The sequence below is a fragment of the Legionella beliardensis genome (assembly GCF_900452395.1).
Taxonomy (GTDB): domain Bacteria; phylum Pseudomonadota; class Gammaproteobacteria; order Legionellales; family Legionellaceae; genus Legionella_C; species Legionella_C beliardensis.
Window position 1 is genome coordinate 916,541 of the sequence record NZ_UGNV01000001.1, and the last position, 57,671, is coordinate 974,211.

Genomic DNA, 57,671 nt, shown 5'->3' on the forward strand with positions numbered 1-57,671 from the left:
GCAGAGGAGCCGTTGCTTATTAACTCAAAATCCATAATTTTTGTTTGAGCATCAGTTCTAGAGGATGTTGCAGTAGAACTATCAGTTGTGGTAGAGCCATTCGTTGTAGTAGAGCCATTCGTTGTAGTAGAGCTATTAGTGGTGCTAGAACCATCCGTTGGGGAAGAACCCGTAGTTGTGGCAGAACTATTCGTTGTAGTAGAGCTATTCGTTACTGAATCATCATTACTTACTGAATCGGCAGCATAGGCTAGGTTCACTAGTAAAATAGAAGCTAGCACGGTAGTTATCTTCTTGGTCATCTCTCTCTCCCTGGTTGAGCCTTTGCTAATTGACTCCTTAATATCATCACTTTAAATTAAAGTAACTAATTAAAATTTAGCACCTAGTTGAGCTCTCTGCAATTTAACTTAAATTTTAACTGTTTCTTAATAGGTATAAGACCTAATGTTGGGCTCATAATCTAATATTTTATCAAGTCAAAAAACATCCAATCTTTCCGATTTAGGAAGGTGTAACTGGATCTTTAAAAGTACCTAACATCCCTTGGTAAAAGAAGTGATTACTCACTGCAATATCGCCTGAATAGGGATAATCAAAACTTAAAGCGATCGCTAAATTAAAGCCTAAAACAATCGAAAAAAACAATAATGGGGTGATATGTAAAAAATTGGTTTCTCCGCGAATTAAGCCTAATATAACCACGAGAAAAATTGAACCGATGATAAGTGCTGAATTTAATTTATCGGGGATAATACTATGTAGGCGAGCCAGCCTATTTCTTCTGGTTTCTAAAACCGTTTCAAGGTTCCTTACAGCTTGTGTGTAATAGATTCGTTCTAATGTTGTGCGGGGTTCAAATGATTGTAAAATTGTAATTAAATGATGAAGTGCTGCCCAAGCCGCAGAGCTTTCTTTTCCTTGGGTTAACATAGCCCATTCTTGAGTTCTTGCTATAATAGTGTAATTGTAAATACCATTCATAATTTTTGTTTTTACAGGCGCTGGAAAGACATGAATATCACGCATCATTGCGGCTAAAGCATCCGCTTCTTTTGCTACTTCATCTTGCGTTTTTAATAAATAATTCCAAGTATTGATAATTATGAAAGCGAGCAATACCGAGAAGCCAGCACTTAGGATGCTAATTAAGGAATTAGATAAGGCTCGGTGATCTTTATCTATGGGAAAGGTAATTAAGCGCGTTGAAATGAAGGCTGCTAGGTAAGTTAAAACAGTAAGAATCAGTATATATAATAGCGCCAACTGCCAAAAGGAGAGTGTATTAATTAATTCACGAACCATCCTGATTCCTATTATTAGCTTCCTAATTATTTTAACTAGTTTAGTGTAAAATAAAGTTTTATTGCAAAAAATCGTATTGACGGCTTTTTAATTTCTATTGCGTAAGTCACTAAGTTTTTAAGCCAGCGTAGCCTGGGAGCAGGCCCTTTGGGCCGTATCCCAGGTTTACATTCTACACCTACTCCCCAAACTCACTTTGAACACCATCATATCCCAATTTTCTTGCAATACTCTCTTTTGAACATAATGATGAAACTGGAATAGGGCCACCCTTTAGCTAAAGATACATAACCATGTTTAACAGGGTTAAAATGAAAACCTGGGATACGGCCCAAAGGGCCTACTCCCAGGCTACGCTGGCTGAAAGAGCTAATCATGCTTTAAGTTACGTATTTAAATTCAAATTAGTTTCAATCTATTGTTATCAATAAAATGTAGGTTGGAACACTCGGCCCAACATTTCATATTAACCCTTTGATTGACAAAATAAATTATTACCTTAGAATCGCCATGCCTTTTTATAAGAAGTTTTAAAAATTTTAGTAAGGACATGATGTGCAAATTTCAATTAATAAAAAAAGTAATGATAGTTATTTAAGAGGTAATTTTTTTAAATTATTTTCTTCTAAATTTTCTAATCGAGGAGAGCTAGAATCTTATAATGATAATAGCTCTAGTAGCTTTACTGGAGCTACCTATAGATTTATTGGAGGACAGCTTGTCAAAGAGGAAGCTTCATCTACTTCTACTATTAAGATAACGCTTGAATTCGAGCCAAACGCTGGGGTTGATATTTATAAATTGGAAGATGAAATTAAACAATTCTTAGAGCAAGATTTTAAGCTCTCCGCCTCTGAGTATACCTTAGATGGGATCGCATCTAATACATTGAAATATTAATTAAGTTAATGTAGGCCAAGCCATTTAGCCCAACATTTCATACCCTTGCCCAAAACTCGCGAGCTAATAAAAATTAATTTTTATTAGCTATAATAATGAATTAAGACCGAAAGAAATAATTTATTATGCCAAACTTACTGCGAGAAAAATTATTACAAGAATTAACGAAACTTAAAGTTTCGCCTTCAGATTCGGGTTTAGATAAAGACGGCATAACTATTATTTTACACGAATTTAATAAAGCAAATCCTACCAAACCTCCAATCCGCTTAATAGATAGACAACATATCCTTGATGAAATCAAGAAAGAAATAGCAAAAAATCCTGCAGAGGCTAGAAATCAACAATTTATAGTAAAAATTGACGAACACTATTGTGTGGTTGATCTTGAGATCGATGAACAAGGTAATTTTCAGGCGTTAGTTTTAGATGCTGCTAATGATTTAAGATTTTTAGATTTAGTTGAGGATATTTCTAGCTTAGCGGGGCTTAATAAGCTTTATTTGGTAACAGGGATTACAAGTAAGCACAATATACATAAAGACAGCATAAGTTGCCCTATTTTTGCAATTTCTCATGCTTTAGCTTTAAATGAAACACCTCTTTTTAAGCATCTTGAGCAAGAGCAAGTTAGCAAAACTAAATTTAATGAGCATGCATTTGATGTTAAATGGCATCACATGCCGCCACAGATCATGGTAAATTGTCAATCTAATACACTTTGGGAAAGATATAAACAAGATTATGCAAAAGCGTTTAATTCCCCCAACGATTGTTTCAGAGAATATGATGGTTTTCGCTGGGATATGCAAGCAAGGTCATTTGAGATAGATAAAGAGGGATCTACTAAGTATCAGGGTAATATTATGCCCGCAGTTTTTGAGAAACTGACTGAAAAAGCGAAGCAATTTGTTTTAAGTCAAAAAGACAGTGAATTAGAAAATATTATTAATCCTGTGCCGCCAAACTCCGCTGTTCAAGGGTTGCAAGTCTAATTAATAATTGTATTCTAATTAGCAATCAGAATAGAAATTATCGGTTTAAGTTATACAGTAAAGAAGTGTTGAGGAAAATAAAAGTTGTTTAAATTATAAAATAATACTAAACCCTAATTAAACATTGAGTCATTACTTATGAAAACGACAGGTAAGCAAGCTAATAGGGATATTTACTCCTACAATAACCCAATTTATATTAAAAGTTTTGGCTTAGCCTGTGATAAAATTTATGAAGCAGATTTTACGCGCCTTGAAAAAAATGCAAGATTTGCTCTAAGTTTAGATGATGAATATATGGCTATTTTACAAGCTGGAAAAGCGGCCATTGAGTACGGTGTTGCAGGCTTAATACTTTATATTAATATCTATATAAAAATTTTAGAAAAATCAGTCAATAACGGTGAGTTGGTTGAACAAGAAGTAATAACTCTACTAGGTTATGTAAAGTTTGCCCGCCAAATGCTTGCTAAAAAAGAATCTAAAGCCTTAAAATCTATAGAAATTATTTATGGCGATGATCAGTATACGACTCTCTCTTACTGGGAGGAAAAAGAAGGGCAACTTATGCAATTCTTAAATAAAAACGGTATCGATCTTATCAAAGCAGAATCAGACAAAGTGACAAATTTACTGCTGCAAAAGAGTTTTGTTATGCACTAAATTATCCAATCAACATAAGTTATGTTTGCTTACAAGCAGGCTATTTATACTAATGTAGGTTGGGCCTAGGCCTAACATTTCATCTTATGACGCTATTTTGCATTAGATCGTTACTTTTAAGTGTTGATAAACAATTCCTAGAAACGAATTTCTCTCACGAACAAAGTTTACTCTCACCAAAATAAAAAATTTTTTAGTCAATTAGCCTGGGTGCAGGTTTGTAAGACCGAAACCTGGATTGCACTTTGTTTCACCCAGGCTACAACGTACCTATCGAATATACATGTTTGCTAATACTTCAGATAGTTCGCTTATGTTATTTTCTGGGCTCTTTTTATTCATTTTTTTATTGAAGATTTTCTCATAAGACGTATTAATTTTTTCAAGGCATGTTTTATGGCTAAAAAAATTGTTTCTATATTGCTCTTTACTTAATGAAGTTTTCCGCGCTTTATCCAAAATATCAAGGGCAGAATTCTCGCAACCAATGTCTGATAATTGTGAGGCAATTGCTATAATAACATTTGTCATGTCCTGAGGTTTCTTTGATGTAAATGCCTCATCGGTTTTGGTAAAAGGAATGTAGTTTAATTCCTTCTCTGAAAGTTTACGAGCCTCTTTAAATCCCAGTTTAGAACGGCAAGCTACTAAATGAGCACAGCATTTTTTTGCATCTTGGTAAAGTTCATCCAATGTTATTTGGTTTGTTGCAGAAATCATATTTCTAGTACACCTACTGTATTTTATGGAAAATATTTTTATTGTTAATTCTGTCATTTATTCTGCTTGAAATTCTTAAATTAGCTTGCTTGCAAGCAGGTTTTCAACTCCAGAGCGCTTATAGCTTAATTGAAATTATTTCCCGTTTGCAAGCAAACGGGCTATAGGGCTAACTCAATAGTTATTGTGTGTACTGATATTTTTGAGATATCACAGATTTTGAGGAATGTTCAGCATTATTCTTTCGTGATTTTAAGCGTTGAAAGAAAGTGGTATGAGAAACTTTTTCTAGGGCAGGAGCTGGACTAGAAGAGGTAGCTGGCTTTACCTTGTCTTGAATTTCTGCTTGTGGACTTAATTTTTCTGTTGATGCTACCTTTATATCAGAAAAGCTAGTCAGAATGCGTTGCGCTTGTTCATGCCCTGAATCTGCAGCTGCTTTTCTTAAATCATAAGCTATGTTTGCAAGTTGATTATTTTGTATACTTAAGCTAGATAAATTATTTGCTAATTCAAATAAAAGTTCAGCAAAATTATTGGGATAATCGCCTGACTCTTGAAATAAATGCAGCATTTGAATAGTTAATTTTACTAGTGATTCTTCAATTTCAGTATTATTGTTATTTAAAAGAAGTCTATAGCTGTCTGAAATTAGCAGCTTTAGTGTATCTAATGTAGAGGAAGTGGATATATTATTTGCGGTTGATTGGACTTGCCTATCTTTGAAAAGAGCTAATGTCTCAGCCAATAGATTAATTGCTAGCGTATTTTGTGCTTCTAGAGCAGTTTGGAAGGCATCCTTATTATTCGGTCCTAATTGTTGTATATTTATACCAGGAAGAGATAGTAACGCTTTAGTTATCCTAATGGTACACGGGGTTTTTACCGAATTAGGTAATAAGGTACTGTATTTTTGCGTTAATTCTTTATTAAAAGGAAGAAATTGAATAATCTTTTCGGCAAGCGCTAAATAGTGTTCTTGTAATTTTAAATCGTAACAGTTAGCAATATTCTCTATGCACCAATCTACGATATCTGCGCCTTGACACTTAAAGGTAAGATCAACTTGACCCGAGGTAACCCATTCTTCCATTTTTTTGAAATTAGCTTGGTTAGGATTGCGAGACTGACACCAAGCAGCAATAAAGCTTTTACCACTTTCATTTACAATATTTAAACTTATTCCTTTCATTTTTAGCAAGGCATCAAATATGATGTAATTTCTTTCACAGCCTGCTTTAAAAAAGGCGGTAACCATATCTTGATGATAGACAGTTTGATCTACTTCATGGAGGGGCATAGCTTATCCTTAATGCAAATTAACGAATAGTAGCATATTAGATTTGAGGCTAAAACTGTTGTATGGCATGAAGAAGGGGTTGCACATTGCCAACATTTCTTTTGGCTAAGAAGGTTTTTTTATTTCATGGGTAAGGTGTTTTACCCATGAGTGAATTGAATAGAAGTAACTAGTTTATTACTTAGTCATAATATAACCTAAGATAAATTCTGCAGTTTCTCCTTCGCAGGCTGAGTCAGTGGAGGCAAAGTGAGTTTTATATTTATTAGGGCTCCAGCAGCGATAGAGGGCTGTCGTATTAGCTTGTGGGGTAGTATAAATCCAGCCAAGTGTCCTTTGTCTTTTATAGCCTGCTTTGGCACAAACGCCATCAACACTAATAAGATGATCAGTGGCACCATTCCAATTTGAAATACAATCTTCAATAGCTACCGTGGCAGGTGCTGTTGCACCTACTGGTTTTCGGGTCATGGTGTAGCCTAGGCTTTTTACATAAGTATAACCAGGTGCAGGCACATTAGTGGTCCATAATTCTGTTATGCCATTAACAACTTTTGAAAATCGACTTAGCTCAACCCCAACTTGCGCGCGTTCGCCATTGTTATTAGGAATAGTGTCTGTAGTTAATGTGACATCGCGAAAGACTTGATAGCGTTGGCCAAAGTTACCACCAGGTGGAATATAGAGATAAGCGAGTTGAAATTTTCCGTTTGACCATTGGCGCCCACCTTCCATGCCTTGAATAACAATATAGGCAACAAAGTCACCTGCGTCTGCAGTACGATTCCAAGTATTATTATCGCTTAACAAAAGCGGCTCTTGCATCGTGATAAAGTTCACTCTATCTTGTGAAAACGCAATCTTAGAGCCGCTGGCTCCCGAAGGCGAGGCCATTAATACCATATAATCTTTATCTTTCCACCAAGAGGGTGTGCCCCAAACTGAATACCCGGTTGCCGCACCACCTAAGCCTGGTGAGTCCCATTTGCCATTATTGTATTTAATCCAGGTGCCGCCAACAGGGTCACAATCTTTAGCAGCCCTGGCTACAAAGGTTTTATAATCGGTATTTCTAGTGCAGTAAAGATAATAATAATTAGCGTCTGCAGCTTCTGAACAATCCCCTTCACCAGTGATTCTTCCTGGTATGGGTGGTTGGGTTCCGGTAATAATTTGGCCATCAAGGGCCCATGTTTGACCTTCATCATAGGATTGTACTAGAGCAAAGGATTTATAAGATTGTCCAATATCGTAATTACAAAAGGATTCTGCATGGGTAAATGCATAAAGATGTTGTGGATTTTTAGGGTCACGCTCTACATTGTCAATCCATAAACCGCAATCTGAATAACCATTGGCTACGCGACCAATAACAGGCGTTAAACTTGAGCCTGCGCAAGTTGGGTCCTTGCCAATCATCCGATAACTGGTTTCATTATCTGTAAAACACAGATACGTTCCATTCGTTAATTTAATGGAATTATGGCTGCCATCAATGATATTGTTTGCAGGGCCTAACGTGATATAAGGATGGCCAATTCTAAACTGAAGGTATTTAATATCATCAAGAGCTGCTTGAGTCATTAACGGCATCATAAACAAACATAGCGTAGAAAATAATTTATTTTTTTGCATAGCCTAATATCCCATTTTGTTATCATGTTGTAAGGCACAAAGCTTTTCTAATGTCGTTAAGCTTATTGCTGGTATTGCTTTTTTAAAGCCATTAATCAAAAGCACCTGATCACAATTAAATAAATTTAAGCGTTCACAAATCACTTGCGAAATTAGTGTTGCATTGGGATTGGTATGACTAACATCTCCGGTCGGTGTTTTTTGTAATGACCAAAGCATAAGACCTGGTGCTTTATTATTGGTATTAGCCTTGGTAATCACTTGACGGGATAAAGAGAGGACAGAACAAAGATCATAAACATGCGATGAATCGACTTCAGGAGGAACAGCCACACCTAGATTAACTTGGCCTTTAAAATATTGGTTATAAGCATCTAGAGCGTCAGTAGCATTGTATTGGCTGCCGGCATTATAACTCATAACATTAATCATATTAATGGCAGTTGCTGCTGGCGAACGCATTAAGGGTATCATGATCCCGCGATACGCATTAGCTGGTGGCGACTGTTTCCATGAGCCTTCACCAAAGGCACCATTAGACCAACCAGCTACTGAAATGATAGCGGTTGCAGGCAAGGCTGCTTTTAGTTTAGTAACATAGGATTGAAATGCTGTGTCAATGGCACAGTGTATTTGAGCATCTGCTCCTAGAGCACAGCCAGGGTTAGTTGGTTCAAAGTCTATATCGACACCATCTAGACCAAAATCGGTAACAAAATTAGCAATGGCATCTACATTAAGTTTCGACCAATTTGCTCCGTAAGAAGCACCACCGACTGAGATAAGTATTTTAGTTGTCGGCTGCTTAGCACGCAACGTTGCAATGGCTGTTTTTAAAACAGTGCCGCTGTAATTAAAACCTAAGCCCGTCGTTGTTAAATCAAAGCTTGATTTAGCATAAGAAGCATCAGGCTTCATAAAGGCAAGATTGACCACATTGACAAAAGAGGGAAGGTTGGCAAGGTTAGTTTGAGCGCCATCGGTAATTTGTCCATCTTTAAATAGCGAATCAAAGTAGCCAACGTAAATAGCGTTTGATGTCGTTGCTCGCTTATAAGTTACCGTTAATTCTTTATTAGAAGGAATGGTTACCGTGAGAGGATTAAACGTTGCATCATAACCAAAAAATGATGATTTTAGATTGTAAGTGCCAGTGGGTAAGGTAATCGTTTGGCCTGCAAGATTGATTGTTTGCGTAAAACTGGTATTACCATTGCTAAACGTGATCGGCATCACTGTCGCGGGTGGGTTTTTAAGCGTGATTTTCAGTGCCCCGGTTGCCGTTTGTTGTGTATAGATTAAGTTTTGCGTGACAGTAGTATTTGCTTTAACTGCCGCAGTTTGTGCAGAAGCGCTGTAATACACAGTCCCATTGGTCACTAAACTACCCTGAATGGTGTAGTTTCCTGGTGTAAGATTAGTTAATTGCCAACTAGTGCCCCAATTTAGAGTTTTTTGATTTTTATAATTAGTACCTGTTACATCGACACTGGGAGCAGGTAAGCCTGCTGCAGGCGCTACTGGCAGTGTGATTAATAAAGTGCCTGTTGTTTGGGGTTGAGATGTATAGATAAGTGTTGCTGAGGCTGTGGCATTAGCTACCACATTAGCGGTTAGTGGCTGTGCAGTGTATGTGGAAATACCATCGGTTACATTTGCGCCTTTTATTGTATAAACGCCCGGGGTTAAATTACTAAATGTATAACTCGTATTCCAGTTAATCGTTTGTTCTTTAGAATAGTTACTCCCACTCACAGTGATGACAGGCGCATTTAATGCGTTATTAGGGGATATGGGAAGATTTACAGTTAAGTTACCCACTTGTGCAGGTGGATTATCAATTGCTGCTTTAAAAACAAATGGTCCTGTTGGTCTAGGCGAAGTAGGATTAGCATTGAATTGGATTGTTAGAGGATTTTTACAGTCTGGATCAGGTGCTAGCGAACCTGAATAGGGCGTGCCACCTACTAAAGTGACAGAACTATTAGTCTGATTTGCAACAGTCCAAGCGACCCAAGGATTACCCCAGATATTAGTTGGCATAGGCAAAGCATAGTTAAAATCAAATTCTAAGTTGGTCAATGGGATGGTAAACGATGACGTGTTGCAAATCGTAAATGTTTCAACCCAATTGACATTTTGAACACTTACTTTTACATCAATGGGCGTTAAGGGAGGCGCTAATAAATGTAAATTATTGATAGGTGATTTACTGTTTTTATTTAATTTTACACGTATTTGCTCACCTGGGTTTAATAGTGGCCTTGCTAGGTTCATAAAAGTAATGAGGTAGCGATGCCCTTGAAAATGGGGCAAAGTAGATAAATCATTAGCTTTTAAAATGACTTGTCCTTCGTGCTCTTCAATAGCAACCTGAGTGACTTGCGCTTGCGAATAAAATTCAATACGAGCTTCATTTAAATTAATACTTTTATCAGTGTTATTGAAAATAGTAATGCATTCATTTTGATAACTGATATTGATAGGAATTAGTGTAGATGTTATTAAGGAATTTTTATTAATTTGTGGTGGTTCAACTGCTTGCAATAATTGAGAAAAAAAACATGCGATTAAAACTAAGAATATTTTATATAGAGTCATCATCCCTTCTTAGCACATAAGCTAAACAAATCCATGTTAAATCAGCGTATCATAGTTTTATCTCAGGCAACAGCTTAAGTGAGGAAGTTGGGCCAAGGCCCAACAAGAATCTAAATTATAAAATGTTTATAAAAATTGAGATCATTTGTTGGGTTGCGACCTAACCTACATTTGCTATTTTTACCAACCCCCTTGATAAGGGCGATGTTTCTTAATTTCGCTATTCGTTTCACCGCGATGATAATGAAGTCGCCAGACACTTTCTTTTGCTTTTTTATCCCAAAATGGATGATAATCGATAGCAAAAATGCGCTTAGAAAGATTATTTTGTTGTTGATATAAATTTAAGCCACCACCACCTTTAGAATAAAAAAGAAATGCTGCTCGATAATTCCCTCGACGCATAAGGCCATAAATCGCTAGAGAGGTGCTTAAAAATACAGTCGTTTTATAGGGAAAATTATTATCTGGTGTTTTGGGTTCTTCGTTATCATTCACATTAATACTCCAAGTGAATCAATTAAGGTTATACGCTATTTTATCTATCTATTGATCACATCTCCATCAATTTGATAATCAAATACTAGCAAGTAGCCTGGGAGAAGGGCTGCGCCCGTATCCCAGGTTTTCAATAGTTTTTTCGAAGTCAGGAATTGCTATTTGGGTTGTTAGATAAGAATTGGGGAAAGTGCTTCCCTGAGAGGAGTTTGGTGAGTAGTTGGTGTTAAAAGTAAACTTAGGATACGGGCGTAGCCTTTCTTCTAGGCTTGCCGGCTAAACAAAAAATTTCATGTCGCGGCTGATTTTGTACTGAAAAGAAAGAGATTTGTTTCAATCTACCCTTTAAATTTCAAATTCGCACAACTACACCTTTCTAAAACACTTCAAAAAGATTTTTTTTTAGAACTATTTAAACTCTACTATTTTTATAGTAGATTCTACTAAAAATATAGTAGAGTGTGGATTACTTAGTTTCTGGAGAAAATATGTCATTAAAAAAAGGAGCAAAAACATTGACTCAAGATCGCCTTCTAACCGAGGTAGAACTAGAGTTAATGAATATTATTTGGAGTCTTAATCAGGTAACCATTAAAGATATTGTTTCACACTTGCCCAAAGAAAGGCCTCTAGCTTATACCACTGTGGCGACGGTCGTAAAAGTGCTTGAGCAAAAAGGATTTTTAGGATGCCAAAAAAATAATTATGCCCATGTATTTCATCCTCTTGTTAGCAAGGCTGAGTATGAAAGCACTTGTATTGCTCACATGGTAACCCATGTTTTTGATGGGGAACCTGTGGCATTGGTGCAAAGACTTTTAATGGCCAAAAAGCTCGAAGAAGATGACCTGCAGGCCATTCAAGAAGCACTGAAGCAATTGACTACCTCTACTCAGCAAAAAGAGTCTTAAGCATGTTATTTTTAGAAATTTTATTGAGTATCCATTGCTTACTTTTAGTAAGTTCATGGATTATCGGTGGTCGTTGGCTTGCAAATCAACCGTCTTTTAAGCTCAAATTAACTCGGCTTTTATTAATCAGTTGTGTCATTTCCCCATTAATTGTTCATTGGATAGATACTACTCAAAAGCCTAAATGGCTCCACTATGCATCTATTGATACGTTGCAAGATTACGTACACTCACCTCTCAAGGTTGAGCCTTCGCAAAAAAATTTTAAGTTAGCGACTGCATTTTCAATAGGCCATATGAATTTTATTCAGCTCTTTTGTGTTGTGTTTTGTTTGATCATCCTATTTCGCAGTTATAAAGTAATATTGAGTTTATGGCATTTACGAGCGCTGTTAGCCGAAGCCGTTTCTTATCGAACTTGCGGTAAATTGATTATTAAAGTTTCTCACCGCTGCAATATTCCTTTTTCAGTCGCTTTATTAAATAAAGCTTATATCGTTTTACCAGTATCCTTATTTTCTTCAACCAAGAATGTAAAAATTGCGCTTGCTCATGAAGGTCAGCATCACCGAAATGGTGATTGTTTATGGGCCTATTTTATAGAAATCCTGCGCGTTATCTTTTGGGGTAATCCAGGGGTGACTCGATGGCGTCGTATTTTAAGCGAATTACAAGAATTTTCATGTGATGAAGTACTGGTTGGCCAGCCAAAAATTTCGGCGCATGACTATGGACGCTGTTTGTTTGATGTTGTACAGACAGTGTCTCAATGTTCTATGTCATCTAACCGAGAAATTGCATGCACGGTGGGTATGGCTTTAGGCAAGGACAACAAAGACAGTACTTTTATTATTAGGAGAATTTCAATGTTATCAACTTATCCACTTAATGCATCTAAATCATTTGTGTTAGGCCTAGCCTTTGTGGGGTTTTCTATCTTAGCTCCCATCTGTGTCGCTTATTCAGCTGTAGGAGTATTGACGGGTTCTAAGACAAAAGAAATCGATATCTCTCAAATAGATCCTAAATTACAACTCATTGTAGAGAAAGAAATTAGACAGGCTGTGCAGCAATACCATGCAAAATCAGGGGTTGTTGCAATTGTTAATGTAAAAACGGGCAATCTTATTGCTTTTGCTGAAGTTAGTCATGATAAAAATCAGATTAGCTGGAAATCTCGTATTTTTTCACCGGGCTCCACAATAAAACCTTTTATTGCAGCCGCAGCAATTGATTCTGGACACAGCTCTGAAACCCAAAGCTATACTTGTCATTCACCTTATTCTATCGAAGGAGAAGTATTTAAAGATTACAAAGCTAGCAATGCGCCTATTTCATTAATGCAAGCGATGGCAAACTCAAGTAACGTATGCTTGATTAAGATCTCGCAAGAAACGGGAGCACCTGTAATTCGTAAAAAACTTGCTGAATTTGGTTTTGATATGAACACTTGGTGGCAAGCCAATCAAAGCGATGAATTACAACTTGCCAGAGTTGCAGTGGGTGAAAATATACCAGTTACCGTGGACTCACTAACAAAATCCTATGCCATGCTTGCTAATCAAGGACGTCCATTTAAAGGAAGTGCTACCCCTATTATTTCAGCCACAACAATGAGCTCAATAAATCATATTCTTGTGAACGCTGTAATAAATGGCACCGGAAAACTTGCTGCAATTCCTGGAGTTAGCGTCGCTGGTAAAACAGGAACAGTAGTAGAAAATAGTAATCTTACCAAGGGAAAACATCTTGCCTTGTTTGCTGGGTATGTACCAATTAATACACCACAATATGCCATGGTGGTTGTAATTGAAGACGGTCATGCAAGCAAAAAAGACACAATACTGAATTCAGGAGGAGAATTAGCAGCGCCTGTATTTCGTAGTGTTGCAATAAATAGCATGAAGGCAGCTAATCGCTAAGTAACCTAGGGATACAGCATATTTGCTGTATCCCGCCTTAGTATCAATAGCAGACGTAGGTTGGGCCACTCAGCCTAACATTTACCCCTTCTGCAGTTTTGGATTTCTCACCGATATAGCCATTCGGTATCTCACTTTGTTTAATAAATAGCTACAACCTGAAATATTTTAATCCCATTCCGTTAGGCTTTAAATTGATAGAAAGCCTAGGGGTTGACAAGTATTTGTTGGGCCGAGTAGCAATTTGCGTAGTCTATTTAATATTTAAATGGTATAATTAATTGACAATTTGTATTTCAATTGATTATATGACCTATTTAGTGGCTTTCCAAAAAGCATATACTGATTATGTGACGCAATCTCAAAGGCAGGGTTATACCTTTGGGTGGTTTAGTAGTTTACGTCATAGTCGATCCTTTTACCCTCATATTGAAGATTTGTTTAACGAATTAAAAAAAGCGGATAACTTAGAAGCTCAAAAGGCCATCGTTGAAGGCTATTTAAAATCACCTAAGACTAAGTTTAATAATCATTCCTTTAGTATCTATTTATTAAAATATTTAACAGAGAAATTTCCTAACGAAAGTTGGGAAGAATATTATCCTAAAGATAAACAAATAGCATTTTATACAGGCATTTTGTATCGAGGTACTTTGCAGAGTCCACAAGATGCTCTTAAGAAAGGCATATCTAGTAAAACCTCGCCTAGAATTGAAGAATTTGCCCAGCATACTAGTATGGCTGTAGGCATTTCGACGTCTAAATCAAAAGGTATAGCAGCAAAATATAGAACCTCCACGTTTTCAACAGGAAAGGGTGTTTATTTTGAAACCGGTTATTTATATAAGATAAATTATCGTGGTTTAGGAGGAATTGATATCAATAAGACGCTTGAAGTGCGAAATGACAGTATTACAATGACGATAGGGCAAGATAAACAAGAAGTAAATATAGTCGATACAATTCCCACCGAAGATATTGTAGGCTACTGGGACCAAAAAGACGTCTGGCATGAAAATACTGAATATAAAGAAGAGAAACAACCATCGATAGCGGTTTCCATATTTGCTCGGTTAGAAGCTTTATTTAAGAAACAATCTAGCACTGTCCCTCTTGATATTACGCTTACCGATCAACAATTGACTTCTATTTTAGAAAATCCAACACAACGAAAATTATACGATTTTATTTTAAGGTTGCCTGCTAATCCTAAAAATCCTTCTTTCTCAGCGGCCATAAAAATGTTACATATTATTGGTGGTAATCTAGAACAAAAGACATTTACTGAAGAAGAACGTTTTGCAACTCTAGAGGGAAGATTAGGGGAAATTAGCTTAGAGTTGGCCAGCCAAAATTTACTAAGTGATAATTTCCGCATGAATACTTATAAAAATAAGCTTCAAGGCCCTTTTTATCCCTTAGTTGAAAGCATATGTCAATTTATTGTAAGTACTTCAGCTTATAAAAAAGAAAAGCTCTATACGTTAATGGATAAACTTATAGAATTTCAAAACAACCCGTTATTTGATGACGCTGAGTTTGCAGCGCTCCAAAGCTATTGCCAAACCCTTTTACAAGATCCTAAATTTACCTTTAAAAGGATAAGCCTTTTTGGGCTATTAACATCAAATAGCCAAGATGCAGCAACTCAGTTAAGTCGATTTTTAGAAGGCAGTAAAGGATTGTTGTTGGTGGGTAAGTTAGCCAAAGAAAATGGCAATAATTCTAATATTATAAAAGAATTAAAAGATGCAGTACAAGTAAATAACTATAAGTCGGCTCAAACTATTTTGTCTACATTCCCAGATTCAGTTAACAAAGAGGTAGCCAATAATTTTTTTCAAAGATGTATTAGTGCGCAAGTTGCTACTGATTTTCCGAATAAGAAACTATATCAACCTTTAGTAAATCCTTTTTTAGAATATAACAGCAAACAATATACTTTTGATATCTACCAGTTAAAGAAAATTATGGAAGGGAAGCCTAAAAATAAAGACGTTGGATTTGTCTTTAGTATTGATCAATTTGGTAATATTTTGTTTTCAGAAGATAATGACCTATCTAAGCATGTTAATTTATGTAAGCCTCCGGCAATAGGCGCTGGTGAAGTATTTTTAAAAAATACCGATTCAGGGATTGAGCTTACCTGTATAACGAATCGAAGTGGTTTATATAGGCCTAGCGATGAATTTATTAAACCACTGAAAGATATTTTTAGGAAAGTAGAAATAAATGTTAGGCAGACTATGTTTAGAGATGAGCGACAAAATCAAATCAGTGACTGGGTTCAATCAAGACGTATGTAAGTGAGAAGACCCAAATTAAGTTATCTTAATCAAGTAGATTAAATTTTTCAATTGATGTTGAATACAATAGAGCTATGCTATAAATTAAATCAAATTTTTGAAATTCCTACCGTTTTAAAGCAAACGTAGGTCGGGCGCATCGCCCGACATTTCCTTTGAATATCTTGATTTATTAAGAGTTTCTTTCGCCATGCGAAACGTCATCATTCTTTTATTATTGATGCCATTTTTATATTGCTTGATCACTTTCGCATGATTATGCTCTTGCCAGAGCATGTCAGGCTAAGCGCCCAAGAGTCAAGATTGAGGCAGGCAGAGGTAAATTTGGTCCCTTTTTGGAAGCGCCGAAACCATCCATGCGGCTCGATGTTGTGCATCCATGCACAACAACGTTCCAAAAAGTGCCCAAACTTACCTCTGCTGCGAGACCGTAAGTACGCTAAACATAGTATTTTCTATGGTGCTAAGAGAACTATTTGCTTAACCTGACGGCTATGGGGGAAGCGCCCGACCTACGCTACTTTTTAATATCTTTAATAGCAAGTAGCCTGGGAGGAGGGCGTAGCCCGTATCCCAGGTTTTCAATGGGTTTTTTAAGTCAAGAATTGCTATTTTCCGGGCCAGATAAGTTTTTGATTACTCTATAAATCACGCCATAAAATTGCGGAAATAATTCCCATATCTTGAATTATGCTAATAAGCTCATCTATGGAATTAATAACAACATTATTAACAACTAGCTGATAATTAAGATTATGACCAGCTTGAGTATGAATATAGCCTGCAAATGCTTCACCTCTTAATAAAAAAGTAGAGGCAGTGGCAGGAACTACATAAGTTCCAGTTTTTGCCCGTATATTTCCTGTTGCGCCTTGTAGCGAGGGGTTTGATTGAAAGTCTTTTATAGTCGCTAAAGAACCATCTACTCCTAAGATAGGTAATGCATCAAAAAAAGCCTGATAAACTGGCGAATAGCGCATAATTGCAAGCCATTGGGTTACTGCTATAAGGCTTGCTTTGGTATTGCCCCCGCCACTACCATCAACAAAGAAAAATTGGCTACCTGGGATACCAAATTTATTAATTAATAAGTTTCGCTCAATAACTAGCGCATCAGCCATATTATTTACGCCTTGCGTTAAACCAAAAAGAACAAGCGAGGTGTCCGCACCAATATTGTAACTTACTTTTAAGATGTATTTCGCATACTCAGAAAAAGGAAGAGAGAGTAATTGAGTAATAGGAATATAGGTTCCTGCAGGAGGAGAAGGATTTTGTGTGACTGGGCTTGCATCAATTACAACACCTGCCTCTTTTAGCGCTTCAATAAACACTGTTCTTGCATAATTAGCCGGTTCTACAATACGAAATGTTTGAATTAAAGGATAGGCGTTAGTAAGCGGGGGCACAAAATCAATAGGTAAATTTCCTGCGACTAAACCTTCACATGGCGTTGTGCCAATACAGCTAGGAAGTTCAGGTACTAGGTTGTAAGTTGCTTGCGTGCGTGGTGCTGTCGTTTGTAGTGTGGAGCTGACCGTCAATGCCTGAGACTTAGGTCGCCAGTCAACAAGGGCTGGAAAATCTACATTAGAAGGTAGCATTGCAACATCGATGACATCATCATTCACAAAGATAGGTTTTACATCAAACTCATTACGGAAGTTAAACGGTACAAATAAGCGGTCATCAATAATTACTTCACCGGTGACACGCCTAATGCCAAAATCATACACTTTTTTAGCAAGCTCCTTATAACCTGCAAGTGGGTTAGGTGTTGTTAATATGGCATTACCTAACGAGTTAGCTTCATTGTGATCAAAATTTGTATAAGCTATTTGCCCATTAGGTAAATTTCGGCCACCCATCGTAAGATCGCCTGAAGCAGTAAGGATTAAATCGCCATTAAGAAGACCATTATTTAATGTGCCTGAGTAACTAACAGGTGTAACGAATCTAAAGGATTCGCCAACTTGAAGAAGATACTCCCCTACTGAAAAAATTTTTCTAACAGAGCCAATGAAAAACAGATAAGCAGGTTTTAAATTGATTAAAACCTCACCTGTATTTTGATTAACGACACGTAAACCCCATTTAGCATTTTTATAAATTGCTTTATTTAGGATTTGAGCAATTTCAGGTATCTTTCTAAGATGAATGATGTTTTGTGGCGAAGGCAAAGAGCAATAAACAGGATGCTCTAAATTGTGACAAATTTTAGGTGCTATTTCAATTTCTGAAGTGAAAGAGGAGTCATTTATAGCAAGGATAAGATTACAACTTTGCCCAGGATTTAAACTAAAGACTTGCCCACAACTGCCAGGCTTATCAGTTATCTGTGTAATGTTGGAGAGCTTATTAGCTAACCCATTATTAGTTAATAACATGGGCGTATTGTTTATAATTTTAAAAGTCACACGGGTTGGTTCATTATTTATGACGATGGGAGCCGGTTTATTAATGGCTTTAATAATAAATATAGGCTTTCCTGCATAAATTAAATTAGGCAGTAACAAGCTCATTAAAAAACCAATCTTAATTATCTTCAAAGAAATCTCCTGCTATTAATTATGTCTTCCATTGGGTTTATTGCTAGCCATAGCTGTCCCTGGTAAACCACGGCACATTAGGGTAGTACGGCAATTTTTACCAGACTCTAAGCAAATAAAGTTATTTGGAAGGCCATTTGGTGACTTAGTTGTTTTTGTTTTAAGGTATCTGAACCCACTTGCACGGGACTTTTTCCTAAAGTAGCGTTACCAAAATCAATAAATTGGTAACCAATTCCAAAGCGCGTAGTAGGCGTAATATTAATTTCTAGCCCAGTACCGGCACCCCAAGCGAAAGAGTTACTCGTGTGGTTGCGAAAAGGCTCCATAGCGACAGCCTCTTCTATTAATGGTGTTTCCTCATAAGAGAAAGAGCGGTTAAGGCCTAGACCAATATTTGCAGATAAATAAGGATGGATAATAGAGCTATAATCAGATAGCAATTTGCCTGTTAATAAAAAAGCCGTACTCTGGATTTTATAGCGATAGCTAAAATTATCAAATTCAGGTAGTGCAAATTGCCAAACATGCCCACGGGAATTAACAGCAGTATTCCCATAAGCTGCAATTCCTAACTGGTAGGAAAAGTGTTGATTAATTAACTGTTCAAAGCCGACGGCAAAATTGAAGTTGGTAGCTAATTTGTAATCTGATTTAACAGTATAATAATTGCTATCAGGCGGGAGTAATGTAACTGTTTGCGGGCTGCCTATTTTTTGCCAAGCTGCACCAATGCCTACATTAATAAATGGATGATAGTATTTGTCCTTTGTTTCCCCCATCGTACCAGCAATCACTGACAATGAGCTTTGACAGATTAATAATAAACTTAATAGGCTAATTTTTTTATTATTCATCTTGAAAATGATCCTAAATCCTATAGAAGAAGCAAATTATAAATGAAATGAGTTACTTAATGAAACGAATTTATGGAATATCAATTAGCCTGGGAGGAGGGCGTAGCTCGTATCCCAGGTTTTCGATGGGTTTTTTAAGTCAAGAATTGCTATTTAGGTTCTTAGATAAAAATGGGGGAAGTGCTTCCATGAGGGGTTTTGTGAATAGTTTGTGTTAAAGGTAAACCTGGGATACAGGCGCAGCCCTTCACCTAGGCTACGCCGGCTAAGTTGCAAATCTATTAAGTTGGGAATGGCTTTATCTGTTTATCTTATTACTCATCAAGCAAGCTATATTTATTGGGCTTCTGATGACATAAAGATAATTATCTTAAAGTACTTAGTATCAAAGGATGTGGATATTTAGTGTATTATCGGTCTTGGCCTCAAAGCAACAGCTCCTAATCAAAAATAGGTAAGAAAATCAGCTAAGTATAAGCTAGAGGCTAAATATACCTAGCTGTCATTCTTTGTATAAAGCTAATGATGAAGTCTATTCTCGCTCAAGTAACCTAAGGCGCACTTATACGGGATTTAACGACGGATTAATAATCTCTGCTTTAGATAGCTCATATTCTCTATCTGGGTAATGATAATTTATGATATGTGCAAAAATATTATTGGGTAATTTGCGAAATGCATTTGCTTGATCTTTCTCTGAGTGTTTACCAAATTGACATAGCCGTATTTTATTTTGCATTTCCAGTAGATTCTTCAAGTAATCCACTGTCACATGTAAATTCAAGGGAGCTAATTTATCTGAGCTTTTTGAAGTAAATACAATTTGTTCGGGAAATTTTGTATCTGAATGAAACTCCAGACCACATTGTTTAGCCCAATGCCGCATTTCTGATTCAAAAATATTATAATTTTGTTTTCCTTCTGCATAATATTCTTGATACGATGGATTATCTTGAATATTTCTAATGACTAGCTTTTTATCAAAGCGGAGGTAAAAATCAGCATCCATTAAAAATCTACATTCTGTATAGTTTGTACTATATGTTTTTCCATCGAAACTATCCTTACCAAAACACTGTGCCACTAATGTTCTTTTGGCATCTGCATGAGACAGCTCTACCAGCTTAGAAAAAGTGCCTTGACGCTTATCTGTAATATTTTTTCTAACTAATCTCAACAATGACGACAGTGAATTTTCTTCAGCAAATTGCTGCACAGTCAAATCACTCTTTGTATTCATAATCGAGAAACGATTTTCAGTTTTTAATAATTCACTTAAGGGATGAGTATTTTGTTGCTTAAAAGCTGTATATATTGTGTTTAAAGATTCATGAACAGCTTGATAATCGGTAGATGAGTTCATATTTAAAATGTCTTGTATTATCTTCTCTAAAGCTTTTTGGGGGGTAAGAGAAGGCTCAAGGTAGTTTTCTAGAGGATAAAGTAGAGAATGAGATAATTCATCATCATTTACTGTTTGGCTGTCTAAAAATGACGGGTTAAATTGAATGTTAGTGAAAGGCGTAATTTTTTTAACTTCTTGCTCATCTTCCTCACCATTTAAATATTGCGCCAATACACTGATAAAATCCAAACTCACTTGAGGATCTGTAGGTAGACAGTATAGGGCTGTGCAATAAAGAATAATAACCTTATCGGCCTCAAAGCTTCCGTCGGCCTCTAAAGATCGTTGTAATCTAGTAGATTCCAAGAAATCTTCGCCATCGAATTCATCTAAAGTAATAGCTTCTGGTAATGTAACACTTTCTGGTAAAAAATTACTTAAAAACTTGATAAATGCAGTCACTGTCTCATGTTTAGTATAATTAAATTGTTTATCAAGGTTTTCTAAAATGGGTATAATAGGATAACTATAGACCCTGAGGCCATCCTTTTTCCGGTATACATAAGCCTGAACTAATTGTAATTTAATCTTATTATCCTCAAGATAAACTTTTATATTTAATATATTTTTAACTTTCATTAAATAGTATCCTTATACCTTCTCAGTGGTTTCTGAAAAGAAAATCAATCAATATGTAGTTATAATTTTTATAAGAGATAAATGCCAAAGGATCATGCTCTTAAAGAAGCCTTTATATGACTAAATTATAGCCAAGTCAAGGCGCTGCTAATTGTAGAAGTTGTACATGTATTAAGAATAGAGCAAGTAGCCTAGGAGGAGGGCGTAGCCCTTCTCCCAGGCTCCGCCGGTTGAGAGTGGCTTAATTCATTTTGAGTCTTGCTTCTGATAACGCTTTGGGTTGGCCATCGCCGTACAAATAAGAATTAAACAAAACTAAGGCGCTTTCAGTTAAAGCTAGTGCCATTCCAGCCATTCCCAAAACTCTCAACAAAGGACCGGCTTCGCCAGAATCGGTATATGTTTCAAATGCCTCAATTGCCAGCAACATAAATCCAGCTGTAAATTGCACCCCTCCTACTATTTGGCCCATATAAGTGTAAGCCGAATCATCACCTTTATTTCTAAAATACCGGTTACCAAAAAATCCGAAAGCACCAATAACCATACTTCCAATACCGGTGACTATATTTCCTTTAGTCAAAGGCTCACTTGCTTTGCTTAAAGCATAAAGCACTGCGGGTCCTCTAGTAGCAATTTGAGTATTTAGTTTTCTTGAGTTTTCATAAACATCAGGGTTTATCTTACTTGAACCAGCTGGATTATCATCCAATGTTTCTTGCTCCCTCGTCTCTTTTAGCATCACTTGCTCCTTGTTAGCTTTTAGAAAGTATATAATAGTATCGTTTTTGCAACATCGCTGTAAGTCTAAATATGTGGCTTAATGAAATTAATATTGGTTTGTCTTGGAAACTTAACTCATAAATACTATTGCTATTTTCAGCAAGTAGCCTGGGAGGAGGGCGTAGCCCGTATCCCAGGTTTTCAATGGGTTTTTGAAGTCAAGAATTGCTATTTCGGTTATTAGATAAAAATGGGGGAAGTGCTTTCATGAGAGGAGTTTGATGAGCAGTGGGTGTTAAAGGTAAACCTGGGATACGGGCTGCGCCCTTCTCTCAGGCTACACTTGCTTAAGCTAGCTTTAACACAAAGATAGCTTAAAAGTTATCAATTACATAGCAAACTGATTTTGCTTAAATAGGTCAGGATTATCTGCTTTAAACTCATCAATCGCATCTATAAGTGCACGATTAGGTTTTAATACCTTTTCAATGGTCTGGCCTGGCTCCATTTCTTCACGGGTTATAGGAGAGTTTCTGTGTTTTGTTAACCATTCTGTAATTGCTGATTTCTCATAGGAATTACCATCTACAGTAAAGATAACAGGCTCGCTCATAATCTCTTGCGTTATTGGACATAGATAAGCATGTGGTATTTTAACTTCTTTAGGCTTAGCTGCTGGCGAACTAAATAGTCCTACTTGTGAAGCTGGAGAATTGGGTAGGATTCTAGGAGAATTTGAAGAAATTTGGCTAGCTTTAATTGCCATTGCTAAATCAGCTTCATAGTTCCCTGTAGCATAAAAATTTTGACTCATTACAGGAACTACTGGAGCAGGTGCAGCAGCTTGTTTTGGTCGGCGAATTTTTCCTTTGCTTACTAAGTTTAAGCTGCTAGGGTTAGGGCATGTGCCATCAATATCAATACCATCTTTCGCAGAAATATTAGCATTATTGCCAATATTACGTATAGATACTTCATATTGAGACGAAGTAACCTTTGCATTGTTACCTACATCTTTTAAATGCACTGATTCTCTAGCCTGAATCACAATAGAATTTCCTGCTGCATCAGAAGCTTTTACCTTCCCTTGTTTACTTGTTATTTGTGTATGATCACCAATACCACCTACACTTATATCGTCCCGCGCTTCTAATTTACAGCATGTTGCAACATTATTGTCCACATCAATACCATATTGCTGCGAAGTGATAGCACAGCCGTGATCTACACTACGTAGTGAGATAGCATCTCGCACTTGAATGGTTACCTTATCTGCTACGTCTTTAGCTTTAATACCATATTGTTGACTACTGAGCGTTGACCCTACCCCAATATTACCAACTGCAATAGCATCATGTACTTTGATCGTTACACCTTGCCCAATGTTTTCAGCATTAATACCATATTGCTGGCTTGATAATGCACAAAAATCATAAATATCACTAACATTAATTGCATCCCTTACTTCAACAATTGTTCTATATCCTATGTTTTTCGCTTTAAGGCCATATTGCTTACTGACTAATTTACAGTCACTACCTACATTAGTTAGTTCAATTGCATTTCTTACGTTAATAGTAGTTCTATCATCAACATTTGTAGCTGTAATGCCATCATATGTACTAACAATAGTACAATTTTTACCGATAGCATTGGCCTGAATTTCTGCATCTGAAGAAAGATAAACATTGTCGCCAATCTTGCCATTAATAGTGACTTTAAGAGGCATTCTAGGCTCACTGTCAGCACTAGATAAGGAAGAAGTATCGACAATAACTTGTTGATTATCGACAGTCACTGTGCTTCCTTCCACCCGAATTTCATAGCCTTTATAAGTTTTACCATCAATTTTAGCTGTTACCAGTTGTGTAGGTTTTTGAGCAGAAGAACGGCGGTTATTATTAAAAAATGAAAGCATATCTGACGTATCAGCAGCAGTAATCACATATACACCACGGCCGCAGTCTTCAACTTGACCATCAGTAAAGATTCGATTGTTAATATTTACACCACCAATATATCTATTACCAATACAAAGATTGGCCTTAGTATAACTACCATAGCTAACCACGCCACCACCTATACGTACCCCGCTCATAATGACTGAGCCACCGCCTATTACTAAGCCACTAACAGCATTTTTATTTCTTAACTCTTCAGAAATTTGTACAGAAATTTGAGCATTGGAATCAATATTACCTTTAACTGTTAAAGCGCCATCTCGTAAATCAATAACAGCACCTCTACCTACATTGCCTTCAATGACTAAATCGCCGGTATGTGTGATTTTTTCTCCATCGGCAAGCTGCATGATCTGTTTCATAGTTACTTCCTTAATTGTTATTATTTATAATTTTCTATAAATTCATAAATCAGAGCTTAATTAATTTAAGCTCGATGTATAAATAGACTTAGGTAAGGTAAAGTGCAGCAAGAAACGTAAGGCTAACGGCCTTAATTCGAGCTTTTTGTCTATGAACTACTAATAACTTCTAATTTAGGTAAGGAAAATTAGTTAGCGTTCTCAATTTATCCTTAGGGCGCAGGCAATATGCAATATAGCTTTACTTCACGCTTAAAGGCAATGACTAAATTCACCTCAAGTGACTTATTTTATATGGCGTACGTACCGTGCTTAGACAGCAATTCCTACTAAGCGTTTATTTTATAAGCTAATTTAATGAATTTAAATACGGTAAAAAATACCTGCTCGGCATTTTTAAATTAAGTCTTTAAGATAATCGATTGATACCTGAATTAATTCAGACTTAGAAGTTACCCCTATTTTATTTTTTATATCAACAAGATAATGTTCAATTGTACGGCGTGATAATCCCATATGAATCGCCGTGTCATTGGCTGTTTTTCCCTTTACTGTGTGATATAAAACATCAACTTGGCGTGAGCTAAGGGTTTTATTAAAGGCTGCTTTTATACGGTCTTGTACTTGTATAGTTTGTTCGTTCGCTATTGTTTGACTCATAGTTAGACTAAAATCAATTCCAGTCATATGAGAGGGTAAAATAACCTTATTCTCTTCTGCTTTGTCGAGTAAAGATGCAGCTCGCTCTTTAAAATGTGCGGTAAACTGTTTGAATGCATCTAGATTATTAACTATTGCATTAATAGCATCTTGATACCCTACAGGAAATGCAAAACAAATAACTTCATAAAAATTGTTACCTTTAATAATAAAGTCAACGGCTTGATCGCTATTATATTTCTGCATCAAATCATACTTAGCCTGCTGAAATCGTTGGTTGCCATTTGAGATGACATGAAATGCTTCCTTTTTTTCTAATAGGTTTAAAGGGATAGGGGCTGGAACAGGGTAACCTTTTGCTAAATGATACCTTAGCCAATCTTCATTATTGCAAAGTATAATGCAACTTCCGTCCTGGTAATATTTTACATAAACAAACATTGTAAGATGATACTTACTAAATAGTGGAAGACATAATTCTTTGATAATGGGGCTTGTTAGAGGAAAATAATGGTTTTTTGACAGGTTAATAGTATTCATGGTAAATCCATATAAGCAGCTAAGAAAAATTGATTAGGTATCTTAAGCTTCTAATTTTAAATCTTTGATAAACGTTGAAAGGGAGCCAATGATATTTAATAAACGGACATGGCGCCATAGGATTTGTATTGGATTTAGTGGTAGACCATAAGGGCGCAGCCCGTATCCCAGGTTTTCAATGGGTTTTTTGAAGTCAAGCATTGCTATTTGGGTTATTAGATAAGAATGGGGGAAAGTTTAGAGTAACTAATTGATTTAAAGAGTATTAAATGGTGGCCAGAGGTGGAATCGAACCACCGACACAAGGATTTTCAGTCCTTTGCTCTACCGACTGAGCTATCTGGCCCCAAGAGGTTGCTATTAAACTCTGATAATGAATTTGAGTCAAGTGGGAGAAACAATTTTTTTTACATGTTTACTTTTTATAGGCATTGATAATAGATAATTTTTTATCCTTGTGGGATATAACCTGTCGGTTTGTCTGATCCTTCACCAAAAAAGAACTTTTCCATCTCATTTAATAAAAACTCGCGGGCTTTAGGATCAATCAAGCTTAGGCGGTATTCATTAATTAACATTGTTTGATGGGCAAGCCACATTTTCCAGGCTTGTTTAGAGACACGCTGATAAATTCGCTCACCCAGCTCACCTGGAAAGGGAGGTGAGTCTAGGCCTTCTTTTTCTTCATTTAATTTTATGCATAAAACTTGTCTAGTCATAGCTTTCCTCGGTGGTATAGATATTAGGCATCTTTTTGACTGATTTCGTCTCCTGACTAACAGCGCCAAATAAGAAGTCTCATGTAGCTCTCATTTTATCAATATGACAGCAAAATAAATGATACTTTACCTTGATAAAGCATATTGGTCAAAAAAGGATTAGGGTTATAGAGAATAACTAGCGCTAAAATAGGCTATTAATTCTATTAATCTAGGCGGCATTGAACTTGGGCAAGCATAATATGTTGGGATAATAATTGTTCTTGCTCGGCTGTTAAGCTCTCAAATTGCACTGCCGTACGATAGTGGTGGTTGCTTACATATTGGCTATAGACCACAATGGCATTGACAATAATCGGTATCATTTTAGGCTTTGTATAAATAATGAGTTTCAAGAGCGTTTTTTCTTTAATCTTCTGTTTAGAGTGAAATGCCATGCCGCCTAAACTAATATTGACTTTGTGTTTAGGTGTTTTTTCTGCAATAGAAAGGTGACGCATTAAATAGTCAATTTTAGCATTGAGTAAATTTAAGTAATGAGCAATGGCGGGTTCTTTAAGCGCAAGCGATTGCGTAAGTTTTGATAGCTCATAGTCTAGGCTTTGAAAATAGCGCGTTGTTTCTAAATATCGCTGACCACTATGACCTAATAATTCGTCTGTAATCGATTTATCTGAATAGGTCTCTGATTCAATAATTTTATATTCAAAATAAATTTCATCATCAATTCGAAAGTGCTGTCGACGTTCATGTACAGGCATAAATTACTCCATCAATTCCATTTATTATAGAAATAATTTCAATCGTCTAGCCTAATTTTAGCATTCCATTTAAATAAAAATTATAATTAGGCTTAAGTTAACTATAGTCAGATATTTGATTATTGGTAGAAAATATAAGTAAAAATTTTATCTAATTTCTATTTTTTAAGCCTAATTAATTTCTTATTTTTCATTTGAAGTAGTATTAGAGATATTAATATCTTTAATATACGGGCTATTTTCCAGCTGCTCGATGATTTCTAAAGCAATTTTGTTATGAATTTTGCTAAATACGAGCGTAACATTATCATGATCGGTTAATTTACTTGGCTGCACAATTAATTGCTGAACTTCGTTAGCATTTTCACCAATAATTTGTTTAAGTAACTCCATAGACATCAGCCCATGAGTAACCTGAAAATGAAGAACTCGCCGCGTTCGTTTGGCTTCAAATTTATCTTCAAGTGGCTTAACGACTATTAAAATAACAAGAATAATAATAGTTGTAGCAATTCCTGCAAAATAAAGCCCACCACCTATGGCTAACCCAATCCCTGCAACTATCCAAATGCTCGCAGCAGTTGTTAAGCCATATACTATGTTATTGCGTAAAATAATAGCGCCAGCCCCTAAGAAACCAATTCCTGAGACTACTTGGGCTGCAATGCGGGAAGGGTCAAGGATAATGTGTTTATGCTGTGGGCTTAAGATGTCAAAAAAACCAAACGCTGAAATGATCATAATGAGGCAAGAGCCTGTGCACACCAGCATGTGAGTACGCAAACCCATTGCCCAAGATAAGCGCTCTCTTTCTAAGCCAATAATGCATCCTAGAAAAGCTGCTAATAATAAGCGTAAAAGTAACTCAGATGAAGACAGCATAATTATTCCAATTAGCAGTGATGTATAAAGTATAATGAATTTTAATAAAATGCAGGGATTAAGACCGGACTTATTGTTTAGAAAACCTGTATAATACCTTAATTCCTAGAATAAATGAATTTAAGGTATCCTATGAAGTTAATTTTAACTACAATAGATTCGTATCTAATTTAAATAACTACTTAATCATGTTTAAACCGTTACCCTTATACATTGGCTTACGCTACACGCGAGCAAAAAAGAAAAACCATTTTGTATCGTTTATCTCTTTAAGCTCAATGCTTGGTATTGGCATTGGTGTCATGGTATTGATTACGGTGTTGTCGGTTATGAATGGTTTTGATGAGCAAATTCATAAACGATTTTTTGGCATGGCGCCTGAAATTACGATAACAAGCCCTGAAGGCAAAATAAGTAATTGGCAATCCTTAGAAAATCAATTAACTAACTTTCCCAAGGTAAAAGCGATTGCCCCTTTCATAGGTGTGCAAGGGCTTTTGAGTCATGATGGCCAAGTATTGCCTATTGCAGTGACGGGAGTATTACCTGAAAAAGAACAGCAAGTTTCTCATATTAAAGACAAACTATTAGCAGGTGATCTGTCTAATTTACAGCATTTCGGCATCCTTATCGGGCGGGGTTTGGCTGATAAATTAGGCCTGATGATAGGTGATAAAGTGACTATCATGATTCCGCAAGCAACTGTTACACCTGCAGGCATGATACCGCGCTTTAAGCGTTTTACAGTCACGGGGGTGTTTTCAGCAGGTAGTGGTTTTAATTTTGATACCTCCCTTGCCTTTGTAAATCTTACTGATGCCCAGAAATTATTACAAATGGGCAATGACGTGACTGGCTTAAAAATGAAGATTGCCAATATTTATGAAGCGCCTGAAATGTCAAAGCAATTAGGTGATAAATTGGGTGAGGAATATGAAGTTGCTAATTGGACTAATCAGTTTGGCGCTTTCTTTGAAGCAGTAAAAATGGAAAAAACCATGATGTTTCTCATTTTACTCTTAATTATTGCGGTGGCTGCGTTTAATTTAGTGTCTTCATTGGTGATGGTAGTGAATGATAAGCAGTCGGAAATAGCTATTTTACGTACGATTGGTGCCACACCTGGGCATATACTTTGGGTATTTATTGTGCAAGGTATGGTAGTTGGTGCTGTAGGTACACTGATTGGTCTTGTGGGTGGGCTTATTTTAGCAAGTAATGCCACAGCGATTGTTAATGCTATTCAGTCGTTTTTTCATGTTCAAGTGCTTTCGTCAAGTATTTACTTTGTGGATTATTTGCCATCAAAAATCCTTCTTACCGATTTAATAGAAGTATGTGCAATAGCGCTATTGATGAGCTTTGCAGCAACTATTTATCCAGCTTGGCGCGCCTCAAAAACAGTGATTGCGGAGGCATTACATTATGAGTAAGTCTATTTTAAACTGTGTTAACTTAAGTAAAACTTATCATGACGGTGTTAATAAAGTTGAAGTATTAAAAAAGGTTAATTTAACGATCAATCAGGGCGATAGGTTAGCAATTATTGGGCCTTCAGGCTCTGGGAAAAGTACATTATTGCATTTACTTGGTGGGCTTGATAATCCTACCAGTGGTCAAATCTTAATGCAGGATATTGCCTGGCAAGAGTTAAGTGAAAAGCAACGTTGTAAGCTGCGCAATAAGCAGTTGGGCTTTATTTATCAATTTCATCATTTACTGCCTGAATTTACCGCCGTTGAAAATGTAGCGATGTCACTATTATTAGGCAATGCGGCTATTCCAAATGCGCGTGAACAAGCGACAGCCATTTTAAATGACGTAGGCCTTGATCATCGCCTAGATCATAAGCCTGCGCAGTTATCAGGTGGTGAGCGACAACGTGTGGCAATCGCGCGTGCCTTAGTGCACAAGCCGTTCTGCGTGTTGGCTGATGAACCTACAGGTAATTTAGATCAAGCAACAGCCTCAAAAGTATTTGAATTGATGTTAAGTTTAAATAAAAATTTAAACACCGCTTTAGTTATAGTAACGCATGATCAACAATTAGCCGCTAAAATGGATAAAATTCTAACTATTAAAGATGGCATACTGACCTAGTTTTAAGTAAATTGCCAATATGATACCTGTTGCAAGTAGTTGAGTTCTTCAGATGAATTTAGCTTTCCCGCTTCTTCTGCTGTTTCTACTGTATAATCAGAATAAAGGTTTTTATGCTTAGTTAATACCTCTCTTTCTGGGGTGCTAGGTTTATTGGGTTTTCCTGGCTTAGGTTTCGGTATGCTAAAAAAAGTATATTTTTTTTGATAGTCGATTTCATCAGTATAAATAGAATTTTGAAACTGCGCTGAATAGCCATATTCAAGGTATTTATGATTTTTAATTGAGCCATCGGGCCGCGTACTGATATCGATTATGCGCGGGTCCCAAGCATCTACCTCCCATAAGGAGAAGTCATTTTCACCGTCTAAGTGGATTTGTATTTCTAAATAGACATGATCAAATTTACTTGATTCAACAATACGCATTCTTGCACAAGACCCACAATTGTCAATTTCTTTACCAATTTCTACTAGAAGAAAGTCAGCCAATTCATGGCAGTTGCCAAGGCCTACATATTGAATAAGATCATGTCGATACATATAGGCATGTTCATTAGATTGGCTTAGTGGATTTCTAACGTTATTTGAAAAATAGTTGTTTTCTTTGATTTCTCTATGAAATTTTATATAACCGCTTTCTTGGTTTTGAATGGTTATTGTATTTCGGGTGCGTAAAATGGCTTGTTTACATATAGAAACAAATGCTTCTCTTGTTAAGGCTGGCATAGAAATGAGTTGCAAATTAAATTTGCTTAAGAATATACCAAGATGTTGATTAATTAAAACATATTATCAGTTTTGGGCTTAATTGAATCTATGAGTACATATTTTATTCATTGTGTAGAGTAAATTAGTTGACTTGTTTGTTATCTTATTTTACATTCAGTATCTTTTTAATTAAATTTGATCAAAAATGACTAAAGTATTAATCCGGGCCAATATACAAAAAAAGATGGGTAATGAGTTTGAAGCCTATCAAAAAACAATAGAATCTTTTTTAGCCGATCCACATCAACATGGTTTAAATTTTGAAAAACTTGAAGGTGCATTAGGGGCACAGAAAACCTATAGTATTAGGCATAGTAAAAAAAAACGCCTTGTTCTTTGTCCAATTTTGCATAATGGTCAACAAATCTGGGTGGTAACGGATATCCTTCCTAGGCATCAATATGCAAGACTTAGGTCCTTAGATGATGCCGAAAAGACTAGTCTTCTAGCTGCTATGACAGCAGGGTCTTTTGATCAAAACAACGTTAGCGAGCCGGTTATTGAAGTATCGAACAATATAGAATTTTTTAACAATCAGTTTATTTTATTAGATAATAATCAAGTTCAAGTTCGTGATCAGGGCCTATCATCTTTACCATTAATCATTAGTGGTGCGCCCGGCTCTGGAAAAACCAGTGTTTTGTTATCGACTGTTAGAAGCTATGTTAATGATACAAACTATGAAGAACCCTTACCCATTTTAATCATTGCCAAATCAGCACAATTAGTAGAATTTATGCGCGCTGAATGGGCCGTAAGTGCGGAAGCTGCAGGGGTTGATCCAAAGCGTGTTGTATTTAAGACCCCTGAAGAAATATACACTGACAATTTTGGCCAAGCTAGGTTTCGGGGCGAAAATGATTTTGTTTTATGGTATCAAGATTACATCAGCAAACAAAACAAATTAAATTCTAATAAAGATAAAAAGCACGATCTGCTCCCGGGAGCAGAGGAAGCAGCCTTAATCTATCATGAATTTCATACCATGTCAGGTTATGAAACGTTTGAGGATTATGAAAAGGCCATTAACAGCAGTTTTTCATTATTTGCTAAGAAAAGTATGCGTGCTCGGCTTTGGGACGTTTATCAATACTACAGAGAACATCTCAAGACTTGCCAGGAAATTGATTTATCCTTTGAGCCTATTATGCTGCAGGAAAAGTATGAATTTATTGGGCTGGATGAAACCCAAGATTTATCTCGATTGCAAATTAAGTCTTTAGCTAAGTCTACCTCAAGGATGATTTTTAGCATTGGCGATCACCAACGCCTTTTTGGTAGTGAATCAACTATCCCATTTCTTCGTTCTGTTTTTTGGGAACAATTCAAAAAAGATATAACCACCCATAAGGTGTTAAAAGCGTCTTATCGCTGTCCTAAAGCAATTATAGAGGTTGCCAATGGCATTTTACAGCTTAAATACCGAGCCATTGGGGGTACCTCTTTTTTAGATAAAAATGAGCTTGCTTACGTAGAAGCTAATCCCAATCATTCTCAAACAGGTTCTGTGCAGTGGCTAGAACAACAAAAAGAACTTTTGTCTTTAATAGAAGCTAATAAAAACAATGCTCATTTTGTAGTCATTACACCAGCTGAGTTTCTTGATGAGGCAATTGCCTTATTTGGTAAGGAGCGAGTATTTACATCAGCCAACTTTAAAGGATTGCAAGCGAAAAAGGTGCTACTCTATAAGCCTTTATCACAGGAAGGCTTTAAGGCTGCCAGCAGTGCCATTGGTGAGTCATTTGTACTACAAAATCCGCCAGCTGCGATTGCTAAAACGACTACGGGTAGTATTAGGCATAGCACCTTGTTTAATGAGCTGTTTGTCGCAGCAACACGGGCCGAAGAGGACTTACTTGTTTTTCAGCCCTATGAACGTCCCCTGCGCTTAGTTAGTAATCCCTTAAAAACCTATATTTTAGCTAAAAATAGTGGCCAATCGCACACCCAGCCAACTGTTGAATCGTCTAAAGAAGAATGGTTAGCGCATGCTAAGAAGTTAAGAGAACATAACCAACATGCCCAGGCCGAGGCTATTGAAGCCCGTTTTAAAGACCTTGTAGCTGGCGAACACGATCAACTTATCCTACCATTAAGCCAAGCACAGCCACATAAACTCGCACCAACATCTACTAAAGTAGCTGGCTCAAATAAAAAAGCTCGTAAACCGCAACCGCAAACAACCATACCTCCCAAGGAGCAGGTAAAAGTAGTGGCTAGTGGCTATAATCGGCAAAAAAAACAGGATAAAGCGTTTAAAGAAGCAAGTAAGCCCAATAAAAAATTACATCCTGTTGAGGCATTTTTAGCCAATGAAACAGAGGCGCTTGCCCATTTAATCAAGCATAAAGATGCGATCGCCTACGTCTTCCATCTGCGATTAGATACTTTAAATCCCAACTTGCCTACGTTTACACTAATTGATTACCTTGAGCAGCCCATTAATAAAGAAAAGAAAGACAAATTGATTAGTAATTTAATTAGTCAATTAAACATCGTAGCTAGCTGGAAAAATTTATCCAAGGATCAACAGCGCCAGCAAGATGGCCTCATGGCGTTACTTTACTACCAACCGGCTAAGGACTTACCGTTAGCGCTTACTGTACTCAAAGAATTACCAAAGGATTCACCTACTTGGTATTTTATGTGTCATTTTAAGAAAAATAGAGCGACTAGCCTTAATAAAGAAATCGCGCATGGAAAAGTTGAAGCTGTGGTGAGCTTAAAGCAATTGGGGTTAATTAATACGCCTGACACGCAGGGGTTTGTGTCCCTACATATTGCAGCTTATGCAGGGCAAGCCCAGATAGTTGAAGACTTAGTTGTGCAAGGTGCTAATATTAATCAAACGACTCCCTCAAGAGAAACCCCACTTTACATAGCAGCTTATCATGGCTGTGCTGGGGTAGTTAGAGTCCTGGCTAGGCTAGGGGCAGATCTCAACCTAAGAAATAATAAAGGCGCTTCTCCACTGTATGCAGCGGCCCAACGGGGGTGGATCAATGTAGCTAAGGCATTAATTGAACTAGGGGCAGATGTTGATGAAATTTACATGTCAAGTACGCCAGATAAGCTACCTACACTACTCGCGCCACTTCATATCGCAGTCTATGAAGGCCACGCTGAAATGGTTGAAACTTTAATAACGCTAGGGGCGAACATTAACTTAAGCAATGAGCAGGGCTTCACACCACTACACTTGGCAGCCAATGGCGGACGGATTGAGATAATAAACACATTAATTGCACGGGGAGTAGATGTCAATCAAAAGGGTGTCGGGCATGAAACACCACTTTATCTAGCCGCAAGGGCGGGACATGTTGCAGCAGTTAATAGGTTAGTTGCTCTAAAAGCAGATATTAGCTTGGGAGATATCCGTGGTACGACGCCACTTCATATCGCAGCCTATGAGGGGCATATTAAAGTAGTTGAGGCTTTAATTGCGTTAGGGGCAGACATTAACTTAGAAGATCACGAAGGCGCATTGCCCATTCATCATGCAGCTCATCACGGAAGTATTGAAATAGTGAATATCTTAATTAAGTTAAGAACAGACATCAATAAGGCAATTAATCGACAAGAAGCGCCTCTTCATATCGCAGCCACAGTAGGGCACGTACAGGTAATTGAAGCCTTAGTTAAGGCAGGAGCAAACATAAATCAAGTTTATGAAAAAAATAACGCAAGTGCACTGTTTATAGCAGCACAGTATGGTTATCTTGATATAGTAACTTATCTTCTAGCTAACCATGCTTCTTCGTCTATCGCTTGTAAAACAAAGAGTATAACCTTAATGAAAATAGCGCCTACTGAGGAGGCAAAAGCCAGGGCTAAAGAGTTTATTGAAAACAAAGGTCAAACAATTACGTCAGAAGATGAACTGCTTATTTTGCCTGCTGATATTGCGTATATCATGGGTCATACAGAAATAGCACAATGCTTGCAAAATAATATAAATAAAACAGAGAAAACCCTTAATATAAATCATATGTTTTATAGTCAGAAAAAAGATGAAATTAACGAGAGCTTAGAGCTAGAGGCACAGAAGCAGATACCTAGATAGCTAATTATAATATTACCTTATTAGAACCAAGCTTTATAAAGCCTTGGTTCTAACATGAGTAAAGAGGCACTTAATAATCAGCATGACCTGGCGTACGAGGAAAGGGAATGGCATCACGGACATTCGCTATACCTGTGACATAAGTAATTAAGCGTTCAAAGCCTAAACCAAAGCCTGCATGAGGTACTGAGCCATAGCGACGTAAGTCTCTATACCATTGATAATGTTCCTTATCTAACTGGCATTCTTCCATGCGTCTATCAAGAATTTCTAATCGTTCCTCGCGTTGGCTGCCGCCAATGATTTCGCCTATCCCTGGTGCTAAGACATCCATAGCAGCAACGGTTTTACCATCCTCATTTAGGCGCATGTAAAAACCTTTAATGTCTTTCGGATAATCGGTAATAATCACAGGCTTTTTACATAACTCTTCAGCCAAATAACGCTCATGTTCGGATTGTAAATCAAGACCCCAACGTACAGGGTATTCGAAGGCTTTTTGCGCTTTTTCTAATTGAGTGATGGCATCAGTGTAAGTCATTATCTCAAATTCTGATTCAATGATGTTTTCTAAGCGCTCAATGCATCCTGGTGCAATAAATTGATTGAAAAAGGCCATGTCATCTGCACGTTCTTCTAAGACCACTTTACTTAAGTAGCGCAACATGTCTTGGCTGAGGGTGCAAATTGTTTTCAAATCAGCAAAAGCCACTTCCGGTTCAACCATCCAAAATTCAGCTAAATGGCGGCTGGTATTGGAATTTTCAGCTCTAAAGGTGGGGCCAAAAGTATAAACGTTAGACATGGCTAAGCAGTATGCTTCAACATTTAACTGCCCAGATACGGTTAAAAACGTCTCGCGGCCAAAGAAATCTTGCGAAAAATCAATTGAGCCATTTTCTTTTTTAGGTAAGTTCAATAAATCTAAAGTGCTCACGCGAAACATTTCACCTGCGCCTTCACAATCACTTGCCGTAATGATTGGCGTATGAATCCAAAAAAAACCACGTTCATGAAAGAAACGATGAATGGCTTGTGCAAGCGTATGGCGGATACGAGTAACAGCACTAATCGTATTTGTTCTTGGACGCAAATGCGCTACTTCACGTAAAAACTCAAGGGTGTGTTTTTTAGCTTGAATAGGATAGGTTTCAGGGTCGTCAATCCAACCGACCACATTAAGAGAATCAACTTGCACTTCAAATGCTTGCCCTTTACCATGCGAAGCCACTAATTTACCGGTGGCTGTAATTGAACAACCTGTTGTTATTTTTAAAACATCTTGCTGGTAATTAGGTAATTGTTCAGGAACCACTAACTGCAGTGGCGCAAAGCAAGATCCATCATGTAGATTAATAAAAGACAATCCAGCTTTGGAATCCCGTCTTGTTTTTACCCAACCTTGGACAGTGACTGTTTCATCAATGCTTATTTCGCCTTCTAAACATTGTTTTACCGTATAAACATCTGTCATTATGTACTCCGCAATCAAATAGAGGGTATTATAGCTTTGCCTTAATCTTAGTGGATAAAGCTATAGAGTTATGGTGAATTTCATTTAAACAGCACGAAGGCTTTAATGACAAAAAACTTAAGCCTATTTTATTTTTAGGCTTAAAAAAGGGTTTTGTCAGGTAGAAGAAATAATACACTAAATAAAATCAAGAGGGGAACCTATGTGGGTAAAAGTTATATTGATTTTTTCTCTTTTTTCTACATCATTAGGTTACACCATGGACACGGAAGTAAAACTTTATCGACCTTTTGGTGACGTAACGGCACAAGAAGCTTTAGTTGTAAAAGAAACATACCCTGGTGAATGTTGGCAACAATCTGAGCGAATCAAGCGCGAAGACGCTTGGCGCTGTCGTGTACAAAACAAAATATATGATCCTTGTTTTGTAAAACAATTTAGTGCACATAAACAGGCAATTTGTCCACAGTCGCCTTGGAATGGCGCAAGTATTATGCTTAATTTAGTCGTGCCCGTTAATAATAGCCAGCATCTCTCATTGGATGTGTCTAAAACTTATCCTTGGGCAATAGAATTAACTACCGGTGAAAAATGCGAAGCTTCGGATGCTCAAGGAATCTATGATAACATGCCCATACGTTATCATTGCAATAACCAAACGGAGCTCTTAGGAGAACTGCAGCGCTGTAAAACGACCTGGACGATACTACAACGTCATAAAGACAATCAAATCACGATGGCGAGCGTCATTAAAGCGTGGTTTTGATAGAAAGAAACTTTTATCTGTTTTGCAAGGTGTAATTTGCTAAACTTAAATCACTTTAGTTAAGGAAGGAGTTATTTTGCATCATTTAATCGCAAATACTCACCCAACATGGCATGCTATTTTAGAGAAATCATTAGCGTGTATGGACAACGATTACCTAGACCAAATACAGCAGCAGACTGATTGGCTGCCTGGATTAGAGAAACTGTTTGCAGCGTTTAAATGGCCTCTAACCAATATTCAGTATATTTTATTAGGTGAATCGCCTTATCCACGTGCAGAGTCAGCAAATGGCTATGCATTTTGGGATAACGCCGTTAACGCGATATGGAGTGCTAAGGGACTGAGTAAGGAAGTTAACCGAGCAACGTCGTTACGCAATTTTATAAAAATGCTTCTCTTAGCTCGCGGCGATCTAAAACCGGATGATTTATCGCAGGACGCTATTGCAAAACTTAATAAAACGCATTATTGCCAAACCGCTCACGATTTATTTTTAACCATGCTGAATAAAGGTTTTTTATTATTAAATGCAACGTTAGTTTTAAGCCAGCCTGTGCGACTGCATGCCAAGCAATGGCGACCTTTTATGGCGAGTTTACTCACTCAATTAGCTGACTATAATTCGTCAATCCAATTAATTTTATTTGGTTATTTTGCAGCACAAGTACCAGAAACAGCACTTTTTAAAGGCCTGCGCTCAGAGCATCCTTATAATATAAGCTTTATTACCAATCCAGAAGTATTGGATTTTTTTAGACCCTTAGACTTATTAAATTGTTATGAACAATCAAAAAACCGTAAATGAAGAAGAAATCGCTAAGTTTGCTAAGCTCGCCACCAATTGGTGGGATAAAAATGGGGCATTAAAAACGCTACATGATATTAATCCTGTGCGTTTAAATTTTATTAAGGAATTTAGTAGTCTTAAGCATAAAACTATTCTTGATGTGGGCTGTGGTGGTGGTATCTTAAGTGAAGCCATGGCGCGTGAAGATGCTGTTATTACTGGCATTGATGCTGAAGAGAGTGCAATTGAAGTGGCGCTTAAACACGCGAGCTTGAATCATTTAAAGATTAATTATTGTTGTATACCCATTGAAAGCTATGAGGCAACAAGTTTTGACATGATTACCTGCATGGAAATGCTTGAGCATGTTTCAGAGCCACAATATGTAATTAAGCATTGTGCTCGTTTATTAAAGCCTGGTGGGCTTTTGTTTTTATCTACAATTAATCGGACACTCAAAGCATATATGGCAGCGATCATTGCCGCAGAGTACCTCTTGCGTTTACTACCGCAACAAACACATGATTATAATAAATTTATAAAGCCTGCTGAATTAGCGCTCATGGTAAGAGCAGAGGGCTTAGAATTGATTGGTTTAAAAGGCATGTCTTATAATCCACTGAATCGCTCTGGTCAACTACAATCTTCAGTGGATGTTAATTATTTAATGTGCTGTAGAAAATGCTAAATCTATCTATTATTGTATAAGTGGAAAAACTCCCTAGTTGGCAAGCTTATTAACTAGGGAAATAAATCGTTTAAGCGCTTTGTTCCTTTTCCTTTGCCTTTGTAGCTGGGTTATTTTTTTTCTCTCCATAACGCTGTTGATAACGTTGATAAGCGTATTTAGCTTGCTCAGCCGTAACCACATCAACCTCATTACCATACAGATCAATTCGAGCACTATCGGCTTTTTGGCAGCTAAGATAAGCCGGTGAAGAGCTATAATAGCTTAATGCTTCCCTTAGTGCTTTTTTGCTAAAAGGCGGGGAGTCTAGGCGATCATAAAATTCTACAATCTCATCAAAGATACCAATTTGCAAAGGTTTAACTTGTCTGCCTTTTTTAAAAAAGGCATTCGGGAAGTGCTCAATAAGCCAATTAATAATCGTTTGCTTATCTTTTTTTACGCCATCGTTTTGATTCATAATTCAACTCAAAAATAGTTAATTCCGCTTTAAGGGGTAACGTGCGTTTAGCGATATAAAAGCCCGCATCGCTTTTATATTGGACTCACGTTGATTAAAGCTAAACAGTATACAAGTTTATGTTAGATTATAAACTATCATAATCTAAAAATTTGCTAAGGTAGGATTTTTTTCTAGAAAAGATGACTTATATCTGACATTCCCACGATCTTTTGTTAATTTTTAGATTAAAAGTATTTGAAATTAAAACGTTAACCAACCTATTAGCCTTGCCTAAATCCATTTGCTCGTCTTTGCGAGCAAAGCGAAGCGAAGCAATCCAGGTCGGGTTTTGACAAACTTACCGGATTGGATTGCTTTACCTTTACTTTATAAAGATTCGCAACGACTTTTTTCATCTAGCTTGGCTTTCTACGCAACAATGCCGCACGGGAGTGACAACTAGTCACATGGTTTGGATTATACAAATTTAATAGCTTAAAAAATTTTACGACTATTTTTATATTTTAATTTTGTAGTCTTTGACCCATTAAGAAGAACAATATTAGTGCAGTTTTTTTTGCTTCAGTAAAATTATGAGATGGAGTGTAAATAAAATTGTCTAAGAAAAGAAGCCTTTTCCCACCTAATCTGTAATAAATGGAATTAGTAATAGTCTTGTTAAAGACCAAGAAATATCTCAACTTAATATAAGATAATAGGCTTTTTCTAGCTGAGATTAATGGTAAGAATTTATTAAGTTATTGAATAAAAAAATTATTTTTTTTAAGCGCGTTTTTAATCTCATCAAATGTTTAAAATTTTGAGCTTGCTGTATAGTGATTCAGCTGCTAAGTTTATCACAAGACTTCATAGGATTTGGAGTCAACAAAAGGAATTGGAATCATACGGAAATGATACTCAGGGATTGAGAACAGAACAGGATGTTCTGATTGGAAGACTGCGAAAAGCCAGGTAAAACCTGGCTTTACTTTTTTATATCGAATGAGTCTATACTAACACAAGCACTCAACTCATAGTACTTGTGTCGAAAAGGTTGCTTAAACTAACACATATCCTGAATGAGATAGATAATATTTATCAGGATAGTAGGCAAAAACGACTGAGCCATCCTTTATGGTGTTGATAACAGGCTTAGCAAGTGTTTTTGCAATCGATGGGCAACCCCAACTACGGCCGGCACGGCCTGATTTTTTGATAAAATCGGGCTCTACATACCAGGCACCATGGATTACCACACGGCGAGTGTAAGCATTGTCATTAATGCCTTTTTCTAACCCCTGTAGATTTAAAGATAATCCCTTAGAGCCAACGTAAGTGTTACGGGTAACATAAGTTCCTAAACTTGTCTCTTTGCTAGACATTCGATTAGAAAAATGGTGCGGAACATTCATGCCTGAATTCCTACCATGTGCTACGTAGGTATTGTATAAGAGCTTTTCTTTATTTAAGTCAAAAACCCACATTCTTTGTTTAGAAGAGGGTAAGGAGTAATCAATAACTGTTAGTACAGGCTTCTTGACATTACCTCGAGAAGAGGCTTTTTCGTAAGCTGTTAAGGCTAGTCTTAAAACTTTTTTATTAAGTTCGGGTGCTTTTTGACTTAAGTGTTGAACTCGGTGATTAATATCCGTAGTCTTTTGAACTGCTTGACTTAAATCTTGAACTCGTTGATTCATTTCTTTAGTCTGCTTAACTACAACGGCCGTGGTTGTTTTGTTTGTTGGCGGTGTTGTTGCTGGCGTACTTGGGACGCTCGACGATAAAAAGGCGGCAGACAGTAGGCTCAATATTGTACTCATAATTCTCCGTTTCGTTTGTTAAACCCACACTTGAAACATGACTTTCTTTTTGTTATTTGCCGTTAAAAATTATTTTTATATGTTTACTAGCGTGGTTGATTAACGCGTTTCTAACATTGGCTAACTTATGAAGATAAACATCTGCAACTGCAGGGTTAAAAAGTTAAAACCAGAACCAAAAAAAGTGATACATTATACCACAACGATTGGTGATTATATTGACAACTGAAGCAAATGTAAAATCATAAGAAGTATACTTGCTCATTAAATTAAAATTTAAATCAATTCAATGATTTAGTTAGAGAGGAGAAATACAGTTTTTTAATAAATTGTACAAATTGTTTAATATTTAAACTAAATCAATTTGGTCTTTTTGTTAAAATAGTATAATTAATAAACAAATAGTATTAAAAAATATCTATTATGAGCTTATATTTTGTTTAAAAAATGGTCAGATAGTTAAAAATTGAAAATAAGTATATAATAAATGCATTTCATTTGTTCACATTCTGAATTATCATCTTAACGATATAGTTTAGCCAGTTTTATTGGAGAATAACATGCTGGAAAGGTCTGACAAGCATCTTCCAAAAGATATGCGCGCGTCAATTAATAAAGCTTATCGTGCTCGAGAAGTAACTTTAGTAAATGAGCTTATTAAGACAGCAACGTTACTGCCAGAGCAAGTGATGGCGGTTAAAAATTTTGCAACAGGGTTAGTGGAAAAAGTTCGTGCTGAGCGTAAGAAAAGTACGGGTATTGACTCTTTTCTGACAGAATATGCTTTATCAAGTGATGAAGGGATTGCGCTTATGTGTCTTGCTGAAGCCCTATTACGGGTGCCTGATAATGCAACAATTGATAGTTTAATTAAAGATAAGCTAGCTACAGCTGATTGGAAGTCACATCGAGGACAAAGTGATTCATTTTTCGTAAATGCAACAACTTGGGCTTTAATGCTAACTGGTAAAGTATTAACACCTAAGCGTGCCGACTCCTTACTAAGTAAAGCATTATTAAAAGTATTAAATCGCAGTGGTGAAGGTGTGGTTCGCAAGGCAGTTGAAAAAGCCATGCGCATCATGAGCAAGCAATTTGTGATGGGACGTACCATTTCTGAAGCAAGCTTGCGAGCTAAGAAGAAAGAAGCCATTGGTTATCGTTATTCTTACGACATGCTCGGCGAGGCAGCACTGACTAAAATTGATGCGGCACGTTATTTTACAGCGTATAGTAATGCGATAGAGGTGATTGGTAAACACGCTGAAACATCAAAGTCTGTCTATCAACGGCCTGGCATTTCGATTAAATTATCAGCGCTACATCCACGTTACCAGGAAGCTCAACGTGAGAGAGTCTTAGAAGAATTGCCGCATAAGCTTTTAGCACTAGCTCAAGCTGCAAGAAAATACGACATCGCACTCACCATTGATGCAGAGGAATCTGAGCGCTTGGATTTATCGCTGGATATCATAGAAAAAGTGTTTAGTAATGATAGTTTAGATGGTTGGCAGGGCTTTGGTATAGCGGTGCAGTCTTATCAAAAACGAGCGTTCTTTTTATTAGATTGGATTGCCGCTTTAGCGAGGAAGCATTACCGTAGAATCATGGTACGTTTAATTAAAGGTGCCTATTGGGACAGTGAAATTAAAAAAACCCAAATGCAAGGTCTTATAGACTATCCTGTATTTACTCGTAAAGTTTTTACCGACGTATCCTTTCAGGCATGTGCTAAAAAGATTTTAACCATGACCGATGCTATTTACCCGCAATTTGCTACTCACAATGCTTATTCAGCCGCCATGATTTTAACGCTTGTAGGTGATTATCGCGATTTTGAGTTTCAATGTTTACATGGCATGGGTAACGAACTCTATGAACAAATTGTTCCGGCTAATCAGTTAGGGATACCTTGCCGTATTTATGCACCTGTAGGAAGTCATGAAGATTTATTACCTTATTTAGTTCGACGTTTATTAGAAAATGGGGCTAACTCATCGTTTGTAAATCGAATTGTTGATGAAAAAGCGCCGATTAGTTCATTAGTTGAAGATCCAGTTGCAAAAGCTACTTCCTTACTTAATAAACCAAATGCCAATATTGTCTTACCGGACGCGTTATTTATGCCAGAGCGGCTAAATTCGCGGGGATTTGATTTTTCTGACAGAGAAACTGTTCAGCAATTAAAGTTAACTTATGAAAAAATGGATTTTAGCCATTGGCAAGCCAAACCTTTACTCGCAAATAAAGCAGAAACAGCAGTCGAGCATAGTGTTACTTCACCACAAGATAGAAATAAACCCATAGGTTGTCTCGCTGAAGCAACAATTGACGATGTGCAGACAGCTTTGACTAGCGCTAAAGAAGCTTATATGGCTTGGAATAATAAACCAGTAGAAGAGCGAGCTAATTGTTTAGTAAAAATTGCTGATCTGCTTGAAGAAAACAAGGCATTATTAATGGCCATGCTTTGCAAAGAGGCCGGTAAGACATGGAATGATAGTCTTTCTGAAGTGCGCGAAGCGATTGATTTTTGTCGCTACTACGCGGCTATAGCGATTGATTTAATGGCTAAACCTAAACGCTTGCAAGGCTATACAGGCGAATTAAATGAACTTTCCTTACACGGCCGTGGCATCGCTTTATGCATAAGTCCTTGGAATTTTCCCCTAGCAATCTTTACAGGGCAGGTGGTAGCTGCGTTAGTTACGGGTAATTGTGTCATTGCTAAGCCTGCTGAACAGACGCCATTGATTGCAGCTACAGCAGTAAAACTTATGTATGAAGCTGGTATTCCCAAACAAGTCTTGCAATTATTACCTGGCTCAGGTGAGGTGATTGGTAGCGCTTTAGTGAATGATTTACGTATTAAAGCTATTCTTTTTACCGGTTCCAATCAGACAGCAGATATTATTAATCAAACACTAGCAACGCGAGGCGGTGAAATTATCCCATTTATTGCTGAAACTGGCGGACAAAATGCGATGATTGTTGACTCTTCGGCGCTTCTTGAGCAAGTCGTGGTCGATGCAATTAATTCAGCATTTGGTAGCGCAGGTCAGCGCTGTTCAGCTTTACGGGTCTTGTATGTACAAGAAGAGGTATATCCTCGTTTAATTGAGTTATTAAAAGGCACTATGGCTGAATTACAACTTGGTGATCCGCAATGGTTAAGTACCGATATTGGCCCAGTTATTGATCAAGATGCACTGCAAGTATTAAAAGATCATGTTAATGCTATGCAGCAACAGTATGAAATTATTTACCAATGCGAGCTACCTGAAGCGTGTGAAAATGGTTACTTTATGCCGCCAACGGTTATTGCTATCGATTCAATTACAGCACTTAAGAAAGAAATATTCGGCCCTGTCTTACATGTCGTTCGTTATAAGCGAAAAGAGTTAGATAAGGTTATCCATGATATTAATAGTACCGGTTATGGTTTGACTTTAGGAATTCATAGCCGTATCAATCAGCAAGTTGAATACATACGCAAACGTATCCATGCTGGTAACTGTTACGTTAATCGTAATATGATTGGTGCTGTCGTTGGCCTTCAGCCTTTTGGCGGTGAAGGATTGTCAGGAACAGGCCCCAAAGCAGGCGGACCTTATTATTTACTCCGTTTATGTCATGAGCGCACTTACACGGTAGATACGACTGCTGCCGGTGGGAATGCAAGTTTAATGTCGCTTCCTGAAAGTTAATTAATTCATTTCTTCTAAATGTTATCCCGTATAAATACTTGGCATTTTACGGGAGGACATTCGTTTAATGGTTATTGACTCGTTTGGCCCACCACCAGGGTAAGGCTACAAAAACAAGAAGGCCAATAATTAGAAAAGCTTCAAAAAAGGCAACGTTTTGAATAGGTATTTGCGTAGGCGGCACAAAACCGATGATCATAGCGACGATACAGCAGAGTATACCTGTTGAGGCAACGAGCCACATGACTGCATTACCACCTGGGACCGTGTAAGTTCGATGTTTTTCAGGTTGGCTATAACGTAGTTTAATCGCTGCAGCAAACATAAATATATAAACTAATAACGCCATTTGCGCGCATAAATCACTAAGCAGCCAGTAAGCAGCGTTAATTGAATCAAATAAAATAAACACACTGGTTAACAGGGTAAAAATAATACCTTGAATAATTAATATAGGGACAGGTGAGCCATATTTATTCACTTGGGCAAAGCGAGGCGGAAGAGAGCCATCACGAGCTGCAATTAATAATCCCTTAGTAGGCCCAATGATCCAAGCTGAAACACCACTTAAGCCGCCAAGAATAATTAATAAGGCAATAACAAACGTCATGGCGGGCATGTGATAACTATTAAAAAAAATGGCAAAAGCTTCAATGAGGCCCGAAACCACACTAAGTTCTGCATTAGGCACCACAATGACAATCGCAAGTGAACTTAACACAAGCGTTGAAAAGATAATAAAAATAGAATAAAGAATAGCACGCGGATAGTCTCGTTGCGGGTTTTTGACTTCTTCGGCGTGTACCGCTGACATTTCAACACCAATTAAACCAAATAAGACCGCGGCAAAGAGTGATAGATTGCCTAAATTACTAAAATCAGGCAGCCAAGAGCCTGACCAATCAACAGCACTAGGACGCCCCTGTGCTAGCCAAATTATACCTAACCCAATAATCACCAGCATAGGTAATATAGTGCCAAAAATTGCGCCAATCGTACTTACCCAACTGGATAGGCGCATGCCAAAGCAATTTAAAAAAGTAAATAGCCAAAATAACCCTATGGTGGTTGTGAGTAGGTAGATTTTATTGTTAGCAAGTTCAGGTGCAAAAAGATAAGACACGGTGGCGGCTATAAATGCTAAGATGGTTGGATACCAAACTACATTATAAATCCACTGCAGCCAAATGGTAATAAAGCCAGCACGTTGCCCAAATGCTTCTCTAACCCAAACATAAATACCACCCGTGCTTGGGTAAGCTGTTGCTAATTCTGCTGCAACGAGCGCAACGGGGATAAAAAAGGTAATGGCTGCGATAAGGTAATAAGCGACTAAGGGTAAACCTAGCTTGGCGCTCATAGGCAATGTGCGTAAGCTATCAACAGCAATAACGTTAATCATTACTAATGAAAAAACGGAGAGCACTTTTTTGGATGGGTACATGCAAAATCCTTGGACACAGCTAAAATTAAATCATGCAGAAATAACCGCTTTAAGCGTGTATTACCGCGAGTTTTAGTCATTTTTTAATCTGGATTGTGTATAAAATTATGGGATAACGTACGTTTGGCGACATAAAAGCACTTAGCGCTTCTATGTCGAACGTACATTAATCTATACAGCTTTAGCTCAGAATACACAAATAGTACAGTTTAAATTAAATTACGCAATACATATTGTAATATTCCACCATGGCGGAAATACTCAAGCTCATTCGCTGTATCAATACGGCATAGTATAGGAACTGCTTGTTCTGCACCATTTTGTCGCTTAATTAACATGGTTAACTGAGCTCCTGGCTTTAATGATTCATCCACTGCAATACTAATGCGCTCTGTGCCATTTAATTCTAAGATTTTTCTAGTTGTTCCTTCTAAAAATTGTAATGGTAAGACGCCCATGCCAATTAAATTAGAACGATGAATTCGCTCAAAGCTTTCAGTAATAACGGCTCTAACACCTAGAAGATTCGTGCCTTTAGCTGCCCAATCTCTGGAAGAACCAGTCCCGTATTCTTTCCCAGCAATAATGACTAGCTGTTGTTTTTCGGCCTGATACTGCATAGCTGCGTCATAAATAGACATGGTTTTACCTGAAGGAACATGGCAGGTAACCCCACCTTCAACGCCTGGAACCATTTCATTACGAATACGAATATTAGCAAATGTTCCTCGCATCATGACTTCGTGGTTACCGCGTCTTGACCCATAGGAATTAAAATCTGCTTCTTGTACCCCTTTAGATTTTAAATACAAGCCTGCAGGTGAATTCGCTTTGATAGAACCCGCTGGTGAGATGTGATCGGTAGTAATAGAATCACCTAATAGCGCTAAAACAAAGGCATTTTCAATAGGTTGCATCGCCTGGGGAGTGGCAGAAAGGTTTTCAAAAAACGGTGGGTGCTGAATATAGGTAGAATCCTTATCCCATTCATAAGTAATCCCTTGATGCACGTTAATTGCTTGCCAATGCTCATCACCTTGAAATACTTCTGCGTATTCTTTTCTAAACATTTCCCCATTTATTTTAGCCACTTCAGCCGCAATTTCTTGATTAGTAGGCCAGATATCTTTTAAAAAGACGTCCTTGCCATCTTTATCTTGCCCAATAGGCTCTTGGCTTAAATCTTTAGTCGTTGTGCCACATAATGCATAAGCAACAACCAACGGTGGTGATGCTAGCCAATTTGCTCGTACTTGTGGATGAACCCGGCCTTCAAAGTTTCGGTTACCTGAGAGCACGGCACTAACCACTAAATCATGTTCTGTAATGGTTTCAGCAATAGGATCATCTAAGGGACCTGAGTTGCCAATACAAGTTGTACAACCATAACCTACTAAATTAAAACCTAATTGATCAAGATAAGGTTGTAGGCCTGAATATTTAAAATAATCGGTGACCACCTTAGAGCCAGGTGCTAAAGATGATTTAACCCAAGGCTTACGCTCTAAGCCTCGCTCAATTGCTTTTTTAGCAACGAGGCCCGCAGCTAGCATAACACTTGGGTTTGAGGTATTCGTACAGCTGGTAATTGCAGCAATTACAACATGTCCATGTTGTAATGAATAAGTAGCATCCTCGACAGCAAATTGCTCGTCTTTTTCATCTTCTTTACCGGTTTCTGTTAAAAAATGACTAAACTCCTCTGGTAAAGTGGTTAAATTAACTTTATCTTGTGGACGTTTAGGCCCTGCTAAAGAGGGTTCAACTGACGCTAAATCAAGGCTTAACGTGTCAGTAAAGACGGGCTCTTCAGACTGCTCGTCATACCACATTCCTTGTTCTCTACAGTAAGCTTCAACGAGCGCAATAGTGTGCTCATCGCGGCCACTTAAGCGTAAGTAATTTAATGTTTCATGATCAACAGGGAAAAAGCCACAGGTTGCACCATATTCAGGTGCCATATTAGAAATAGTTGCTCTATCAGCAAGTGGAAGATTGGCAAGGCCTGGGCCATAAAATTCAACAAATTTTCCAACAACGCCCTTTTTACGCAACATTTGGGTCACGGTAAGGACTAAGTCAGTCGCGGTTATTCCTTCTTTTAATTTTCCAGTTAACTTAAACCCGATGACCTCAGGAATTAACATGGAAACAGGTTGACCTAACATGGCGGCTTCCGCTTCAATACCACCAACGCCCCAACCTAAAACTCCTAAGCCATTAATCATAGTAGTATGAGAATCCGTACCTACAAGCGTATCAGGATAAGCATAAAGACGGCCATTATCTTCGCTGCTCCATACCGTTTTACCTAAATATTCTAAATTAACTTGATGGCAGATACCTGTTCCCGGGGGCACGACTTGAAAGTTAGCAAATGATTTTTGTCCCCAGCGGAGAAATTCGTAACGCTCTTTATTGCGCTTTATTTCAATTTCGGTATTAACTTGTAATGCATCTTTGCTGGCATACCTGTCTACCATAACCGAATGATCAATTACGAGATCAACAGGAGATAAAGGCGAAATTTTAGTCGCATCGCCGCCCATTTTTTTAAGTGCAGAGCGCATTGCTGCAAGATCAACGACGGCAGGAACACCCGTAAAATCTTGCATTAATACACGCGCAGGGCGATAGGCAATTTCATGTTGGGATGTTTTTGTATTAACCCAATGAGCAAGTGCTTTAATATCTTCTGCAGTAACGGTTAAGTCATCCTCAAATCGCAATAGGTTTTCTAGTAATATTTTAAGAGAATAAGGTAGACGGTTAATGCCAGGAAAATGATTCGCTTCAGCTTTTTTTAAGCTGAAGTAATGATAGGTTTTATTATTTACATGCAATTGAGATTGTGTTGAAAGGCTATCATGACCTACTTTCATACATCCGCTCCTGAATTAAAAAAAACAATCATAGCTTAAAATTAATAAATTTTCATGCAAGAAAGTGCGAATGATTTGGTAAGTATCAAGCGTATAGCGTATTAAGTCCAATTACTTGGCTGTCATCATCATTATTTGCCCTTTCATCTTGTTTTATAGCAGTTATTTCCGCTTTAGGTAATTCAATATTAAGCGCGCCTTTAAATAAGGACACTTCTTCTTGAATGGCCTTGATTTGGTTAGGGAGGGTCTCAACGGCTAAATAAAATAAACTAGGGACAAGGACTGTCAAGGCTAAACTTAAGCCAATAATGCCAATAATAGGCATGCTAATGCCTAAGGCTATGCCACTTAAAGCAAGCAAACCTAACCCAGAAATAGTACCACCAAGCGCTAACTGGTGAGCTGTAGGGTCTAGTTCATCTTGAGATAGGCGAGCCTGATAGGTTAAATGGTAGTCTAATGAAAGATAATATTTGCCTAAGTTTTTTAATGCATTGTCCTTATCTAAAACGCACGACCATACCGTTGCGGCAAAATTTAAATAAGCATGAATTAATTTATTTCGTTTATTAAGGTCGCTTGTAGACTCTATTTCTCTTAAAAAAGCGTTTCGTTTTTTCTTAAGTAAATCAATAAATTGATAGGTATTTTCTGCAGCGGGAGTTGCTGCAATTTTCTGTAATAATTCTTGCACAATAGCATCAGGGATAAGTTTATTAAGTGGTTCTTTTTTATTAAAATTTGCAAAAAAGTTAAAATTTGGCATCGTTAATTCCTTTTTTATATTGTTAAGTAAATTGCCAATTCTTTAGCTAAACTCAGACTTATTTAAATTTCAGCTTTATGGGTAAATTAAATTGGCTATAAATAAAGGGTAATTTTGTAAGATTTAAAACACGGTAATTAGATTAACACTGCTGGTTAAAAACAAAACTGACTTTACGTTTAGGCAATGAATTTTAACTGCAAATTGATTATCTTTGCTCAATAGATAAGAAAAGTTACTGCCATAGTTTTATTAAGATAACAAGCATGCTATCTAAAAGCAGCAACTTTTCTAAATTTAGAAATTAAACAGCCTATTTTAGTAACATCTTGTTGCACAAACTATGCGGTTCCAGCGGTTAACAAAACAACGTTTTTGGCAACCATAACCAGGGCCCCAGTTTGTCCAACGATAGCCTGGGCCATAAAAGCCTGGGCCATAAAAACGAACCCCTGGGCCATACCAGCCTGGACCATAGCCATGCCAACGATAACCAGGGCCATACCAGTGGGCAAGTTGGATACCCTTTGCGGTTGGCGCATTGATTGGCGCGGCGTTGGCTTTAAGACTTGCTGTTGCAGCGAAAAGAAAGAATGCGATAATAAGTCCTGGTAAGAGACTTATACGTTTAATTGCTGAAGTAGCCATAGTTGACCCTCCAATGGTTTTGACAGTATAAATTATAGACAATAATTGCTAATAATAGCCATTGACTTGCTAAGTATAAGCCCTATAAAAGTAAGTTTTTTTTTATTTTTCAGATAAAAATCTCTAAATAATTTAGCAAATTAAATTAGCATGAATTCACTAATTCATAAGAATGAAGGACTTAAATATATGATCAGTTTTAAGCAGGTAAATCCAGTAGATTTTTTAACTAATTATTGGCAAAAAAAGCCATTAGTACTAAGACAAGCTCTACCTAATTTTAAAAACCCATTATCGGCCGATGAATTAGCAGGGCTGGCTTTAGAAGAAGAGGTAGAAAGTCGTATAGTTTTAGAAACACCTAATAACTCCCCATATTGGACGTTAAAGCGCGGACCCTTTATAGAAAAAGATTTCAACAAACTGCCTAAAACACACTGGACTTTATTGGTACAAGGTGTAGATAGGTTCGTGCCAGAAGTGAGTGATTTACTTAATCATTTTAATTTTCTGCCACAGTGGCGAATTGATGACATTATGATTAGTTACGCTGTAATGCATGGCAGCGTAGGCCCACATTACGATAATTATGATGTTTTTTTATATCAAGCTCAGGGACGTAGAAAATGGCTTCTGACCAGTCAACATTGCCATACGGATAATTATTTAGATAACATTGAATTACGTATTATGAAACATTTTGTCACTGAGCAAGAAATCATCTTAGAAGAAGGTGATATGCTTTACCTTCCGCCACATATAGGTCATCATGGTATATCACTATCAGATGATTGCATGACCTATTCATTTGGTTATCGTAGTTATCAGCTTTCTGAAATGTGGGATAGCTTAAGTGACTTCTTATCTTTTAATAAAAAAGAAGAGGTGTTATATACCGATCCAAACTGGGCTAAGTTGCAATCACCTGCAGAAATTCCAAGGCAGGCATTGATAAATGCTAGGCAGTTATTACAAGCTGTACTTGATGATGAAAGGGCATTAAGCCAATGGTTTGGCAGTTTTGTCACCTCGCTTGATAGGCATGCGGAATCATTACTGCCAGCTGTTGATGATGGTAAAGAGTTTGACCAATTTTGTAATGACTTAGGGCAAGCAGAGAGCGTAAAACGTAATCCCTTATGTCGATTTGCTTACATGAGAGATGAGAACGCAAGCCAGCTTGTTCTTTATATTAATGGTGAACAATGGGAAACCTCTTTGTTAAGCCCAGAGTTAGTAAGAAAAATTGCTGATAATCATTCATTAACATTAAAGGAAATAATGCCTTTCGTCGATAAAAAAGAAAACCAACTATTTCTCTATAGATTGTGGCAATTAGAATGGTTAGAATTTTTAATAAAGGACAATTAAGCGCTTGTTTAAATTAAAAATGATAATACTTAAAAATACTGCAGTCTAAAGATTAAATCATTAAAAACAACAACAATTAAGGAATTGCCATGCGCAAGATAAAATTAATCTTTGTATGTTGGTTTAGTCTTCTTATTCATCAGACTTGCTTTAGCCAAGTAAAAGAAATTGCGATTACAATTGATGATTTACCTTTTGTTGGATCTACCAATGGCAAGCCTGCTAACGTGCAAAGGCAGCAAGATAGATTTTTGCAAATGGTGCAGGCATTAGTCGCTTATAAAGTCCCAGCCACGGGTTTTATCATTGCCGGTGCTATAGAAAAGCATCAGTGGGCGCTGTTAGAATTATTTCGCGAAAAAGGTTTTATTCTTGGTAATCATACTTACTCACATAAAAGTCTCAATAACATGTCTGCCGAAAAATACATTGCAGATGTTGATAAGGCGGACAAAATTATCCAACCATTTTTTTCCGGCCCAAAATATTTTCGCTATCCCTATTTAGCAGAAAGCACGGGAGAAAAGCGACAGAAAGTGCATGATTATTTAGCGGCACATCATTACATTATTGCGCCAATAACCATTGATAGTAAGGATTATCAATTTAATGCTCAGTTATTTGCTATTCCTTATCGTCTACGTCCACAAAATCTTGGTCGCATTAAAAAAAGGTATTTAGATTATATTTGGACTCAAACGGTAAGGGCTGAAGCGCGTGCGAAAAGACAGAATCAAGAAAATGCTAAGCAAATTTTATTAATCCATGCCAATTTACTAAATAGCCATTTTTTAGGCGATATTCTTGCTATGTATGAGAAAAATGGTTACAAATTTATTAGTCTGGAAGAGGCATTAAAAGCGCCGGCACCGATTATTAATACACCCATTCAGCAAGATGGCCCAACCAAAGATACACCCATTGAAGAGAATGATAGAACCATGTCTACAACTAGCCTTCTAGATTCAAGCTTCTTGCAATTTGTTCTTACAGATGAGAACAAGGCAGTTAATCTAAAAGAAAATTTGGTAGCTCGCTAAACAAATTTCTTTGGCAAAGAATCAACGGCATGGCGAGGCAGTAACAACCAATAGCGGCCTTCATTTTTCATATGGCCCGCTATATAAGTTGCTCTATCGCCAGCTCCCCAGAATACATCACCACGAACAACCCCTCGTATAGCGCCACCTGTATCTTGCGCTATCATTAAGCGTTGTAGAGGTTTTTGATTATCAGAATTTTTATTAGGTCTGGTTGTATCTAGCCACAGAGGCGTGCCTAATGGAATCCATTTTCTATCTACTGCTAAGGAATAACCAGGCGTTAATGCAACCCCTTGAGCGCCCATAGCGGCAGTATGGTTTAAAGTTTGAAAGAAAACAAAGGATTTATTACGGTTAATCACCGGTAGAATTTCTTTAGGGTGCGCTTCTAAATAGGCGCGAATTCGTTGCATAGACGCATTATCTTTAGTCATTATACCGCGATCGATTAACACCTTAGCAATAGGCGTATAAGTCGCACCATTTTCACCGGCATAGCCTACGTATAAGCGTTCGCCATTAGGAAGCTCGACAATACCTGAGCCTTGGATTTCTAAGAATACTCTGTCAATGTGACTATTAATCCAGACAAGTACGGGTGCTTTATCTTTGATTTTACCTTTATTGATTTCTGCACGGGTGTAAAAAGGTAGGACTTGGTTATTCTCAATACGCGCTATAATACGCCTATTTGCTAAATCAGGGCTAAAAGCACCTAAATTAATAGTAACTAGATTAGAAGGTAAGCCATAAAGTGGCACATTATATTCGTCAGTTTTAGTTAAGCTGCCATGTAATAAAGGTTGATAATAACCCGTAAAAAGACCATGTACTGTATCTTTATCGTAAAATGCAACAGGTTTAAACCAGCGTTGAAAAAAATGACGTGCTTGTGTTTCGGTAGCATCTTGAAGTGTTAATGCTTCGCGACAAGCAGGATACCAATCTTTTACTTTTAAAGGAATTTGTTGGCTACCTACGTCACGCTCAGGATCTTGGCGTAAAAAAGTCTTACAAGAAATCTGAAAGGTTGATAGCGATTTCTTGGTATTAGCTTCATTCCACCCCGGCAATCCAGCAAAAGATGCTTCTCTAAGAGTGAGCATAAGAGGGGCAGGTTTTTTATGTAAATGCCAAGCCATAAATGCCCCACCAATAAGGGTAACAATAAAAATAGCAAGGACAATATAAGGTATTTTTCGTTTCATAACTGGGCAAATAATACACGAATTGAAATAAATTTCAATATAATTAAGAAAAAAAGTAAGTTTTTTGTATTATTTAAACAATAAAATTAAATATTTAAATCTTATTAAGTACTTGTTTAAGCGTGTATTTTATCTATTTAGGCATCAATAGAAAAGAAAAATCAGCCACTGCATCTAAATGATGTTGGGCATGACTCTCTAGCTACCACATCATTTTTTTTATCTTTTCATTATTTTTTTCGAGCTTTCTCTTAATCATAAATTAACCACTACTTGCAAAAATTAACCTGAAATTTTAATTATGATTACAGGAAATTTATTATGAAAGAGTTAAGCGAACAAGCAACTTTAGAGCAAGCTAAATCTGGCTTTAATTTTTTTTTAGCGATACCGAATTCCGAGCTTTATCGTTTGGTTGTTGATGGGTGTAGGCATAAAGATGAGCAGGGGTTTGTTGGGTATGAAGCACGTGAGTCTGGTAGTGTTCGCTGTTTTTTGAACGCAATTTTGGAAAAAAAAGATTTCGTTAATTCAAAGGAACCAGTAACCATTGAACTCTTTAAAGAGATTCATAGAGTATGTAGTCCTGGTGGAAGATTTTTTCCAGGACAATTTAAGGAAACATATCCTGGTACATCTCATGGATTCGGTATCTACCAATTAAGCATAGAAGGGCTTAAAGATTTATGTGATTTCGCAGATAGGAATAAGGAGTTCAAGGTTTCTTATTATGACAATAATTTTGTTATACATAAGCTTAATTTATATGGCATCAATATGGAACTTTCCCTGTGTAGAAGACCTGCTCGGTCTAAACCAAATGAGGAACAAGAGTTTAAAATCACCTATGCGGTTAGTTTAACTAAAGAAAACACCAGCACTTTAGCAGAATCAACTATTAATAAATTAAACAATACTTTAGCACAAGCGAATAATGACAACACCATTTTAGAAGCAATTGTTGAGTGCATATATGAACTTGAACATGCTCATATGTTCCATGACGCAAATTTAAGATCAAATATGATATTAGCTAATCTTTTATTAATGCAACACGGTTTTCCACCCGTATCTTATTTTGATCCCAATTATTTGGATGGCGTTTCAAAGGCAGAATTTTTTAATATTATGAAAGAAGGAATGCTAAAAACACTAGATATTATTGAACATCCTAATGAAGCTCATTTTAATTTTAAATCTTCTTCCTTAAGTGCAGATGCGCAGAAAACATATGCTGATATCATTAAGCCTATTACTGAATCTAAAGAAAAATTAAACTATTCGGTACCTAATGAAATAAACCAACAAATTCAATTAGTACGAGAACGTATTCAGAAATTGCAACAAAATCCTGAGCCTAAATGGATTATAAATGATTTTAAATTTCATCTAGAAAATTCTGATATATTCTCAGAGTATGTATCTTTAAACGTTGCTAAACACGCTCAGAGGAATAGTTTTTTCAACAATAATAACAATAATAATATACCTAGTTATCAGAATAGCAGTGTCAATAATTACCCTCAACAGTCAACCAAAGATACGACGCAAGATAAGGATGAAATAACTTCTGAACCGGAAAAAATTGAATCGTGCGAAGAGTCAGAAGAAATGTTTTATAGGAGACTATTAAAAGAAGTCTTAGATAGTAATGAAACGTCTGCTGACAAGATTAAGACACTATCTGAGGTGGGGACGCCCTCAGGAGTAGATTGGACGATTCTTGATTTAGTTAGCGAAGAAGGTGCTTCTGAAGAAATAATTGAGGGGTTAAGAGAGTACTCAACAGCAAATCTAAGCCTCTGATTTACTGAGCATTGTTACAATGCAGTAAATCTGTTCTAACGATTGCATGTTGAAACGTTTATTGATTAAAATTTGGCAGCAGTTAACATAAGCGGTAATCCCACCCGCTTATGTTAATCTGGTTATTATCTTGATGCGTGAGCTTGTATAGGAGTATGCTCATTTTTGTGCTTGCGGCCATTACCAGATTTAGACGCGCTAGCACCACTTGCTTGCTTACTATGAATTTTGCCATTACCTTGACTTTTACTTTGACTTTTTTCTTTCTTGTTAGTTTGGCTTTTTGCTTTGGCATTAGATTGTTGGCTTGCCTGCTTAGTTTGACTTTTAGCGCTAGACTGCTGGCTTGCTTGTTTGCTTTTAGCACTAGATTTTTGGCTTGCTTGTTTAGTTTTACCTTTAGCAGTAGATGAGCTTGCCTGTTTGGTTTTACCTTTAGCGGTAGATGAGCTTGCCTGTTTAGTTTTTCTTTTAGCAGTAGACGGGCTTGCCTGTTTAGTTTTACTTTTAGTACTGGATTGCTGGCTTGCTTGTTTAGTTTTGCTTTTAGCAGCAGATGGGCTTGCCTGTTTGGTTTTGCTTTTAGTAGATTTTTGGCTTGCTTGTTTAGTTGTACTTTTAGCACTAGCCTGTTGGCTTGCTTGTTTAGTTTTACTTTTAGGTCTGTGTTGCTTAGTAGGACGACTTGAAATAGCACTAGTCATCTCTTGCATAGAAAGAGTAGGGTTAAGTGCCTCTCTTGCGGCATTCATGATTGGATTAGCCATAGGATCAAAAACAGTTTGCGCCATATCCATCATCATATTAGAAGGATTAGTCATCGCGTTAGCTACACCCATATTATTGCCTGGATAAGTTTTATCTAACATCGCTTCAGCAGAGTCTTTTAACTTATCATTCGTAGTAAAAAGAGCTTTTTCAAAAATTTCGAATGATTCTTGCATATAATCTAACGTCATATGTCCATTTTTGATGGCCATATCCACTTGTCTTTCAATAAATTCTTCTGGCTTTATACGTATTAGCTCGTCAGGTTTCATATAATTTAATTTTTGCATGGTTTTGATGTTTAGTTCTGCGATTGCTTGCAGAGGCTTTTGTACGTTCCTAATTAATTGGGTTAAGCGCTGAAAATATTGTTGATTCATGATCTTCTCCCTAAATGTTGCACCGCACAAGGAAAGCTTAGTCCGTTATAGCTAATTACGCAAATTTTGTTTAATTATATTGCAAGTCTACTAAAAATGACTTAATTAAATCATGAGTTACAACCATTAATTATAGATAAAATTAGTTGATTGCCAGTAAATTATGCGATAATTGGTAATTTTGCTGTGGAATAACAGATGAATGTTTTAAATTACTTACCTCTATTAAATATCTTGTATGCGTTAGGTAGTGTAATCGTTGGCTATTATATTGCTAAAAAAGTGAGTAGCCTTGCCGAGCATGCGGTTAACAAACGCTTTTCACCACACCAAGCCATGCTTACTCAACGTTTAATGTTTCATATTTTATTTGCTCTTTTTTTAATTAACGCAGCCCTTGAACTAGGATTTAATTTAAAAATTTTATTAGGTACGGCCGGCATTCTTACTGTGGCGATAGGTTTTGCATCACAGACAGCTGCGTCTAATTTAATCAGTGGTTTGTTTTTATTGTTTGAACACCCTTTTCGTATTGGCGATACCATTGATGTAAAAGGTATTATTGGTACAGTTGTATCGATAGATTTATTATCCACTAAACTTCGTTCTTCGGATGGTAAATTAGTCCGTATTCCTAATGAAACGATGATCAAATCAGAAATAAAGAATTTAAGTTACTTTCCTACCCGGTGTGCTGAAATTGTTATTGGCGTGGCTTATAGTTGTAATATCACTTTTATTAAAAGCATACTGCTTGATATTGCTAAACAATGTGAGAACGTGCTTGCTGATCCTGAGCCAAAGGTTATCATTAATAATTTTACATCCTCAGCTGTTGAGCTTAAATTACAAGCTTGGGTTAAAAACGATTTGCTAGGTACTACCAAGGATTATTTACAGGAAGCGATTAAGACACGTTTTGATCAAGAAGGAATTGAAATACCTTTGCCACAATGGATGATTCATCAAAACTAA

43 protein-coding genes and 1 tRNA gene (1 of these 44 cut by a window edge) are annotated in these 57,671 nt (G+C 37.0%); 17 read left to right on the forward strand and 27 right to left on the reverse strand.

The features are described from left to right. Window positions 1-302, reverse strand: the 5' end (the start) of a protein-coding gene (locus DYE47_RS04120; protein ID WP_115302052.1) for a hypothetical protein. The gene continues 334 nt to the left of window position 1, outside the view; the window shows 302 of its 636 coding nt (coding positions 1-302); its start codon is at window positions 300-302; the stop codon falls past the left edge of the window. A 202-nt stretch (window positions 303-504) separates the two neighbouring features. Then, on the reverse strand, window positions 505-1,305 hold the full coding sequence (locus DYE47_RS04125; RefSeq protein WP_115302053.1) for a bestrophin-like domain: 801 nt from the start codon (window positions 1,303-1,305) through the stop codon (window positions 505-507). A gap of 555 nt (window positions 1,306-1,860) precedes the next feature. Here DYE47_RS04125 and DYE47_RS04130 point away from each other — a divergent pair. The 3 genes from DYE47_RS04130 to DYE47_RS04140 all read left to right on the forward strand — a co-directional run bounded on the left by DYE47_RS04130 (window position 1,861) and on the right by DYE47_RS04140 (window position 3,863). After that, on the forward strand, window positions 1,861-2,205 hold the full coding sequence (locus DYE47_RS04130) for a hypothetical protein (protein ID WP_115302054.1): 345 nt from the start codon (window positions 1,861-1,863) through the stop codon (window positions 2,203-2,205). A gap of 125 nt (window positions 2,206-2,330) precedes the next feature. Next, the gene (locus DYE47_RS04135; RefSeq protein WP_115302055.1) at window positions 2,331-3,200 is read left to right on the forward strand and encodes a hypothetical protein; all 870 of its coding nucleotides are present in this window, start codon (window positions 2,331-2,333) and stop codon (window positions 3,198-3,200) included. A gap of 138 nt (window positions 3,201-3,338) precedes the next feature. Then, on the forward strand, window positions 3,339-3,863 hold the full coding sequence (locus tag DYE47_RS04140) for a hypothetical protein (protein WP_115302056.1): 525 nt from the start codon (window positions 3,339-3,341) through the stop codon (window positions 3,861-3,863). 270 nt (window positions 3,864-4,133) lie between these two features. Here DYE47_RS04140 and DYE47_RS04145 read toward each other — a convergent pair whose 3' ends face one another. From DYE47_RS04145 to DYE47_RS04165, 5 genes are all read right to left on the reverse strand, one after another. Beyond that, window positions 4,134-4,640 (reverse strand): hypothetical protein, encoded by a 507-nt coding sequence (locus tag DYE47_RS04145; protein ID WP_147285923.1) that lies wholly within the window; start codon window positions 4,638-4,640, stop codon window positions 4,134-4,136. Between the two features lie 124 nt (window positions 4,641-4,764). Continuing rightward, window positions 4,765-5,883 (reverse strand): hypothetical protein, encoded by a 1,119-nt coding sequence (locus DYE47_RS04150; RefSeq protein ID WP_115302058.1) that lies wholly within the window; start codon window positions 5,881-5,883, stop codon window positions 4,765-4,767. Window positions 5,884-6,060: 177 nt separating this feature from the next. Continuing rightward, window positions 6,061-7,518 carry a hypothetical protein gene (locus DYE47_RS04155; protein WP_115302059.1) on the reverse strand — a complete coding sequence of 486 codons (1,458 nt, stop codon included), beginning with the start codon at window positions 7,516-7,518 and terminating at the stop codon, window positions 6,061-6,063. Window positions 7,519-7,521: 3 nt separating this feature from the next. Further along, the gene (locus DYE47_RS04160) at window positions 7,522-10,122 is read right to left on the reverse strand and encodes a glycosyl hydrolase family 18 protein (protein ID WP_115302060.1); all 2,601 of its coding nucleotides are present in this window, start codon (window positions 10,120-10,122) and stop codon (window positions 7,522-7,524) included. 177 nt (window positions 10,123-10,299) lie between these two features. Continuing rightward, window positions 10,300-10,617, reverse strand: coding sequence for a hypothetical protein (locus DYE47_RS04165; protein ID WP_115302061.1), 318 nt, complete (start codon window positions 10,615-10,617; stop codon window positions 10,300-10,302). A gap of 488 nt (window positions 10,618-11,105) precedes the next feature. On the opposite strand from DYE47_RS04165, the gene DYE47_RS04170 reads away from it, so the two are divergent. From DYE47_RS04170 to DYE47_RS04180, 3 genes are all read left to right on the forward strand, one after another. Then, entirely contained in the window at window positions 11,106-11,528 is a 423-nt protein-coding gene (locus DYE47_RS04170; RefSeq protein ID WP_115302062.1) for a BlaI/MecI/CopY family transcriptional regulator, read from the forward strand. Window positions 11,529-11,530: 2 nt separating this feature from the next. Beyond that, window positions 11,531-13,450: a M56 family metallopeptidase gene (locus tag DYE47_RS04175; RefSeq protein WP_115302063.1), complete on the forward strand. Its 1,920-nt coding sequence runs from the start codon at window positions 11,531-11,533 to the stop codon at window positions 13,448-13,450. 281 nt (window positions 13,451-13,731) lie between these two features. Then, window positions 13,732-15,756, forward strand: a complete 2,025-nt coding sequence (locus DYE47_RS04180) for a hypothetical protein (RefSeq protein WP_147285924.1) — start codon at window positions 13,732-13,734, stop codon at window positions 15,754-15,756. Between the two features lie 641 nt (window positions 15,757-16,397). On the opposite strand, the gene DYE47_RS04185 is transcribed toward DYE47_RS04180, so the two are convergent. The 10 genes from DYE47_RS04185 to DYE47_RS04230 form a co-directional block, all read right to left on the reverse strand. Then, window positions 16,398-18,305, reverse strand: a complete 1,908-nt coding sequence (locus tag DYE47_RS04185; protein ID WP_242604182.1) for a D-alanyl-D-alanine carboxypeptidase — start codon at window positions 18,303-18,305, stop codon at window positions 16,398-16,400. 107 nt (window positions 18,306-18,412) lie between these two features. Next, window positions 18,413-19,162 carry an outer membrane protein gene (locus DYE47_RS04190; protein ID WP_115302065.1) on the reverse strand — a complete coding sequence of 250 codons (750 nt, stop codon included), beginning with the start codon at window positions 19,160-19,162 and terminating at the stop codon, window positions 18,413-18,415. A gap of 562 nt (window positions 19,163-19,724) precedes the next feature. Further along, on the reverse strand, window positions 19,725-21,146 hold the full coding sequence (locus tag DYE47_RS04195; protein WP_115302066.1) for a hypothetical protein: 1,422 nt from the start codon (window positions 21,144-21,146) through the stop codon (window positions 19,725-19,727). Window positions 21,147-21,387: 241 nt separating this feature from the next. Beyond that, the gene (locus DYE47_RS04200; RefSeq protein WP_115302067.1) at window positions 21,388-21,888 is read right to left on the reverse strand and encodes a hypothetical protein; all 501 of its coding nucleotides are present in this window, start codon (window positions 21,886-21,888) and stop codon (window positions 21,388-21,390) included. Between the two features lie 369 nt (window positions 21,889-22,257). Beyond that, on the reverse strand, window positions 22,258-24,192 hold the full coding sequence (locus DYE47_RS04205) for a U-box domain-containing protein (protein WP_115302068.1): 1,935 nt from the start codon (window positions 24,190-24,192) through the stop codon (window positions 22,258-22,260). Between the two features lie 396 nt (window positions 24,193-24,588). Continuing rightward, window positions 24,589-25,392 carry a helix-turn-helix transcriptional regulator gene (locus DYE47_RS04210; RefSeq protein WP_115302069.1) on the reverse strand — a complete coding sequence of 268 codons (804 nt, stop codon included), beginning with the start codon at window positions 25,390-25,392 and terminating at the stop codon, window positions 24,589-24,591. A 270-nt stretch (window positions 25,393-25,662) separates the two neighbouring features. Then, window positions 25,663-25,738 (reverse strand) — tRNA-Phe (locus DYE47_RS04215). Window positions 25,739-25,841: 103 nt separating this feature from the next. Further along, window positions 25,842-26,111 (reverse strand): oxidative damage protection protein, encoded by a 270-nt coding sequence (locus tag DYE47_RS04220; RefSeq protein ID WP_115302070.1) that lies wholly within the window; start codon window positions 26,109-26,111, stop codon window positions 25,842-25,844. Window positions 26,112-26,317: 206 nt separating this feature from the next. Further along, window positions 26,318-26,872, reverse strand: coding sequence for a PilZ domain-containing protein (locus tag DYE47_RS04225; RefSeq protein ID WP_115302071.1), 555 nt, complete (start codon window positions 26,870-26,872; stop codon window positions 26,318-26,320). Window positions 26,873-27,055: 183 nt separating this feature from the next. After that, a complete protein-coding gene (locus DYE47_RS04230; RefSeq protein ID WP_115302072.1) occupies window positions 27,056-27,754 on the reverse strand; it encodes an MgtC/SapB family protein in 699 nt (232 codons plus the stop codon). A gap of 188 nt (window positions 27,755-27,942) precedes the next feature. Between DYE47_RS04230 and DYE47_RS04235 the strand changes: the two genes are divergently transcribed. Continuing rightward, window positions 27,943-29,187, forward strand: a complete 1,245-nt coding sequence (locus DYE47_RS04235; RefSeq protein WP_115302073.1) for a lipoprotein-releasing ABC transporter permease subunit — start codon at window positions 27,943-27,945, stop codon at window positions 29,185-29,187. Next, on the forward strand, window positions 29,180-29,854 hold the full coding sequence (gene lolD / locus DYE47_RS04240) for a lipoprotein-releasing ABC transporter ATP-binding protein LolD (protein ID WP_115302074.1): 675 nt from the start codon (window positions 29,180-29,182) through the stop codon (window positions 29,852-29,854). Before DYE47_RS04235 ends, lolD begins: the two co-directional genes overlap by 8 nt. Window positions 29,855-29,856: 2 nt before the next feature. Here the strand turns inward: lolD and DYE47_RS04245 are convergent, their stop codons facing one another. Then, complete coding sequence (locus tag DYE47_RS04245; protein ID WP_218019041.1) at window positions 29,857-30,597, reverse strand: hypothetical protein; 741 nt, start codon at window positions 30,595-30,597, stop codon at window positions 29,857-29,859. Between the two features lie 172 nt (window positions 30,598-30,769). Here DYE47_RS04245 and DYE47_RS04250 point away from each other — a divergent pair, with 172 nt between their 5' ends. After that, complete coding sequence (locus DYE47_RS04250) at window positions 30,770-34,690, forward strand: ankyrin repeat domain-containing protein (RefSeq protein ID WP_115302076.1); 3,921 nt, start codon at window positions 30,770-30,772, stop codon at window positions 34,688-34,690. 70 nt (window positions 34,691-34,760) lie between these two features. Here the strand turns inward: DYE47_RS04250 and asnS are convergent, their stop codons facing one another. Then, window positions 34,761-36,164 (reverse strand): asparagine--tRNA ligase, encoded by a 1,404-nt coding sequence (gene asnS / locus DYE47_RS04255; protein ID WP_115302077.1) that lies wholly within the window; start codon window positions 36,162-36,164, stop codon window positions 34,761-34,763. Between the two features lie 202 nt (window positions 36,165-36,366). On the opposite strand from asnS, the gene DYE47_RS04260 reads away from it, so the two are divergent. The 3 genes from DYE47_RS04260 (at window position 36,367) to ubiG (ending at window position 38,408) form a co-directional block, all read left to right on the forward strand. Next, a complete protein-coding gene (locus DYE47_RS04260) occupies window positions 36,367-36,930 on the forward strand; it encodes a hypothetical protein (protein ID WP_115302078.1) in 564 nt (187 codons plus the stop codon). Window positions 36,931-37,003: 73 nt separating this feature from the next. Continuing rightward, window positions 37,004-37,738, forward strand: a complete 735-nt coding sequence (locus DYE47_RS04265; protein ID WP_115302079.1) for a uracil-DNA glycosylase family protein — start codon at window positions 37,004-37,006, stop codon at window positions 37,736-37,738. Further along, entirely contained in the window at window positions 37,713-38,408 is a 696-nt protein-coding gene (ubiG, locus tag DYE47_RS04270; protein WP_115302080.1) for a bifunctional 2-polyprenyl-6-hydroxyphenol methylase/3-demethylubiquinol 3-O-methyltransferase UbiG, read from the forward strand. The genes DYE47_RS04265 and ubiG overlap by 26 nt, the downstream gene beginning before the upstream one ends. Window positions 38,409-38,478: 70 nt before the next feature. On the opposite strand, the gene DYE47_RS04275 is transcribed toward ubiG, so the two are convergent. After that, window positions 38,479-38,868 carry a ProQ/FINO family protein gene (locus DYE47_RS04275; RefSeq protein ID WP_115302081.1) on the reverse strand — a complete coding sequence of 130 codons (390 nt, stop codon included), beginning with the start codon at window positions 38,866-38,868 and terminating at the stop codon, window positions 38,479-38,481. Between the two features lie 1,040 nt (window positions 38,869-39,908). Beyond that, window positions 39,909-40,670 (reverse strand): murein L,D-transpeptidase catalytic domain family protein, encoded by a 762-nt coding sequence (locus DYE47_RS04280; protein ID WP_423202350.1) that lies wholly within the window; start codon window positions 40,668-40,670, stop codon window positions 39,909-39,911. A 560-nt stretch (window positions 40,671-41,230) separates the two neighbouring features. Between DYE47_RS04280 and putA the strand changes: the two genes are divergently transcribed. Then, window positions 41,231-44,377 carry a bifunctional proline dehydrogenase/L-glutamate gamma-semialdehyde dehydrogenase PutA gene (putA, locus tag DYE47_RS04285; RefSeq protein ID WP_165482028.1) on the forward strand — a complete coding sequence of 1,049 codons (3,147 nt, stop codon included), beginning with the start codon at window positions 41,231-41,233 and terminating at the stop codon, window positions 44,375-44,377. A 64-nt stretch (window positions 44,378-44,441) separates the two neighbouring features. On the opposite strand, the gene DYE47_RS04290 is transcribed toward putA, so the two are convergent. The 4 genes from DYE47_RS04290 to DYE47_RS04305 all read right to left on the reverse strand — a co-directional run bounded on the left by DYE47_RS04290 (window position 44,442) and on the right by DYE47_RS04305 (window position 50,120). Then, the gene (locus tag DYE47_RS04290; RefSeq protein WP_115302083.1) at window positions 44,442-45,821 is read right to left on the reverse strand and encodes an APC family permease; all 1,380 of its coding nucleotides are present in this window, start codon (window positions 45,819-45,821) and stop codon (window positions 44,442-44,444) included. Between the two features lie 209 nt (window positions 45,822-46,030). Further along, on the reverse strand, window positions 46,031-48,703 hold the full coding sequence (gene acnA, locus DYE47_RS04295; RefSeq protein ID WP_115302084.1) for an aconitate hydratase AcnA: 2,673 nt from the start codon (window positions 48,701-48,703) through the stop codon (window positions 46,031-46,033). A gap of 85 nt (window positions 48,704-48,788) precedes the next feature. After that, complete coding sequence (locus DYE47_RS04300) at window positions 48,789-49,472, reverse strand: lpg1689 family Dot/Icm T4SS effector (RefSeq protein ID WP_115302085.1); 684 nt, start codon at window positions 49,470-49,472, stop codon at window positions 48,789-48,791. 318 nt (window positions 49,473-49,790) lie between these two features. Then, entirely contained in the window at window positions 49,791-50,120 is a 330-nt protein-coding gene (locus DYE47_RS04305; protein WP_115302086.1) for a hypothetical protein, read from the reverse strand. Window positions 50,121-50,309: 189 nt separating this feature from the next. Here DYE47_RS04305 and DYE47_RS04310 point away from each other — a divergent pair, with 189 nt between their 5' ends. Both DYE47_RS04310 and DYE47_RS04315 read left to right on the forward strand, forming a co-directional pair. Further along, window positions 50,310-51,491: a cupin domain-containing protein gene (locus DYE47_RS04310; RefSeq protein ID WP_115302087.1), complete on the forward strand. Its 1,182-nt coding sequence runs from the start codon at window positions 50,310-50,312 to the stop codon at window positions 51,489-51,491. 89 nt (window positions 51,492-51,580) lie between these two features. Further along, window positions 51,581-52,531, forward strand: a complete 951-nt coding sequence (locus DYE47_RS04315; protein WP_115302088.1) for a polysaccharide deacetylase family protein — start codon at window positions 51,581-51,583, stop codon at window positions 52,529-52,531. Here DYE47_RS04315 and mltA read toward each other — a convergent pair. Next, window positions 52,528-53,742 carry a murein transglycosylase A gene (gene mltA / locus DYE47_RS04320; protein ID WP_115302089.1) on the reverse strand — a complete coding sequence of 405 codons (1,215 nt, stop codon included), beginning with the start codon at window positions 53,740-53,742 and terminating at the stop codon, window positions 52,528-52,530. The genes DYE47_RS04315 and mltA overlap by 4 nt on opposite strands. 321 nt (window positions 53,743-54,063) lie before the next feature. On the opposite strand from mltA, the gene DYE47_RS04325 reads away from it, so the two are divergent. Further along, window positions 54,064-55,548 (forward strand): Fic family protein, encoded by a 1,485-nt coding sequence (locus DYE47_RS04325; RefSeq protein WP_115302090.1) that lies wholly within the window; start codon window positions 54,064-54,066, stop codon window positions 55,546-55,548. 125 nt (window positions 55,549-55,673) lie between these two features. Here the strand turns inward: DYE47_RS04325 and DYE47_RS16355 are convergent, their stop codons facing one another. Beyond that, on the reverse strand, window positions 55,674-56,696 hold the full coding sequence (locus DYE47_RS16355) for a hypothetical protein (protein ID WP_242604180.1): 1,023 nt from the start codon (window positions 56,694-56,696) through the stop codon (window positions 55,674-55,676). A 198-nt stretch (window positions 56,697-56,894) separates the two neighbouring features. On the opposite strand from DYE47_RS16355, the gene DYE47_RS04335 reads away from it, so the two are divergent. After that, on the forward strand, window positions 56,895-57,671 hold the full coding sequence (locus DYE47_RS04335; RefSeq protein WP_115302091.1) for a mechanosensitive ion channel family protein: 777 nt from the start codon (window positions 56,895-56,897) through the stop codon (window positions 57,669-57,671).

Coding starts and splice junctions, on each gene's coding strand:
- DYE47_RS04275 (WP_115302081.1), bottom strand. CDS start 38,868: ATGAATCAAAACGATGGCGTAAAAAAAGATAAGCAAACGATTATTAAT.
- DYE47_RS04175 (WP_115302063.1), top strand. CDS start 11,531: ATGTTATTTTTAGAAATTTTATTGAGTATCCATTGCTTACTTTTAGTA.
- mltA (WP_115302089.1), bottom strand. CDS start 53,742: ATGAAACGAAAAATACCTTATATTGTCCTTGCTATTTTTATTGTTACC.
- DYE47_RS04220 (WP_115302070.1), bottom strand. CDS start 26,111: ATGACTAGACAAGTTTTATGCATAAAATTAAATGAAGAAAAAGAAGGC.
- DYE47_RS04205 (WP_115302068.1), bottom strand. CDS start 24,192: ATGAAACAGATCATGCAGCTTGCCGATGGAGAAAAAATCACACATACC.
- DYE47_RS04310 (WP_115302087.1), top strand. CDS start 50,310: ATGATCAGTTTTAAGCAGGTAAATCCAGTAGATTTTTTAACTAATTAT.
- DYE47_RS04160 (WP_115302060.1), bottom strand. CDS start 10,122: ATGATGACTCTATATAAAATATTCTTAGTTTTAATCGCATGTTTTTTT.
- DYE47_RS04260 (WP_115302078.1), top strand. CDS start 36,367: ATGTGGGTAAAAGTTATATTGATTTTTTCTCTTTTTTCTACATCATTA.
- DYE47_RS04290 (WP_115302083.1), bottom strand. CDS start 45,821: ATGTACCCATCCAAAAAAGTGCTCTCCGTTTTTTCATTAGTAATGATT.
- DYE47_RS04280 (WP_423202350.1), bottom strand. CDS start 40,670: ATGAGTACAATATTGAGCCTACTGTCTGCCGCCTTTTTATCGTCGAGC.
- putA (WP_165482028.1), top strand. CDS start 41,231: ATGCTGGAAAGGTCTGACAAGCATCTTCCAAAAGATATGCGCGCGTCA.
- DYE47_RS16355 (WP_242604180.1), bottom strand. CDS start 56,696: ATGAATCAACAATATTTTCAGCGCTTAACCCAATTAATTAGGAACGTA.
- asnS (WP_115302077.1), bottom strand. CDS start 36,164: ATGACAGATGTTTATACGGTAAAACAATGTTTAGAAGGCGAAATAAGC.
- DYE47_RS04170 (WP_115302062.1), top strand. CDS start 11,106: ATGTCATTAAAAAAAGGAGCAAAAACATTGACTCAAGATCGCCTTCTA.
- acnA (WP_115302084.1), bottom strand. CDS start 48,703: ATGAAAGTAGGTCATGATAGCCTTTCAACACAATCTCAATTGCATGTA.
- DYE47_RS04230 (WP_115302072.1), bottom strand. CDS start 27,754: ATGCTGTCTTCATCTGAGTTACTTTTACGCTTATTATTAGCAGCTTTT.
- DYE47_RS04195 (WP_115302066.1), bottom strand. CDS start 21,146: ATGAAAGTTAAAAATATATTAAATATAAAAGTTTATCTTGAGGATAAT.
- DYE47_RS04305 (WP_115302086.1), bottom strand. CDS start 50,120: ATGGCTACTTCAGCAATTAAACGTATAAGTCTCTTACCAGGACTTATT.
- DYE47_RS04190 (WP_115302065.1), bottom strand. CDS start 19,162: ATGAATAATAAAAAAATTAGCCTATTAAGTTTATTATTAATCTGTCAA.
- DYE47_RS04235 (WP_115302073.1), top strand. CDS start 27,943: ATGTTTAAACCGTTACCCTTATACATTGGCTTACGCTACACGCGAGCA.
- DYE47_RS04250 (WP_115302076.1), top strand. CDS start 30,770: ATGACTAAAGTATTAATCCGGGCCAATATACAAAAAAAGATGGGTAAT.
- DYE47_RS04210 (WP_115302069.1), bottom strand. CDS start 25,392: ATGAATACTATTAACCTGTCAAAAAACCATTATTTTCCTCTAACAAGC.
- ubiG (WP_115302080.1), top strand. CDS start 37,713: ATGAACAATCAAAAAACCGTAAATGAAGAAGAAATCGCTAAGTTTGCT.
- DYE47_RS04150 (WP_115302058.1), bottom strand. CDS start 5,883: ATGCCCCTCCATGAAGTAGATCAAACTGTCTATCATCAAGATATGGTT.
- DYE47_RS04325 (WP_115302090.1), top strand. CDS start 54,064: ATGAAAGAGTTAAGCGAACAAGCAACTTTAGAGCAAGCTAAATCTGGC.
- DYE47_RS04300 (WP_115302085.1), bottom strand. CDS start 49,472: ATGCCAAATTTTAACTTTTTTGCAAATTTTAATAAAAAAGAACCACTT.
- DYE47_RS04135 (WP_115302055.1), top strand. CDS start 2,331: ATGCCAAACTTACTGCGAGAAAAATTATTACAAGAATTAACGAAACTT.
- DYE47_RS04335 (WP_115302091.1), top strand. CDS start 56,895: ATGAATGTTTTAAATTACTTACCTCTATTAAATATCTTGTATGCGTTA.
- lolD (WP_115302074.1), top strand. CDS start 29,180: ATGAGTAAGTCTATTTTAAACTGTGTTAACTTAAGTAAAACTTATCAT.
- DYE47_RS04155 (WP_115302059.1), bottom strand. CDS start 7,518: ATGCAAAAAAATAAATTATTTTCTACGCTATGTTTGTTTATGATGCCG.
- DYE47_RS04225 (WP_115302071.1), bottom strand. CDS start 26,872: ATGCCTGTACATGAACGTCGACAGCACTTTCGAATTGATGATGAAATT.
- DYE47_RS04125 (WP_115302053.1), bottom strand. CDS start 1,305: ATGGTTCGTGAATTAATTAATACACTCTCCTTTTGGCAGTTGGCGCTA.
- DYE47_RS04145 (WP_147285923.1), bottom strand. CDS start 4,640: ATGACAGAATTAACAATAAAAATATTTTCCATAAAATACAGTAGGTGT.
- DYE47_RS04200 (WP_115302067.1), bottom strand. CDS start 21,888: ATGCTAAAAGAGACGAGGGAGCAAGAAACATTGGATGATAATCCAGCT.
- DYE47_RS04315 (WP_115302088.1), top strand. CDS start 51,581: ATGCGCAAGATAAAATTAATCTTTGTATGTTGGTTTAGTCTTCTTATT.
- DYE47_RS04140 (WP_115302056.1), top strand. CDS start 3,339: ATGAAAACGACAGGTAAGCAAGCTAATAGGGATATTTACTCCTACAAT.